The 57,671-nt window shown below is 71.4% G+C and carries 49 protein-coding genes (2 of these 49 only partly in view); 14 read left to right on the forward strand and 35 right to left on the reverse strand.

Annotated features, from left to right (window positions below; translation table 11 throughout):
- Positions 1-12 carry the 5' portion of a S41 family peptidase gene (locus ACSC1Q_RS16370; protein ID WP_436759552.1) on the reverse strand. 3,174 nt of this gene lie to the left of the window's left edge, so the window shows 12 of its 3,186 coding nt (coding positions 1-12); the start codon lies at positions 10-12; the stop codon falls past the left edge of the window.
- Positions 13-77: 65 nt separating this feature from the next.
- On the opposite strand from ACSC1Q_RS16370, the gene ACSC1Q_RS16375 reads away from it, so the two are divergent.
- On the forward strand, positions 78-668 hold the full coding sequence (locus tag ACSC1Q_RS16375; protein ID WP_436759553.1) for a cob(I)yrinic acid a,c-diamide adenosyltransferase: 591 nt from the start codon (positions 78-80) through the stop codon (positions 666-668).
- 13 nt (positions 669-681) lie between these two features.
- Here the strand turns inward: ACSC1Q_RS16375 and ACSC1Q_RS16380 are convergent, their stop codons facing one another.
- The 24 genes from ACSC1Q_RS16380 to thrC all read right to left on the reverse strand — a co-directional run bounded on the left by ACSC1Q_RS16380 (position 682) and on the right by thrC (position 25,431).
- Positions 682-1,092 (reverse strand): DUF2550 domain-containing protein, encoded by a 411-nt coding sequence (locus ACSC1Q_RS16380; RefSeq protein WP_436759554.1) that lies wholly within the window; start codon positions 1,090-1,092, stop codon positions 682-684.
- Positions 1,093-1,136: 44 nt separating this feature from the next.
- Positions 1,137-1,544 carry a F0F1 ATP synthase subunit epsilon gene (locus tag ACSC1Q_RS16385; RefSeq protein ID WP_436759555.1) on the reverse strand — a complete coding sequence of 136 codons (408 nt, stop codon included), beginning with the start codon at positions 1,542-1,544 and terminating at the stop codon, positions 1,137-1,139.
- 68 nt (positions 1,545-1,612) lie between these two features.
- Positions 1,613-3,040 (reverse strand): F0F1 ATP synthase subunit beta, encoded by a 1,428-nt coding sequence (atpD, locus tag ACSC1Q_RS16390; protein ID WP_386155494.1) that lies wholly within the window; start codon positions 3,038-3,040, stop codon positions 1,613-1,615.
- 1 nt (position 3,041) lies between these two features.
- A complete protein-coding gene (locus ACSC1Q_RS16395) occupies positions 3,042-3,944 on the reverse strand; it encodes a F0F1 ATP synthase subunit gamma (protein ID WP_436759556.1) in 903 nt (300 codons plus the stop codon).
- A gap of 3 nt (positions 3,945-3,947) precedes the next feature.
- A complete protein-coding gene (atpA, locus tag ACSC1Q_RS16400; protein WP_436759557.1) occupies positions 3,948-5,597 on the reverse strand; it encodes a F0F1 ATP synthase subunit alpha in 1,650 nt (549 codons plus the stop codon).
- A gap of 23 nt (positions 5,598-5,620) precedes the next feature.
- Complete coding sequence (locus tag ACSC1Q_RS16405) at positions 5,621-6,430, reverse strand: F0F1 ATP synthase subunit delta (protein WP_436759558.1); 810 nt, start codon at positions 6,428-6,430, stop codon at positions 5,621-5,623.
- A gap of 46 nt (positions 6,431-6,476) precedes the next feature.
- A complete protein-coding gene (locus ACSC1Q_RS16410) occupies positions 6,477-7,025 on the reverse strand; it encodes a F0F1 ATP synthase subunit B (protein ID WP_350973495.1) in 549 nt (182 codons plus the stop codon).
- A 33-nt stretch (positions 7,026-7,058) separates the two neighbouring features.
- Positions 7,059-7,292, reverse strand: coding sequence for an ATP synthase F0 subunit C (gene atpE, locus ACSC1Q_RS16415; RefSeq protein WP_436759559.1), 234 nt, complete (start codon positions 7,290-7,292; stop codon positions 7,059-7,061).
- 72 nt (positions 7,293-7,364) lie between these two features.
- Positions 7,365-8,156 (reverse strand): F0F1 ATP synthase subunit A, encoded by a 792-nt coding sequence (atpB, locus tag ACSC1Q_RS16420; protein WP_436759560.1) that lies wholly within the window; start codon positions 8,154-8,156, stop codon positions 7,365-7,367.
- 67 nt (positions 8,157-8,223) lie between these two features.
- On the reverse strand, positions 8,224-8,439 hold the full coding sequence (locus ACSC1Q_RS16425) for an AtpZ/AtpI family protein (RefSeq protein WP_344744671.1): 216 nt from the start codon (positions 8,437-8,439) through the stop codon (positions 8,224-8,226).
- A gap of 78 nt (positions 8,440-8,517) precedes the next feature.
- Positions 8,518-8,943 (reverse strand): Cg1360 family ATP-synthase-associated protein, encoded by a 426-nt coding sequence (locus ACSC1Q_RS16430; RefSeq protein WP_436759561.1) that lies wholly within the window; start codon positions 8,941-8,943, stop codon positions 8,518-8,520.
- A 152-nt stretch (positions 8,944-9,095) separates the two neighbouring features.
- On the reverse strand, positions 9,096-10,475 hold the full coding sequence (locus ACSC1Q_RS16435; RefSeq protein ID WP_436759562.1) for a glycosyltransferase family 4 protein: 1,380 nt from the start codon (positions 10,473-10,475) through the stop codon (positions 9,096-9,098).
- A 57-nt stretch (positions 10,476-10,532) separates the two neighbouring features.
- Entirely contained in the window at positions 10,533-11,798 is a 1,266-nt protein-coding gene (glyA, locus tag ACSC1Q_RS16440) for a serine hydroxymethyltransferase (RefSeq protein ID WP_436759563.1), read from the reverse strand.
- A 206-nt stretch (positions 11,799-12,004) separates the two neighbouring features.
- Complete coding sequence (locus ACSC1Q_RS16445) at positions 12,005-12,385, reverse strand: hypothetical protein (RefSeq protein ID WP_436759564.1); 381 nt, start codon at positions 12,383-12,385, stop codon at positions 12,005-12,007.
- Between the two features lie 84 nt (positions 12,386-12,469).
- Complete coding sequence (locus tag ACSC1Q_RS16450; RefSeq protein WP_436759565.1) at positions 12,470-15,277, reverse strand: hypothetical protein; 2,808 nt, start codon at positions 15,275-15,277, stop codon at positions 12,470-12,472.
- 109 nt (positions 15,278-15,386) lie between these two features.
- Positions 15,387-16,052 carry an L-threonylcarbamoyladenylate synthase gene (locus ACSC1Q_RS16455; RefSeq protein WP_436759566.1) on the reverse strand — a complete coding sequence of 222 codons (666 nt, stop codon included), beginning with the start codon at positions 16,050-16,052 and terminating at the stop codon, positions 15,387-15,389.
- 10 nt (positions 16,053-16,062) lie between these two features.
- Positions 16,063-16,917 carry a peptide chain release factor N(5)-glutamine methyltransferase gene (gene prmC, locus ACSC1Q_RS16460; protein WP_436759567.1) on the reverse strand — a complete coding sequence of 285 codons (855 nt, stop codon included), beginning with the start codon at positions 16,915-16,917 and terminating at the stop codon, positions 16,063-16,065.
- Between the two features lie 9 nt (positions 16,918-16,926).
- A complete protein-coding gene (gene prfA, locus ACSC1Q_RS16465; protein WP_344744662.1) occupies positions 16,927-17,979 on the reverse strand; it encodes a peptide chain release factor 1 in 1,053 nt (350 codons plus the stop codon).
- A 104-nt stretch (positions 17,980-18,083) separates the two neighbouring features.
- Entirely contained in the window at positions 18,084-18,302 is a 219-nt protein-coding gene (gene rpmE, locus ACSC1Q_RS16470; RefSeq protein ID WP_344744661.1) for a 50S ribosomal protein L31, read from the reverse strand.
- Positions 18,303-18,579: 277 nt separating this feature from the next.
- Positions 18,580-19,224, reverse strand: coding sequence for a response regulator transcription factor (locus ACSC1Q_RS16475; RefSeq protein WP_436759568.1), 645 nt, complete (start codon positions 19,222-19,224; stop codon positions 18,580-18,582).
- Between the two features lie 34 nt (positions 19,225-19,258).
- Entirely contained in the window at positions 19,259-20,578 is a 1,320-nt protein-coding gene (locus tag ACSC1Q_RS16480) for a sensor histidine kinase (protein WP_436759569.1), read from the reverse strand.
- A gap of 228 nt (positions 20,579-20,806) precedes the next feature.
- Positions 20,807-22,918, reverse strand: a complete 2,112-nt coding sequence (rho, locus tag ACSC1Q_RS16485; protein WP_436759570.1) for a transcription termination factor Rho — start codon at positions 22,916-22,918, stop codon at positions 20,807-20,809.
- 468 nt (positions 22,919-23,386) lie between these two features.
- Positions 23,387-24,373: a homoserine kinase gene (thrB, locus tag ACSC1Q_RS16490; protein WP_436759571.1), complete on the reverse strand. Its 987-nt coding sequence runs from the start codon at positions 24,371-24,373 to the stop codon at positions 23,387-23,389.
- Complete coding sequence (gene thrC, locus ACSC1Q_RS16495; RefSeq protein ID WP_436759572.1) at positions 24,373-25,431, reverse strand: threonine synthase; 1,059 nt, start codon at positions 25,429-25,431, stop codon at positions 24,373-24,375. Before thrC ends, thrB begins: the two co-directional genes overlap by 1 nt.
- A 214-nt stretch (positions 25,432-25,645) precedes the next feature.
- Between thrC and ACSC1Q_RS16500 the strand changes: the two genes are divergently transcribed.
- A complete protein-coding gene (locus ACSC1Q_RS16500) occupies positions 25,646-27,247 on the forward strand; it encodes a glycosyltransferase family 2 protein (RefSeq protein WP_436759573.1) in 1,602 nt (533 codons plus the stop codon).
- 225 nt (positions 27,248-27,472) lie between these two features.
- On the forward strand, positions 27,473-28,270 hold the full coding sequence (locus tag ACSC1Q_RS16505; RefSeq protein WP_436759574.1) for an SAM-dependent methyltransferase: 798 nt from the start codon (positions 27,473-27,475) through the stop codon (positions 28,268-28,270).
- On the opposite strand, the gene ACSC1Q_RS16510 is transcribed toward ACSC1Q_RS16505, so the two are convergent.
- The gene (locus ACSC1Q_RS16510; protein WP_436759575.1) at positions 28,254-29,984 is read right to left on the reverse strand and encodes a glycosyltransferase family 2 protein; all 1,731 of its coding nucleotides are present in this window, start codon (positions 29,982-29,984) and stop codon (positions 28,254-28,256) included. The two genes, ACSC1Q_RS16505 and ACSC1Q_RS16510, sit on opposite strands and share 17 nt — an antisense overlap.
- Before the next feature lie 387 nt (positions 29,985-30,371).
- On the opposite strand from ACSC1Q_RS16510, the gene ACSC1Q_RS16515 reads away from it, so the two are divergent.
- The 4 genes from ACSC1Q_RS16515 to ACSC1Q_RS16530 are packed head-to-tail and all read left to right on the forward strand — an operon-like array spanning position 30,372 to position 36,362.
- On the forward strand, positions 30,372-30,854 hold the full coding sequence (locus tag ACSC1Q_RS16515) for a hypothetical protein (protein WP_436759576.1): 483 nt from the start codon (positions 30,372-30,374) through the stop codon (positions 30,852-30,854).
- Entirely contained in the window at positions 30,851-32,692 is a 1,842-nt protein-coding gene (locus ACSC1Q_RS16520) for a glycosyltransferase family 2 protein (RefSeq protein ID WP_436759577.1), read from the forward strand. Before ACSC1Q_RS16515 ends, ACSC1Q_RS16520 begins: the two co-directional genes overlap by 4 nt.
- Positions 32,692-34,614, forward strand: coding sequence for a glycosyltransferase family 2 protein (locus ACSC1Q_RS16525; RefSeq protein WP_436759578.1), 1,923 nt, complete (start codon positions 32,692-32,694; stop codon positions 34,612-34,614). Before ACSC1Q_RS16520 ends, ACSC1Q_RS16525 begins: the two co-directional genes overlap by 1 nt.
- Positions 34,611-36,362, forward strand: a complete 1,752-nt coding sequence (locus ACSC1Q_RS16530; protein WP_436759579.1) for a glycosyltransferase family 2 protein — start codon at positions 34,611-34,613, stop codon at positions 36,360-36,362. The genes ACSC1Q_RS16525 and ACSC1Q_RS16530 overlap by 4 nt, the downstream gene beginning before the upstream one ends.
- A gap of 136 nt (positions 36,363-36,498) precedes the next feature.
- On the opposite strand, the gene ACSC1Q_RS16535 is transcribed toward ACSC1Q_RS16530, so the two are convergent.
- From ACSC1Q_RS16535 to ACSC1Q_RS16560, 6 genes are all read right to left on the reverse strand, one after another.
- Positions 36,499-37,311: a polysaccharide deacetylase family protein gene (locus ACSC1Q_RS16535; RefSeq protein WP_436759580.1), complete on the reverse strand. Its 813-nt coding sequence runs from the start codon at positions 37,309-37,311 to the stop codon at positions 36,499-36,501.
- Between the two features lie 482 nt (positions 37,312-37,793).
- Positions 37,794-39,086, reverse strand: a complete 1,293-nt coding sequence (locus ACSC1Q_RS16540; RefSeq protein ID WP_436759581.1) for a homoserine dehydrogenase — start codon at positions 39,084-39,086, stop codon at positions 37,794-37,796.
- A gap of 62 nt (positions 39,087-39,148) precedes the next feature.
- Positions 39,149-40,531 (reverse strand): diaminopimelate decarboxylase, encoded by a 1,383-nt coding sequence (gene lysA / locus ACSC1Q_RS16545; protein WP_436759582.1) that lies wholly within the window; start codon positions 40,529-40,531, stop codon positions 39,149-39,151.
- Between the two features lie 182 nt (positions 40,532-40,713).
- Positions 40,714-41,526 (reverse strand): neutral zinc metallopeptidase, encoded by an 813-nt coding sequence (locus tag ACSC1Q_RS16550; protein WP_436759583.1) that lies wholly within the window; start codon positions 41,524-41,526, stop codon positions 40,714-40,716.
- A gap of 42 nt (positions 41,527-41,568) precedes the next feature.
- Positions 41,569-42,249, reverse strand: coding sequence for a DALR anticodon-binding domain-containing protein (locus ACSC1Q_RS16555; RefSeq protein ID WP_436759584.1), 681 nt, complete (start codon positions 42,247-42,249; stop codon positions 41,569-41,571).
- A gap of 48 nt (positions 42,250-42,297) precedes the next feature.
- Positions 42,298-44,205, reverse strand: a complete 1,908-nt coding sequence (locus ACSC1Q_RS16560; protein ID WP_436759585.1) for a hypothetical protein — start codon at positions 44,203-44,205, stop codon at positions 42,298-42,300.
- Between the two features lie 71 nt (positions 44,206-44,276).
- On the opposite strand from ACSC1Q_RS16560, the gene ACSC1Q_RS16565 reads away from it, so the two are divergent.
- Entirely contained in the window at positions 44,277-45,935 is a 1,659-nt protein-coding gene (locus ACSC1Q_RS16565) for an asparagine synthetase B family protein (RefSeq protein WP_436759586.1), read from the forward strand.
- A gap of 566 nt (positions 45,936-46,501) precedes the next feature.
- Entirely contained in the window at positions 46,502-48,223 is a 1,722-nt protein-coding gene (gene treS / locus ACSC1Q_RS16570; RefSeq protein ID WP_436759587.1) for a maltose alpha-D-glucosyltransferase, read from the forward strand.
- Between the two features lie 40 nt (positions 48,224-48,263).
- Here the strand turns inward: treS and ACSC1Q_RS16575 are convergent, their stop codons facing one another.
- The 3 genes from ACSC1Q_RS16575 to ACSC1Q_RS16585 all read right to left on the reverse strand — a co-directional run bounded on the left by ACSC1Q_RS16575 (position 48,264) and on the right by ACSC1Q_RS16585 (position 51,959).
- Complete coding sequence (locus ACSC1Q_RS16575) at positions 48,264-50,543, reverse strand: FtsX-like permease family protein (protein WP_436759588.1); 2,280 nt, start codon at positions 50,541-50,543, stop codon at positions 48,264-48,266.
- A 142-nt stretch (positions 50,544-50,685) separates the two neighbouring features.
- A complete protein-coding gene (locus ACSC1Q_RS16580) occupies positions 50,686-51,435 on the reverse strand; it encodes an ABC transporter ATP-binding protein (RefSeq protein ID WP_436759589.1) in 750 nt (249 codons plus the stop codon).
- Between the two features lie 17 nt (positions 51,436-51,452).
- On the reverse strand, positions 51,453-51,959 hold the full coding sequence (locus ACSC1Q_RS16585; RefSeq protein WP_436759590.1) for a PadR family transcriptional regulator: 507 nt from the start codon (positions 51,957-51,959) through the stop codon (positions 51,453-51,455).
- A gap of 128 nt (positions 51,960-52,087) precedes the next feature.
- Between ACSC1Q_RS16585 and ACSC1Q_RS16590 the strand changes: the two genes are divergently transcribed.
- From ACSC1Q_RS16590 to ACSC1Q_RS16610, 5 genes are all read left to right on the forward strand, one after another.
- The gene (locus ACSC1Q_RS16590; RefSeq protein WP_436759591.1) at positions 52,088-53,368 is read left to right on the forward strand and encodes an ABC transporter substrate-binding protein; all 1,281 of its coding nucleotides are present in this window, start codon (positions 52,088-52,090) and stop codon (positions 53,366-53,368) included.
- Between the two features lie 104 nt (positions 53,369-53,472).
- Entirely contained in the window at positions 53,473-54,807 is a 1,335-nt protein-coding gene (locus tag ACSC1Q_RS16595; RefSeq protein ID WP_436759592.1) for an ABC transporter substrate-binding protein, read from the forward strand.
- Positions 54,808-54,819: 12 nt separating this feature from the next.
- On the forward strand, positions 54,820-56,502 hold the full coding sequence (locus ACSC1Q_RS16600) for an ABC transporter permease (protein WP_436759593.1): 1,683 nt from the start codon (positions 54,820-54,822) through the stop codon (positions 56,500-56,502).
- Positions 56,499-57,374: a carbohydrate ABC transporter permease gene (locus ACSC1Q_RS16605; RefSeq protein WP_436759594.1), complete on the forward strand. Its 876-nt coding sequence runs from the start codon at positions 56,499-56,501 to the stop codon at positions 57,372-57,374. Before ACSC1Q_RS16600 ends, ACSC1Q_RS16605 begins: the two co-directional genes overlap by 4 nt.
- A gap of 83 nt (positions 57,375-57,457) precedes the next feature.
- Positions 57,458-57,671: the beginning of a uracil-DNA glycosylase gene (locus ACSC1Q_RS16610; protein WP_436759595.1), read on the forward strand. Its footprint extends 464 nt past the window's final position; the window shows 214 of its 678 coding nt (coding positions 1-214); its start codon is at positions 57,458-57,460; its stop codon lies beyond the right edge, outside the window.

Raw genomic sequence — 57,671 nt, forward strand, 5'->3', positions numbered from 1 at the left:
ACCAGAAACCATCGACAAATCATATTGTCCACTATCGGGTTAATCAGGAGGGTTTTTCGGCCGATACGCTGAGCCACATGACGCGAGCTGACAGAGACAAGCCGGTGGTGCTCTCGAAGATCTACACCCGCACCGGGGACGACGGCACGACCGCGCTCGGCGACATGAGCCGCACCCGCAAGACCGACCCGCGCCTGGCCGCCTACGCGGACGTCGAGGAGGCCAACGCGGCGATCGGCGTGGCCCTCGCCGCAGGGACCCTGGAAGCGGACGTCACCGCGGTCCTCGGCCGGATCCAGAACGAGCTGTTCGACGTCGGGGCCGACCTGTGCGCCCCGCTCGTGGAGAACCCCGAGTTCCCGCCGCTGCGGGTCGAGCCCTCCTACGTCGACTGGCTGGAGGCCCGGTGCGACGAGTTCAACGAGTGCCTCACGCCGCTGCGCAGCTTCATCCTGCCCGGCGGCACCCCGGCCGTGGCCGCGCTCCACGTCGCCAGGACCGTGGTTCGGCGGGCCGAGCGGACCGTCTGGTCGGCGCTGGAGGCCCACGACGACGTCAACCCGCTCACCGCGACGTATCTCAACCGGCTGAGCGACCTGATGTTCATCCTCTGCCGGGTGGCCTCGGGCGGCGACGAGATCCTCTGGAAGCCCGGCGGCACCCGCTGACTTCACGAACAAATCAGGCGACGTCGAGATAGGCGCTGGGCGGGGCCGACTCCAGCCAGGCGACGAACCCGGTGAGGGCGCGGTACCCCATGGCGAGCTCGAAGGCGTCCCGCCCGTTGCGGCACTCGATCGCCGTCACGCCCTCGATGAACCCGAAGAACTCCCCGGACCCGACCCTGCGACGCCCGGAAACGACAAGGCCGCGCCTCACGATGACGTGGCGCGGCCTTGGCAGCAGACCTATGAGCGGGATCCAGTTGAGATGGCCGTCGGCGTAGCGGGCCACACCGACCCGCCAGCCTCGCTCCTTCGACAGGGAGCGCAGGCAACAGAGCACCGATCCCCGGGAGCGGGTCAGTATCAGGACCCGGAGTCCCAGGAGGGCGACGAGCAGCCCCAGCACGATGAGAACATCCACCACCATGTCTGCTCGCCCCCCAAAAGCGCGTACAGCCTAAGAAGCAGAATTTATCCGACTTCTTCCCCGGCCGCGCGCAACCGGGCCTTGGCGCGCTTGGCCTCGGCGACCGCGTCCGCGTCCTCCTGGTCGGACTCGACCGAGGCCTGAGCCCGCTCCAGCGCGGTCTTCGCACGGGCGACGTCGACCTCGGAGCCCAGCTCGGCCAGCTCCGCCAGGATCGACACCTCGTCGTCGGCCACCGAGAGGAATCCTCCGTGGACGGCGGCGACGAGGTCGGACTCACCGTCGCCTCGCTTGATGGTCAGCAGGCCGCCCTCGACGAGAACGCCGAGCACGGGCGCGTGCTTAGGCATGATACCGATCTCGCCGTCGACGGTCTTGGCAATCACCATGTCGGCCTCACCGGACCAGATCTCACGCTCCGGGGAGACGACGCCTACTCGCAGCTTCGCCACTTTCTCTCCAGTTCCTTGTCGAACCAGGCGCCGGTACGGCCGCGTGACCGTACCGGCGCCGAAGGCGACTAGCGGGCGAGTTCCTTGGCCTTGGCCACGGCCTGGTCGATGCCGCCGACCATGAAGAACGCCTGCTCGGGCAGGTGGTCGTAGTCGCCGGCGCACAGGCCCTTGAACGAGGCGATGGTCTCGTCCAGCGGGACGTTCTCACCGGGCTGGCCGGTGAACGCCTCGGCGGCGTACATCGGGTGCGACAGGAAGCGCTCGATGCGACGGGCCCGGTTGACGGTGACCTTGTCCTCTTCCGAGAGCTCGTCGATACCGAGGATCGCGATGATGTCCTGCAGCTCCTTGTACTTCTGCAGGATCCGCTTGGTCTCCTGGGCCACGCGGTAGTGCTCCTCGCCGACGATCAGCGGGTCGAGGATCCGCGAGGTGGAGTCGAGCGGGTCCACCGCGGGGTAGATGCCCTTCTCCGAGATCGGCCGCGACAGAACGGTCTGCGCGTCGAGGTGCGCGAACGCGTTGTGCGGGGCCGGGTCGGTGATGTCGTCCGCGGGGACGTAGATCGCCTGCATGGAGGTGATCGAGTGACCGCGGGTCGAGGTGATGCGCTCCTGGAGGACACCCATCTCGTCGGCCAGGGTCGGCTGGTAACCCACCGCGGACGGCATACGGCCGAGCAGGGTGGACACCTCGGAACCGGCCTGGGTGAACCGGAAGATGTTGTCGATGAACAGCAGCACGTCCTGCTTCTGGACGTCACGGAAGTATTCGGCCATGGTCAGGGCCGAGAGCGCGACGCGCAGACGGGTGCCCGGGGGCTCGTCCATCTGGCCGAAGACGAGGGCGGTGTCCTTGAGGACGTTCGCCTCCTCCATCTCCAGCCAGAGGTCGTTGCCCTCACGGGTGCGCTCGCCGACGCCGGCGAACACCGAGGTGCCACCGAAGTTACGGGCGACCCGGCGGATCATCTCCTGGATCAGGACGGTCTTGCCCACGCCCGCGCCGCCGAACAGGCCGATCTTGCCGCCCTGCACGTACGGGGTGAGCAGGTCGATGACCTTGATGCCGGTGGTCAGCATCTCGGTGCGCGACTCAAGGGTGTCGAAGGCGGGCGACGGGCGGTGGATGCCCCAGCGCTCGCTGATCTGGAGCGAGGAGGTCTCGACGTCCAGCGACTCGCCGAGGGTGCTCCACACGTGGCCCTTGACGACGTCGCCGACGGGGACCGAGATGGCCGCGCCGGTGTCGGTCACCGGGGCGCCACGGGTGAGGCCGTCGGTGGGCTGCATGGAGATCGCGCGGACGAGGTTGTCACCCAGGTGCTGGGCGACCTCCAGGGTGAGGACCTTGGCCTCGCCCTGCAGCTCGACGTCCACCTTGAGGGCGTTGTAGATCTCGGGCATCGCCTCGACGGGGAACTCCACGTCGACGACGGGACCGGTGACCCGCGCGACGCGGCCCACGCCGGTCTCAACAGTCTGTGCAGTCATTTCACTCTTTCCCCGCTGCGGAGTCAGCCAGCGCGTTCGCGCCGCCGACGATCTCGCTGATTTCCTGGGTGATCTCGGCCTGGCGGACCTGGTTCATCTGCTGGGTGAACACGCGGATGAGCTCGTTGGCGTTGTCGGTGGCCGACTTCATGGCCCGGCGGCGCGAGGCTTCCTCGGAGGCCGCCGACTGGAGCAGCGCGGTGAAGATGCGCGACTCCACGTAACGCGGCAGCAGCGTGTCGAGGACCTCGCCCGCGGTGGGCTCGAACTCGAAGTACGGCAGCGGCGTGTCGGACGGGTCCTCGGCGGTCTCCTCGACCTCCAGCGGAAGGATCCGCTTGACCACGACCTCCTGCGTGAGCATCGAGACGAACTCGGTGGAGACGATGTGGATCTCGTCCACCCCGTCCTCGGCCGAGAAGGCCTCGATGAGCGCGCCCGCGACCTCCTTGGCGTCGGAGTAGGCGGGCTTACGGGAGAACCCCGTCCACTGCCCGGCCATCTCACGGTTGCGGAAGGCGTGCCAGGCGACGCCCTTGCGGCCCGTCACGAAGGGCACGGGCTCGACGCCCCTGTCCCTGAGCAGGTTGCCGAGCGCCTCCGCCTCACGCAGGATGTTGGCGTTGAAGCCGCCGCAGAAACCGCTGTCGCTGGTGACGATCAGGACGGCGGCCCTGGCGGGCTGCTCCTTGGCCACCGTCAGCGGGTGGTCGGTGGTGGAGGTGTTGCTGACCACGCCCGTGACGGCGCGGGTGATCTCGCGCTCGTACGGCACGGCGGCCTGCATCCGCTGCTGCGCCTTGACGATGCGGGACGAGGCGATGAGCTCCTGGGCGCGGGTGATCTTCGCCGTGGACTTGACCGACTTGATCCGCCGCCGCAGCAGTCTTAGCTGGGCACCCATCGGCTACTTCTTCTCAGCCGTGCGGACTCGCTTCGTGATCTTCTCCTGGCCGACCTCGCCCTCGCCGAGCGCGGTGACCGGCTCGTCGTTGACCAGGTACTCGCCGGAGGAGGTCTCGAAGCTCTTCTTGAACTCGGTGATGGCGTCCTTGAGGGCGGTCACCGTGTCGTCCGACAGCTCCCTGGTCTCGCGGATGCTGTCGAAGATGCCCTTGTTCTCGCGGCCCAGGTAGTCGTGGAAGTCCGCCTCGAAGCGGCGGATGTCCTCGACCGGCACGTCGTCGAGCTCGCCGGTCGTACCGGCCCAGACCGAGACGACCTGCTTCTCGACCGGGAACGGGTTGTACTGGGCCTGCTTGAGCAGCTCGACCAGACGCTGACCGCGCTCCAGCTGGGCACGGGAGGCCGCGTCCAGGTCGGAGGCGAAGGATGCGAACGCCTCCAGGTCACGGAACTGCGACAGCGACAGGCGCAGCGTGCCGGCGACCTTCCGCATCGCCTTGACCTGCGCGGAGCCGCCGACTCGGGAGACGGAGACACCGACGTTGATGGCCGGACGCACACCCGCGTTGAACAGGTCGGTCTCAAGGAAGCACTGGCCGTCGGTGATGGAGATGACGTTGGTGGGGATGAACGCCGAGACGTCGTTGCCCTTCGTCTCGATGATCGGCAGACCGGTCATCGAGCCGGAACCCATGTCCTTGGACAGCTTCGCGCAGCGCTCAAGGAGACGGGAGTGCAAGTAGAAGACGTCGCCGGGGAACGCCTCACGGCCCGGCGGGCGGCGCAGCAGCAGGGAGACGGCGCGGTAGGCGTCGGCCTGCTTGGTCAGGTCGTCGAAGACGATGAGGACGTGCTTGCCCTGGTACATCCAGTGCTGGCCGATGGCCGAGCCGGTGTAGGGCGCGAGGTACTTGTAACCGGCCGGGTCGGACGCCGGAGCGGCGACGATGGTGGTGTACTCCATCGCGCCCGCCTCCTCAAGGCGGCCCTTGACCTGGGCGATCGTGGAGCCCTTCTGGCCGACCGCGACGTAGACGCAGAGAACCTGCTTGTCGGGGTCGCCGGAGAGCCAGTTCTCCCGCTGGTTGAGGATGGTGTCGACGGCGACGGCGGTCTTGCCCGTGCCGCGGTCACCGATGATCAGCTGGCGCTGGCCGCGGCCGATCGGCGTCATGGCGTCGACCGCCTTGAGACCGGTCTGCAGCGGCTCCTTCACCGGCTGGCGCTGGACCACCGAGGGGGCCTGGAGTTCGAGGGCGCGGAGGCTCTCGGACTCGATCGCGCCCTTGCCGTCCAGGGGGACGCCCAGCGGGTCGACCACCCGGCCGAGGAAGCCGTCGCCGACCGGCACGGACAGGACCTCGCCCGTCCGGCGGACCGACTGGCCCTCCTCGATCTTGCTGAAGTCGCCCAGAACAACGACACCGATCTCCCGGACGTCCAGGTTCAGTGCCAGGCCACGCGTGCCGTCCTCGAACTCAAGCAGCTCGTTCGCCATCGCCGAGGGAAGGCCGGAGACATGGGCGATACCGTCGCCGCAGTCGACGACGGTCCCGATCTCCTCGCGCGCGGCACCTTCCGGCTCGTACGCCTGGACGAAGCGCTCAAGTGCGTCCCGGATCTCGTCCGGCCGGATCGTAAGCTCCGCCATCTCTCTTCAGTCTCCCTATTCGCCTAGCCGGCCAACCGGCGGCGGACTTCTTCGATTCGTCCCGCGATGGTGGTGTCGATGAGATCGTCCCCGATGTGGACCGAGAACCCTCCCAGCACCCGCGGATCCACCTCGACGTTCAGATGAACGTCGCGGCCGTACGAGGTGCGCAGCCACGTGGCGAGACGCTGCTTCTGCCCCTCTGAGAGCACGACGGCGCTGCGCACCACCGCGACGAGGCGCTGCCGCTGGGCGGCGACCAGCCTGCCGAACTCCGCGAGCCCACCGTCCAGGCTACGTCCTCTCGGATGCAGCACGAGCTGGGTGACCAGGCGCAGGGTGGTGGGGGCGACCTTCTCGGCCAGGAGGGAGCTCAGCAGCTCCCGCTTGGCCGCCTCGGGGGCCGCCGGCGCCGTCAGGGTCCGGTGCAGCTCCAGGTTCGAGGCGGCGATGCGCCCGAACCGGAACAGCTCGTCCTCGACGTCGTCGAGCCTGCTCTGCGCCTCCGCCTCGGCCGAGGCCGCGACGACGCCGAGGCGCTCCAGGGAGTCGGCCAGGTCGCCCGATCGCGCCCACCTCGCGGACACGGCCGCGGCGACCGTCTCCAGCGCGGCGTCGCTGACCTTGCCCTCCAGCAGCACCCGGACGATCTGCGCCTTCTGGGCCGCGGGCCGTGCCGGGTCGGAGAGGTTGCGGCGGAGCCCGTGTTCGCGGTCGAACAGGGCGGCGACCGAGAAAAGCTCGTCGGCCAGCGTGCCGAGGTCCGCGCTTCCCGCGACGGCGTTGAAGCGCTCTTCGACCTCGGCCAGCGAGGCCCTGCTCAGGCCCCTCATCAGCCGCTCACCGACACTCGCGCGTCACGCCTGGTTCGCCGTGTCATCAGCGGACCGCCGCGTTGCTCGACTCGAGCTCCTCAAGGAACCTGTCGACGGTGCGACGCTGACGCGCCTCGTCCTCCAGGGACTCGCCGACGATGCGGCCGGCGAGCTCGATCGACAGGCGGCCGAGCTCCGTGCGGAGCTGGGCGAACGCCTGCTGGCGGTCGGCCTCGATCTGCAGGTGCGCGGCCTCGACCAGGCGGCGGGCCTCGGCCTGAGCCTCCTCGCGGAGCTCGGCCTTGATCTGCGCGCCCTGCTCACGGGCCTCCTCACGCAGCCGCGAGGCTTCGTGACGGGCTTCGGAGAGCTGGTCCTTGTACTGCTTGAGCAGCGCCTGGGCCTCGGCCTGCGCGTCCTCGGCTCGCTTGATGCCGCCTTCGATCGCATCGGTCCGCTCGACCAGGGTCTTCTGGATGCGCGGGGTGAGGATCTTACCGACGACGAAAAGGACGACGAAGAAGGCGAAGCCGCCGACGACAAGCTCGTAGGTGTGCGGGATGAGGGGGTTAGCCCCCTCCTCCGCCGCCAGGAGCGAAGCTGCCTGAATCATTTGTGCAGCCTTCCGTCAGAGGTTTTCTGCGTCTTACTGACCGAACATGAACGGCGCGACAAGGCCGATGAGGGCCAGCGCCTCGGTGAGGACGAAGCCGAGCAGCATGTTCTGGCGGATCAGGCCGTAGGCCTCGGGCTGGCGGGCGATGGCCTGCACACCCTGACCGAAGATGATGCCGACGCCGATGCCGGGGCCGATCGCGGCGAGGCCGTAACCGATGGAACCGAGGGAGCCGGTGACCTCGGCGAGGATTCCGATTGCCATGGTGTTGTGTTTCCTTTACAGGTCGGCCGGTGAAGGCTCACCGGTCTGGATATTCGAGGGAGGTCTGTGCGTCTAGTGATCGGCGTGGAGCGAGTTGCCGATGTACATCGCGGCGAGCATCGCGAAGAGGAACGCCTGCAGGAACTGGATGAACATCTCGAAGCCCGTCATCGCGATCGTCATGACCACGCCGACCACGCCGAGCGGGGCGCCCAGCGGGGTGAGCTTCTCGAAGAGGAACCAGAAGCCGACGAGGCTGAAGAAGGCCAGGATGATGTGGCCGGCGAACATGTTGGCGAACAGTCGCACCGCGTGCGTGAAGGGCGCGATGATCATGTTGGAGAGAAGCTCGATCGGGGCCAGCAGCACGTAGATCGGCTTGGGCAACCCCGGGGGGAACATCATGTTCTTGAAGTAGCCGATCGCGCCCTGGTGCTTGACACCCAGGTAGATCTTCAGGATGTAGACACTGAGGGCGAGCACGATCGGGAAGGCGATGTGCGAGGCGACCGGGAACTGCAGCACCGGGATGACGCCCATCAGGTTCCAGACCCAGACCAGGAAGAACATGCTGAGCAGCAGGCCCATCCACCGGTCGGCGTCCTTGCCGAGGAACGGCCGGGCGACCTGGTCGCGGACGAACATGTAACCGATCTCACCGACGTTCTGCACGCCCCGCGGCACCAGCTTCGGGTTGCCGAAGGCCGACCAGCAGAAGCCGATGACGATGATCGAGCTCAGCAGGGCCAGCAGCACCGGCTTCGTGAACCAGGCGACGCCCGAGATGATCGGGGCGGCGTCGAAGAGTTCGAGTCCCGGAGGCGTGAACTCGTCCCCGGGAGCGAGGAGCGTCAGCGTGCTCACGCGGCGTTCCCTTCAGCGTGGTAGTTGATCGAAATGGCTTCGTCAGCGAAGCGACCGCCGCCGAAGGCTAGCGACCGTACTTCCGGTAGACCAGGTAGACGGATAGAGCGACCCCGAGAATTAATCCGATCGGGGTGAAGGCGACCACGCCAGTCCACTTGGACAGCAACCAGCCCGCACCGCCGTACAGGATCATCCCGGAGAGGAGATAGCTGGGGATCGACCAGGCGGCGTTGGCGAAGTCGCGGCCGTCGTCTTCGGGCCGGATTTTCTTTTCGCTCATCGCGGGCATGACGATAGCAGTCGCGGTGAGGACTAGTCATATCGGGCAGGGTCGAAGCCGCCAGCGAGATGATACGCCTCATCGTGGATCGCCCTGACCTGGAATCCGGGCATCGGGGTCGACGTAGAGCATTTTGAGTTTCATGAAGCCGCGCATCTCGCCGACCGTCCAGGCGATCGTGCAGGCGATCGCCGCCCAGCCGAAGGCCTTGGGCTCGAACGCGGTGGCGTCCTCGAAGGTCTTGAGCAGCGCCATGATCACGAGAATCTTCACCGCGTAGCTCAGCACCGCGGCGGTCATCATCATCATGGGCGACACTCGGCTCGCGTACGAGACGGCCACGATGCCGAGGGCGAAGAAGGCGGTGACGATCACGGTCCCGATCGCGGCGCCGAGTGCCCCCTTGGCTCCGGCCAGCAACGCCGCGACGAGGATCACGACCAGTCCCACCAGCACCGTGGGTATCGCAGCCCCCTTCAGAAGGCGCACGTCGTTGGCGAGCATCGGCACTCCAAGTGACTGTTATCAAGCGAGCGATTGCTACCTTGCAGGTCTAGGCAGGTTCACCGTCTGCTAGTGAAAGCTATCACAAGCTCAAGGAAGAGCGCCTTTACCTGCCGTTTCAAGTAAACGATCAAGGAGCTGGCGAAAGCGCCTCAAAGCGGCGTCTCAGGGTTTGAGAAACCCTTCCGGGGAGCGCTGAGTGACAGGTCGGGCCGCACCGGCAGCGTGGCCGTGTCGTCACCGGTGGCGACCGGACGGTGACCGGGCGCCTCCGAGGGATACGGATGGGGCCTGACCCGGCCCGGCGGCTGCTCGCCCGGCCGCGTGTGCCGTCCCGGCCCCTCCGCGGGAGCCGCGGGACCCGTGGGCGCCGTGGGAGCGGCGGGGTCGAGCCCGCCGCGCCCCTCGCCACCGCGCCCCTCGGCCCCGCCGAGGTCGCGGCGGGCGCGCAGGCGGGGCAGCGCCATCATCACCAGCACGCCGATGGCGAGCAGCACGGTCAGCGGGAACAGGATGAGCGGTACGCCCTCGATGGACAGCGCCACGACCGCGAAGGCGAACAGGAAGGTCCACGCGTACATGATCATGACGCTGCGGCGGTGCGAGTGGCCGATGTCCAGCAGGCGGTGGTGCAGGTGCCCCCGGTCGGGCGAGAACGGCGACAGGCCGTTGGACGTGCGCCGGATCACCGCCATGATCAGGTCCAGCAGCGGGAGCACCAGGATCGCGACCGGCACCAGGAGCGGGAGGATGACGGGGAAGCGGTTGATGCTGCTGGAGTCGAGCGGGGTGACCAGGATCATCGTGGAGGCGAGGACCAGGCCGATCAGCATCGCCCCCGTGTCGCCCATGAAGATCTTCGCCGGGTGGAAGTTGTGCGGCAGGAAGCCCAGGCAGATGCCGATGAGCACCGAGGCGATGACCGCCGTCGCGTTGATGCTGGTGTCGCCGTAGTCCTTCGACAGGGCCACCGAGTACGTCCACGTGGCCATCGCGGCGATGCCGACGATCCCGGCGGCCAGCCCGTCGAGCCCGTCGACGAAGTTGACCGCGTTGATCATGACGACCACGATCAGGATCGTGATCAGCGGGCTCAGCGTCGAGTCGAGGATGGTCTGCCCGCCCAGCGCGGTCGGCAGCGGGAGCCACGGCAGGCTCACGCCGAAGGTGACGAGCACCCCCGCGGCGCCGATCTGCCCGGCGAGCTTGACGAGGGCGTCCATCCCCAGCCAGTCGTCCAGGAAGCCGGTCAGCGTGATCAGGCCGCCCGCGGCGATCAGCGCGATCACGATCTTTCCCTGGCCCTCGGCCAGCTTGCCCCCTGCGTAGGGCAGCTCGGCGGCGATCAGCAGGCCGGCGACGAGACCGCCGTACATCGCCAGGCCGCCGAGCCTGGGCGTCGGCGTGGTGTGCACGTCACGATCGCGGACCTCGGGCATGGCGCCGATGCGGACGGCGAAAACGCGGATCAGCGGCACCAGCAGATACGTCACCGCGGCCGCGACGAGCGCCATGAGTAGATATTCGCGCACGGAACCAGTTTCGCGGATAGTCCGGCCACCTGTGACCGGAAAACGACACAGAAGAGCTCATAGTTCGCTGGGATATATCCGGTGGGTCCTCGTCAGCACCTCGACGCGCTCCCGTATCTCGCCTGTCGCGTCGGGGTCGCGGATGACCTGCGCCACCATCGAGGCCACCTCCTTCATCTCCTCGGCCCCCATCCCCTGGGTCGTGACGCAGGGGGTGCCGACCCGGATCCCGGACGTCACCGTGGGCGGTTCCGGGTCGTACGGGATCGCGTTGCGGTTCAGCGTGATCCCGGCCGCGTGGCACCGCTGCTCGGCCATCGCGCCGGAGATCCCGACGTCGCGCAGGTCGATCAGCGCCAGATGGCTGTCGGTGCCCCCCGAGACGGGCCGCATGCCCTCCGCCGCCAGCGCGTCGGCCAGCACCCGGGCGTTGTCCACCACCCGCCGCGCGTACTCCGCGAACTCCGGCCGCAGCGCCTCGCCGAACGCCACCGCCTTGGCCGCCACCGCGTGCATGAGCGGGCCGCCCTGCACGAACGGGAAGACCGCGCGGTCGATCCTGGGCCCCAGCTCCTTCGTGCACATGATCCCGCCGCCCCTCGGACCGCGCAGCGCCTTGTGCGTGGTGAAGGTCACCACGTCCGCGTACGGCACCGCGGAGGGCAGCGCCCGGCCGGCCATCAGGCCGACGGTGTGCGCGACGTCGGCGAGCAGCCAGGCGCCCACCTCGTCCGCGATCCCCCGGAAGGCGGCGAAGTCGATCTCGCGGGGGTAGGCGGTGGCGCCACAGATGATCATCTTGGGCTGGTGCCGCAGCGCCAGCTCCCTGACCTCGTCGTAGTCGATCAGCTCGGTGTCCCTGCGCACGCCGTACGCCACGACGTCGAACCAGCGGCCCGAGAAGTTGACCTTGGAGCCGTGCGTGAGGTGGCCGCCGTGCGAGAGCTCCATCGCCAGCATGGTGTCGCCCGGCTGGAGCAGGGCCGCGTAGGCCGCCAGGTTCGCCGAGGCGCCGGAGTGGGGCTGCACGTTGACGTGCTCGGCGCCGAACAGCCGCCTGGCCCGGTCGATCGCGAGCCGCTCGGCCCGGTCGACGACCTCGCATCCGGCGTAGTAACGCCTGCCGGGGTAGCCCTCGGCGTACTTGTTGGTGAGCGTCGAGCCGAGCGCGGCGAGCACGGCGGGCGAGGTGAAGTTCTCGCTCGCGATCAGCTGGACGCCCCCGCGGAGCCGGTCGAGCTCGTCGAGCAGCACGCTCGCGATCTCCGGGTCCTCGCGCTGCAGGAGACCGAAATCCGGCCCGTAGTACGGTTCTGCGCCCATGGCTCACACCCCGAAGACGACGACTCATCCCCACTGTAAGCCCGCTCTCCCCGGTTATCCCACGTCAGGGACGTGCCGGCCCCGGAGAGCGTGTCGCGGGGGCCGGCCGGGGAGAGCCTGTCGCCGAGGCCGGTCCCGGAGAGCCGGTCACCGAGGCCCGCCCGGGTGAGCCCGCCGTCAAGGAGCGGCACCACCCGGAGGCCTCCTCACGAGAACGCGTGCGGGGCTCCGGCCTTGACCGGCACCCACCTCGGCGTGTCGGCCGCCTGGTCGCTGATCGACGTCAGGATCGCCTGCCGGTAGAGGCTCAGGCGGGTGCGCCACTCCGTCATGTCCTCGACGTAGCGGCCGGAGACGGGGGCGTCCCAGACATCCCTGCTCCTGGCGAGCTGGTAGGCCTTGTCGAGGCTGCCGGTCAGCGTGTCGAGCACGGGGAGCACCTGCCTCCACATCATGACCAGCCGCTGGTAGTCGGGGTTGAACTCCCACGACGTGACAGCGTCCGGAGACGGCAGCCCGTTGTTGGCCGAGGCCGGCGGGGTCTCCCCCAGCTGCAGCGGCTGCGGTGCGGGTGGATCCACGAACATCACAGGCTCCTCACCCTCGCTGACACGCTCCCTGCCCCCCGCTCACTCACCGCTGCTCACGGCTCCGCGTCCCCGTTCCGGTGATCACTGGCCACCGCCCGGAGGCGGGATCGGCCGCAGCGGGTCTCCCGGGTCAACGTCGCCCGCCGGGCCGTCGGGCCGGATGTCCATGGGCGCCCAGGCCCCCTCGCCCCAGGTCTCCCCGTCGGGCACGCTCACACCCGGCATCTCCAGCGGTTCGATCTCGCGGGCGTTGTCGGCGAGCGTCTTGAGCGCGTCGAGGTCGAGCGGGCTCGCCTCGGCGGTGACGACGTCGCTGCCGTCGTTCGCCCACCGGGCGGCCGAACCCTCGCCCGGCTGCGCGGCCACCCCTCCGGGCGCCGCCCCCGCCGCCTGCCCGGACGTGCCCTCGGCACCCGGAGCCTCACCGGAGACCGCGTCGCCGATGGACGGCACCGGCCCTCCGGCGGGCCGCGTGGCCGCCTCGCCCGAGGTCGTGCCCGCCGTCTGGATCGCGGGCTCGCCCGAGGCCGTCCCGGCGGGCCGGGGCGCGGCGTCACCGGTGGACGGCGAGTCTCCGGCGGGCCGGGGCGCGGCGGGCTCACCGGAGGTCGTACCGGTGGGCTGGGAGTTCTGGGGACTCTGGGGACTCTGGGGAGTGGTGTCGCCACCGGTGCCCGGCGGCTGGACGGTCTGGTCCGTGGTCGGGCCGGCGGTGTCGAGAAGCGGGTAGTCGGGCTTGGCGGAGTCGAGCGGGCCGTGCGGCTCGACGTAGCCGGGCTGCCCGGCGGTGCCGGACACGCCGTCGATCGTGGGCATCTCCAGCGGCGGGATGTCCTCGATGTTCTTCAGCAGCTCGTCGACCTCGGCCGCCGTGGGCGCGTCGAGCGGGATCTGGAGCACCCTCACCCCGTCGACCTCCACGACCTTCGCCCTGGAGTCGCCGCTCTGGTCGATGTCGTCAGGGTGGTCCTTCCTTGGGGTGTCGAGAATGGTGTCGCCGGAGGAGCCGCCCTCCTCCCTCGGCGAGCGCTCGTCGCCCTTGGAACCGGCGTCGCCCTTGGCGTCGGGATCGTTCGCCGGGGCGTTGCCGGTGGAATCTCCCCGTGGGGTCGTCTCGTCGCCCTTGGAACCCGTGTCGCCCTTGGCATCGGAGTCGTTCGCGGGGGCGTTGCCGGTGGAGTCCTCGCGCGGCGTCGTCTCGTCGCCCTTGGAACCCGTGTCGCCCTTGGCATCGGAGTCGTTCACCGGCGCGGTGCCCGTGGAATCCCCGCGCGGCGTCGTCTCGTCGCCCTTCGAACCGGTGTCACTCTTGGCGTCGGAGTCGTTCACGGGCACGTTGCCGGTGGAATCCCCGCGCGGCGTCGTGTCGTCGCCCTTCGAACCGGTGTCACTCTTGGCGTCGGAGTCGTTCACCGGCGCGGTGCCCGTGGAATCCCCGCGCGGCGTCGTGTCGTCGGCGTTGACGATCTCGGGCCCGGTGTCCTCGGCCCTGGGCGGCTCCGGCGCGGGCGCGGACTCTCCCCGCGGCGTCCCGGACCCGGGGTCCGGGGTGGTGGCCTCGGGCGTACGCGGGGCGTCGGGCGCCTCGCGCGGCGCGGTGTCGACCGGCTGCCCGCCCCCCTGCGGGTTCTCCCCCGGCCCGGGGACCGCGGGCTTCAGGTCCTCGGCCCTCGGCGTCTCCGGCCGCGCGTCGTCGGCCCTCGGGGCCTCCGGCGCGGGCGCGGAATCCTGCCTGGGCGCCTCCGGCACCTGCGCGCCCTCGGCGTTCGGTGTCCCCGGCACGGGTGCGCCCTGGGCGTTCGGCACCTCCGGGGCGCGGTCCGGCGCGGATGCCTCGGGCCGGGTGTCCTCGGCCCTCGGCGTGTCAGGCGGGGACGGGGAATCCGGGGTGTAGGTCTCCGGCGGGAGCTCGGAGTCGCCTGGGGGGGCCTCCGGCTGGGGATCCTGGGCAGGGGGCTCGGGGCGCGGGTCCTCGGCTCTCGGCGGCTCGGGCGTGGGATCGGGCCTGGGAGGCTCCGGGCGTGGCTCCTCGGCCCTGGGAGGCTCCGGCGTCGGGTCCGGCTTGGGATCGGGCCTGGGAGGCTCCGGGCGCGGCTCCTCGGCCCTCGGCGGCTCCGGCGTGGGATCGGGCCTGGGAGTCTCGCGCGGCGCGGTGTCCGTCTGCTTGCCGGTCTCCTTGGGCGTTTCCCGCTCCCCCTCTCGCGGGGAGGTCTCGTCGGCTTTCGACCCCGTCTCCGGCTTCCGGTCGTCGGCTCCGGATCCTTCGGGTTTGGACGTCTCGGGTTTGGACGCCTCCTTCCGATCGTCGCGGTCGTCGCGCGGGGAGGTCTCGTCACCCTTCGAACCCGCCTCGGGCTTGGCCTCGGGCTTGGTCTCGTCGACCTTCGGGGCGTCGGGCTTGCTGTCGGGCTTGGAGGAGTCCTTGGGATCGTCGCGCTGCGTGCTCTCGGCCGACTGGTCGCCGACGCGGGGTTTGTCGTCCGATCCGACGGCCGGCTTGAGATCCTCCGCCTTCGGGCTCTCGGGCTTCGTGCCGTTCTGGGAACCGGTCTCCGGCTTCGTGCCGTTCTGGGAGTCCGGCTTCGCCCCCTCGCCCTGGGAGCCCGTCTCGGGCTTCGGGTCACCGGCCCTCGGCTCGGTGGGGGGCGCCGTCGCGTTCTGGTTGACCTTCTTCTCCAGCAGCGTCACGCGGGAGGAGACGTCACGGACCATCACATCGCACGCGTCGGCGATCTGGACGGGTCTGTGAGCCGACTGCGCGGACAGGCCGGCCCCGCTCATCATCTGCGAGACCTTGCCCTCGACGCTCCGCATCTGCTCGGCGGCCCGCCGCACCTCGGACAACAGGTCGCGGACCAGCTTGGGGTCCATTCCTTCGAACTTGCCCATGGACGTCTCCCAGGAAGTGTCGGCCCACTTCAAGGTACCGGGGAGACAGCCCGCCGTCACGGTGATAATCAGATGGCATGGATCACGGCATATGTCGTGCGTGCGCTGCTCAGTTACCAGCCTCCGGGCCCGTGTCCGTCGCGACGTAGCCGATCACACCGCGCAGCTTCTCCACGCTGATCGCCCCGCGCCGCAGCAGCCTGGGCACCGCGGTGGTCAGGTCGAGGATCGTCGAGGGGATGTCGCTCTCACACGGTCCCGCGTCGAGATAGACCGACACCGAGTCGCCGAGCTGCTTCTCCGCGTCGGCCGCGGTGGTCGCGGGCGGGGCGCCGGAGCGGTTGGCGCTGGAGACGGCGAGCGGGCCGGTCTCCTTGAGCAGGTCGAGGGCGACCGCGTGCAGCGGCATCCGGATGGCGACGGTGCCCTTGGCGTCGCCGAGATCCCACGACAGCGACCGGTTCACCCGGCAGATCAGCGTGAGCGGGCCCGGCCAGAAGGCGTCGACGAGATCCTGGCCGTACGGGCCGAGGTTCTCCACCAGGGCGTTGGCGGCCCGTACGGTCCCGACCAGCACCGGCACCGGCATGTCGCGGCCGCGCCCCTTGGCCGCCAGCAGCGCGGTGACCGCGGCGGGCGTGAAGGCGTCGGCGCCGACACCGTAGACGGTGTCGGTCGGGAGCACCACGAGCTCTCCCCGCTGGAAGGCGGACGCGGCCTCGATCAGGCCGGTGGCTCGCTGCTCGGCATCCATACAGTCATAACGTCGGCTCACGGCGTGCATCCTATTCCTGGCCGAATCGAGCGGTGACGAAGCGGTCCCTGCGCGTCAGGTCCTGGCGGCTGCGCACGTCGCGCCAGCCGTTCTCCTCGGAGAAGATCAGATAGACCGGGGTGCCCTGCTGGTCGGCGTGTTCGACGGCGACGAACCCGCCGGGGCGCAGCAGTCTCCTGGCGGTCCGCTCGACCGCCCTGACCTCGTCGAGGCCGTCGTTGCCCGATCCGTACAGCGCGCGGTGCGGGTCGTAGTCGCGGACCTCGGGGTCGCGGGGGACCGCGCCCGGCGGGATGTAGGGCGGGTTGGAGATCACCAGGTCGACCTGGCCGTCCAGCTCGGAGAGGGCGTCGGCCAGGTCCTCCGGGTGCAGGTGGACGCGGCCCTGGCCGTGCTCGATGATGTTGCGCTTGGCCCAGGTGTAGGCGCCCGGGTCGACCTCGACCGCGTGCACGGTGGCCAGCGCGACCTCCTGGGCGATCGACAGCGCGATGGCGGCCGAGCCGGTGCCGAGATCCACGACCACCGGCGAGGCGACGTCCATCTCCCGCAGCCGGTCGATCGCCCAGCCCGCCACGACCTCGGTCTCCGGGCGCGGTACGAAGACGCCGGGCCCGACCTCCAGGGACAGGTAGCGGAAGTAGGCCCGCCCGGTGATGTGCTGGAGCGGCTCGCGGGACTCCCTGCGGGCGACGCCCTCCCAGAACAGGGCGTCGAAGTCGGAGTCCTTCACCATGTGCAGCTCGCCGCGGCGCACGCCGTGCACACACGCGGCGATCTCCTCGGCGTCGGTGCGCGGCGACGGCACACCTGCCTCGGCGAGCCGGGCGGTGGCGAGGGCGATCTCGTCCAGCAGAAAGGTCATGGGCGCGTTCTATGAATGGGCGGCGAGCTTCTCCGCCATCTCGGCGTCGAGCAGGGACTGGATGACGGCCGAGAGGTCTCCGTCGAGCACCTGGTCGAGGTTGTAGGCCTTGAACCCGACGCGGTGATCGGAGATGCGGTTCTCGGGGAAGTTGTAGGTGCGGATGCGCTCGGAGCGGTCGACCGTGCGGATCTGGGACTTGCGCTCGGCCATGGCGGCGGCGTTGGCCTCCTCCTCGGCGATCGCCTGCAGGCGGGCCCGCAGGATGCGCATCGCCGACTCCTTGTTCTGGAGCTGGCTCTTCTCGTTCTGGCAGGAGGCGACGACACCCGTCGGGACGTGCGTGATCCGCACGGCCGAGTCGGTGGTGTTGACGCTCTGGCCACCGGGGCCGCTGGAGCGGTAGACGTCGATGCGGAGGTCGTTCGGGTCGATCTGGACGTCGACATCCTCGGCCTCCGGGTAGACGAGCACCCCGGCGGCACTGGTGTGGATGCGCCCCTGGGACTCGGTGACCGGGACCCGCTGGACGCGGTGCACGCCGCCCTCGAACTTGAGCCTCGACCAGACGCCCTCGTCGCCCCTCGCCTTCAGGGCGATCGTGACGTCCTTGTAACCGCCGAGGTCGGAGTGGGTGGCGTCGATCAGCTCGGTCTTCCAGCCGATCCGCTCGGCGTACCGCAGGTACATCCGCAGGAGGTCCCCGGCGAACAGGGCGGACTCCTCGCCGCCCTCGCCCGCCTTGATCTCCATGATGATGTCCTTGTCATCGTTGGGATCGCGCGGGACGAGCAGATGCCTGAGCTTCTCCTCCAGCTCGGGGATCCGGGCCTCCAGCTCCTTGGCCTCCTCGGCGAACCCCTCGTCCTCCGAGGCCAGCTCCCGCGCCGTGCCGAGGTCGGACTGGACGCCCTCCAGCTCGCGGTAGGTGGCGACGATCGGGGTCAGCTCGGCGTAGCGCCTGCCGAAGGTGCGGGCCTGCTTCTGGTCGGCGTGCACGGAGGGGTCGGCGAGCTTGAGTTCCAGCTCGGCGTACTCACTGAGCAGCTCGTCGAGATTCACCGTGCGTCCTTCCTTGAAAGCCCTGGTCAGCCTGCCTCATCACCACGAACGCCGACCCGGGCACCCCACGAGTGGGGTTATCCGAGCCGGCGCCGGGATGAGAGCTACTGGCCCGCGGGCTTCTTGCCGAAGCGCTTCTCGAAGCGCGCCACCCGGCCGCCGGTGTCCAGGATCTTCTGCTTGCCCGTGTAGAAGGGGTGGCAGGCGGAGCACACGTCGGCGTGGATCACGCCGTTCTTGGCGGTGCTGCGGGTGGTGAAGGAGTTACCGCAGGTGCAGGTCACCTGGGTGGCGTTGTACTCCGGGTGAATGTCGGGCTTCATCTCGCTTTTCCTCTCCAAAACGCGGTCGCCGGGTCGCCACTGTCTCTCGCCTGTGAGGCTTGCGCGCTGAGCACACCGGGGTGCGCGCGGGCGGGAACCGGAACCGCTGCGGTTCGGCTACCAGTGTGCCAGATCCTCCAACCATCCCAGGCCACAAGACATTCCCCCGCCCCGGTGACCTGCGGTTCCAGAACGGACACGGCATGCTCACGGCCCCCTGCCGGGCGCGATATCAGTCAAGGGACCATCCTCGCGAGGAACCAGGGGCTCCAGGCCGTCACCTTCCCAGGTACGCGAGCACGGCTAGGACCCTGCGGTGATCGTCGGCGGCGGGCTCCAGCCCGAGTTTGCCGAAGATGCTGGAGATGTGCTTCTCCACGGCGCCCTCGGTGACGAGCATCCGCCCGGCGACCGCGGTGTTGGAGCGCCCCTCCGCCATCAGGGCGAGGACCTCGCTCTCCCTCGCGGTGAGGGACTCCAGGGGGTCGCCCCTGCGCTGGCGGCTCAGGAGCTGCCCGATCACCTCGGGGTCGATCACCGTCCCCCCGGCCGCCACCCGGCGTACGGCGTCGAGGAACTCGGCCACGTCCGCTATCCGCTCCTTGAGCAGGTAGCCGACCGCCGCGGCGCCGCCGCCGATGAGCTCGGTGGCGTACTGCTCCTCGACGTACTGCGACAGGACGAGGATCGGCAGCCCCGGCCGCCTGGATCTGGCCTCCAGCGCGGCGCGCAGCCCCTCGTCGGTGTGGGTCGGCGGCATCCGCACGTCGACGACGGCGAGGTCGGGATCGTGCTCGTCGACCATCGTGACCAGGCCGGGGCCGTCGCCCGCCACCCCGACGGTCTCGATGCCCCCGTCGGCCAGCAGCCTGGCCAGCCCCTCGCGCAACAGCACCGAGTCCTCGGCGATCACCACCCGCATGGGTCCCACGTTCTCACCGTTCGCGGGGCGACCCTCACCATTCGCAGGGCAACTCCGCCCTGATCATCGTGGGGCCGCCCAGCGGGCTGTCGACGCTCAGGGTGCCGTCGATGGTCGCGGCCCGGTCGGCGAGGCCGGCGAGGCCGCTGCCCGGCCGGGGCACGGCGGCGCCGACCCCGTTGTCGTAGACCTCGACGATCACCCGCTGCCCCTGGCGGCTCACCCGGATGAACGCCTCGGTGGCCTCGGAGTGCTTGGCCAGGTTGCTCAGGCACTCGGCCACGACGAAGTACGCGATGCTCTCCACCGCGGGCGGGGGCCGGTGGGAGACCTCCACCGACAGGTCCACCCGTACGGGCGCGCGGGCGGCGAGGGACGACAGGGCCGCGCTCAGCCCCCTGTCGGTGAGGATCGCCGGGTAGATCCCCCTGGCGAGGTCGCGCAGCTCGGCGATGGCGGCCTTGGTGCCCCGGTGCGCCTGGGCGAGGAGCTCCCTGGCCTGCTCGGGGTCGGAGTCGAGCTTGGCCTGGGCCCGGCCCAGGTCCATCGCCACGGACAGCAGCCGCTGCTGGGCGCCGTCGTGCAAATCCCGCTCGATCCTGCGCCGCTCGGCCTCGGCCGCGTCCACCCCCCGGGCCCGGCTGGCCCGCAAATGGGCGGCGCGGGCGGCGAGCCGGTTCTTCTCGCTCGTCCCCAGCAGGGCGACGCCGAGCATGCCGTGCAGCCAGGCCATGCCCCGGGTCGCGTAGAGGGCCGCGAGGAGGAAGCCGAACCCGATCAGCGCGCACAGCAGCGCCCTCGGCACGCTGTCGATCGGCAACCCGCCGACGGGCGTCATCGGCTGCCCGGCCAGCAGCAGGGGCAACGGCAGGACCGTGAGGCCCAGCCCGAGGACCCACAGGACCGCCGTGACGGTGAACTCCGCGATCCCGATCGGCAGCAGCAGCAGGAGATAGAGGAGGTCCTTCCAGGTGGCGGGGTCGACGAACATGTCCTTCCAGCGCAGGAACAGGTTGTCGCCCTCGGAGGGCCGGTAGGGGCTGGGGATGTCGACGCCGAAGGCCAGCCGCAGGAACCGGCGCTCCAGCATCGCGGCGCCCCGCCAGGCCAGCATGGTCAGGGCGAGCAGCGGCAGCCCGACCCACACGAGCACCATCACCAGGGAGGCCGGGATCACCGACGCGAGGAACGCGAAGCAGGCGAGGCCGTAGAACACGCTGACCAGCAGGTACGGGACGGCCCGCCAGGTCATCGGGTCGACGAGCATGCCCAGGGGGCCGTTCGGGCCGAGCGGCACGCGCCGCCTGAGCGGCGTCCTGACCACGGTCGTGCTTGCCAGCGTCTCGGCCGTCATGCGCCTCCCCTGTCCCCGATAGCCCGTCGCCGCCGTCCGTCCCGGCCGCCCCTCGCGCGTCGTGCGCCTCGCGTACCGCCACCTCGCGTGCCGTCCACGCGCCGCGGACCGCGCGGGAGGAGGGCGTCCTGAAGTAGGGATATCCCGAAGTGCGGGGCCGCACAAGGGACTTCGGAAACGCGAACGCCCCGGCCGGAGGGGCCGGGGCGTTCGGGGTGGGGCGAGTGGTCAGTCGCGCTCGGAGCTGACCGTCGTCTTCTGCACCTGGAGCAGGAACTCCGCGTTGGACTTGGTCTCCCTCATCTTCTCCAGGAGAAGCTCAAGGGCCTGCTGCATGTCCAGGGCGTGCAGCACGCGGCGGAGCTTCCAGGTGATCTGGAGCTCGTCCTTGCCCATGAGGATCTCCTCCTTACGGGTGCCGGACGCGTCGACGTCCACCGCGGGGAAGATCCGCTTGTCGGCGAGCTGCCGGTTGAGCTTGAGCTCCAGGTTGCCCGTGCCCTTGAACTCCTCGAAGATGACCTCGTCCATCTTGGAGCCGGTCTCGACCAGCGCGGTGGCGAGGATCGTCAGCGAGCCGCCGTTCTCGATGTTGCGGGCGGCGCCGAAGAAACGCTTCGGCGGGTAGAGCGCGGTGGAGTCGACACCACCGGACAGGATGCGGCCGGAGGCCGGGGCCGCCAGGTTGTAGGCGCGGCCCAGACGGGTGATCGAGTCGAGCAGCACGACCACGTCGTGACCGAGCTCCACCAGGCGCTTGGCGCGCTCGATGGCGAGCTCGGCGACCGTGGTGTGGTCCTCGGCCGGGCGGTCGAAGGTCGAGTGGATGACCTCGCCCTTCACCGACCGCTGCATGTCGGTGACCTCTTCCGGACGCTCGTCCACCAGGACGACCATCAGGTGGCACTCGGGGTTGTTGCGGGTGATCGCGTTGGCGATCGACTGGAGCACCATCGTCTTGCCCGCCTTGGGCGGGGAGACGATGAGACCGCGCTGGCCCTTGCCGATCGGCGCCACCATGTCGATGATCCTGGTGGTCAGGATGTTGGGCTCGGTCTCCAGGCGCAGGCGCTCCTGGGGGTACAGCGGGACGAGCTTGTTGAAGTCGGGCCGCTGCCGGGCCTGCTCCGGGTCCATGCCGTTGACCGTGTCGAGGCGGACGAGCGCGTTGAACTTCTCGCGGCGCTCACCGTCGCGGGGCTGGCGGACGGCGCCGGTGACGACGTCGCCCTTGCGCAGGCCGTTGCGGCGGATCTGGGCCAGCGAGACGTAGACGTCGTTGGAACCCGGCAGGTAACCGCTGGTCCTGACGAACGCGTAGTTGTCGAGGATGTCCAGGATCCCGGCGATCGGGATGAGGACGTCGTCGTCGCCCACCACGGGCTCGTTGCTGTCGAAGCGCTCGCGGCCACGGCGGTTGCGCTCGCGGAACCGGCCGCGACGGCCACGGCGGTCGTCGTCGTCGCCCACGCCGTGCTGGTCGTTGCGGTCCTGCGGGCCCCGGTTCTGCGGGCCCCTGTCACCGCGGTCGCCGCGCTCGCCCCTGTCGCCACGGTCGCCGGGACGGTCTCCGCGGTCGTTGAGGCGCTCGCCGCGGTCGTTGGACCGCTCGCCGCGCTCGCCGCGGTCGTTGAGCCGGTCACCGCGGTCGTTGCGGTCGTTGAGCCGCTCGCCCCGGTTCTGGCCGGCGTCGGCGGCGCGCTGGTCGGCGCGGCTGTCGCTCCGGCTGTCGTTCCGGGTGTCGGTCCGGTTCTCCGGGCGGTTGTCACCGCGCTCGCCGCGCTCACGGCGGTCGTTGCCGCGCTCGCCGCGCTCGCCGTTGCGGCCACGGCGCTCGCCGCGCTCGCGACGGCTCTCGCGCTCGCCACGGCCCTCGGCCGGGGCGGTGTCGATGGTCTGCTGCTCCGCGACGGGCTCGGGCGCGACGACGGCGGCGGCCACGGGCTCGGCGGCGGGGGGCGCCTGCTCCACGACGGGCTCGGCGGCCACGACGGGGCGGGAACGTTCCCTGCGCGTGCGCGCCGGACGCTCGGCGACCGGCTCGGCCACGACGGCAGGGGCGGCCACGACAGGAGTCTCCTTGACGGCGGCGGGAGCCTGGGCGCTCTCGGTGGAGACGCCCTGCTTCTCCTGGATGGCCGCGATCAGCTGGCTCTTGCGCATCCGCCCGGTCCCGCTGATGCCGAGGCCGGAGGCCATGGCCTGCAGCTCAGGCAGCACCATGGCGGAAAGGCCTGTGCCGGAGCGACGGCGCGGCTTGGCCGCGGGGCGGGTGGGGGTGTCGCCGGACGCCGGCGCCGTGCCGGTGACGTCGGAGAGGAGTTCGGTGGTGTCGCTCACTAATGGGTCCTTCCCAGGGGTCGGGCGTGGCCATGATCAGCCAATCGTCCCGGTGGTGCGATCGACCCGGTGGGACAGACCGGGTCGGGTTGCACGTCGCGATCCTCGGCGGCCCATGGAGAGCCGCCGCCACTGTCGGAGAAGGGCGGATCCAGGCCGTCACCATCGAGAATCGCCGACGGTGGGACTTGGAGGACACCCCCCCGGATTGCTACCGGCAACCAGATGTCGAGGTAGATCGAACGCGCATGTCCCCTAAAACGTCGCTTCTCGTTGCCCCAACCGAAATTCTGGAGCATTCGGAGGCGACGGATTCGGGGAGGCCACTGCGGCGCCCATGTCTCACCAGGTGAGACATGATGCAGCGATGTGTGGCTGACAAGCACGCACCCAACGCGGGGCACCTGGTGCGGCTATCAGCCTAACATCACCAGCGCACACAGCTATTCCCTGAAGGTCGAAGAGTCGTCAGCGTGTCTCAAGAGAAACAACGCGGGCGCCCCTGGTTTCGACTTCCAGTGGCTGGATGTGCCAGTCATTACCCACTTCCGGTGCGATCAAATCCTGCGTATTCATCGTCGAGAACGCAAGAACCGTGGGACCCGCTCCCGAGACGACCGCGGCCACGCCGGCCTTCCGCAGCCGCCGCACCAGGTCGGCGGTGCGCGGCATCGCGGGCGCGCGGTAGTCCTGGTGGAGCCGGTCCTCGGTGGCGGCGAGCAGCAGCCCTGGCTCCGGCCTGGCGGTCAGCGCCGCGATCAGCAGCGCGGCCCGGCCGGCGTTCGCGGCGGCGTCGGCGTGCGGGACCTCCTTGGGCAGCAGCCCCCGGGCGGTCTCGGTCGACAGCCGGTGCGCGGGGACGAGGACCACGGGCCTGACGGCCTCGTGCGGGAGCAGCCGCACCAGGTGCGGCGCGCCCCCGGCGTCCGTCCAGGCGACGGTGAGCCCGCCCGCCAGGCACGGCGCCACGTTGTCGGGGTGGCCCTCGATCTCGGTGGCCAGCGCGAGGGCGCCGTCGTCGCTCAGCTCGGCCGGATGATCCCGATTCCCGGCGTACGGGGTCGTGGCCAGCGCGCGGGCGGCGAGGATCCCGGCGCAGATCGCCGCCGAGGAGGACCCGAGGCCGCGGGCGTGCGGGATCCGGTTGAGGCAGCGCAGCCGGATGCCGCGCGGCTGCGGGAGGCCCATCCTGTCGAAGGTCGCGCGCATCGTGGTGACGATGAGGTGCCCCTCGCCCAGGTCGAGCTCACCGGCCCCCTCGCCCTCGACCGCGATGTCGATGCCGGGGGATTCGGAGATCTCGGCCTCGATCTCGTCGTGCAGGCCGAGGGCGAGGCCCAGCGTGTCGAATCCGGGACCGAGGTTGGCCGACGTCGCGGGGACCCGGACGGTCGCCCTCGCCGTGCCGCCGGCCGCCGGGGTACCGAAGAGGCCGTGGGGGCCGCCGAGGTCCACTAGGCGAGTTCGAGGGCGGTGGCCGCGGCGTGCGCGTCGATCGGGATCGTCACCGGGGTGGGCGCGCCCGAGATGGCCCAGTCGGGGTCCTTGAGGCCGTTTCCGGTCACCGTGCACACGACGCGCTGCCCGGGCTCGACCAGCCCCTGCGCGTGGGCCTGCAGGAGGCCCGCCACGCTGGCGGCGGAGGCGAGCTCGACGAACACGCCCTCCTCCTGGGCGAGCAGCTTGTACGCGGCGGCGATCTGGCGGTCGGTGACGGCCTGGATGACCCCGCCGGACTCGTCGCGGGCGGCCTCGGCGAGCTGCCACGAGGCGGGGTTGCCGATGCGGATCGCGGTGGCGATCGTGTGCGGGTGGGTCACCGGCGCGCCGTTGACGATGGGCGCGGAGCCGCTGGCCTGGAAGCCGAACATGCGCGGCGTCCTCGTCGAGACGCCGTCCCCGGCGTACTCGGTGTAGCCCATCCAGTACGCGGAGATGTTGCCCGCGTTGCCGACCGGGATGCAGTGGATGTCGGGGGCGTCGCCGAGCGCGTCGACGATCTCGAAGGCGGCGGTCTTCTGGCCCTGGAGCCGGAACGGGTTCACCGAGTTGACCAGCGCGATCGGGTAGCTCTCCGAGAGCTTCCTGGTCATCTCCAGGCAGTCGTCGAAGGACCCCTCGACCTGGAGCAGCCTGGCCCCGTGGACCAGCGCCTGGGCCAGCTTGCCCATCGCGATCTTGCCCCGGGGCACCAGCACGGCGCAGGTCAGGCCCGCGCGGACCGCGTAGGCGGCGGCGGAGGCGCTGGTGTTGCCGGTCGAGGCGCAGATGACGGCCTTCGCCCCGTCCTCGACGGCCTTGCTGATGGCCATGGTCATGCCACGGTCCTTGAAGCTTCCGGTCGGGTTGAGGCCCTCGACCTTCAGGTAGACCTCGCAGCCGGTCAGCGCCGACACCCGGTTCGCCGGGACGAGCGGGGTGCCGCCCTCCAGGAGCGTGACGACGGGCGTCGCCGTGGTCACCGGAAGTCGGTCACGGTACTCCTCGATGAGGCCACGCCACGCCCTGGTCATGATTGCTCCTCACCGCGCGCGGCCGGTCCGTGCGCGTGCTACCTGCGGTATTGGGAAACGAGTCTACGGGTAACCCGCTCGGCTCCGGGATGCGTTGTCCACCAAATGGACAAGCCGGGCGTCCTTCCCCAGGGAACTCTAAGGATCGGCCGGTATGGTCTGCCAGGCTTGACAGGGCTTGACAAACGGGGACCAAGACAAGGGGTGTCACATCATGACGGGCGGCACGGCGGCGGACCTGCCACCGATCCGGCACAACGACTACTCGCCCCTGGACCCGCCCCCGCTCGGCGGGTGGGATCCGGAGCTCCCGGTGAGCGTGATCATTCCGGCCCACGGCGGGCAGCACAGGCTCGACCTCACCCTCGCCGCGCTGGCCGCGCAGACCTACCCGGACCACCTCATGGAGGTGATCGTGGTCGACGACGGCAGCGAGCCGCCGCTGCGGCTGCCGGAGATCGCCCCGGGCGGCGCCAGGATCGTGACCACCGGTTCCTCCGGCTGGGGCATCGCCCACGCGGTGAACACCGGCGCCGCCCTCGCCGAGGGGCGGATCATCCAGCGTCTCGACGCCGACATGGTCGTCTGCCGCGAGCACATCGAGGCGCTGGCCCGCTGGCACCACCTGGCCGGGTTCCTGGTCACGATCGGCGCGAAGAGGTTCGTCGAGGAGCCGGCGCTGACGGCCGCCCGGGTGCACGAGGGCGTGCGCGCGGGCTCGCTGGGCTCCCTCTTCGACCTGTCTGCCGCCCTGCCCAGCTCTACCGAGCAGACGATCTCCCGTACCGACGGCCTGCGGGCGAGCCGCAACCCGTACCACGTGTGCACGGGGCCGACGGTGTCGATGCGGCGCGAGATCTTCCAGGCCGTGGGCGGGGTGGACCCCGGGGTGCTGCGGGGCGAGGACACCGAGTTCGCCTACCGGCTGGCCGCGCACGGCGTGGTCTTCGTGCCCGACATGGCCGCCCAGGCCGTCCACCTGGGGCTTCCCGCCCAGCGCCGCGACCCGCGGCGGGCGGTGCGCGTCGTCGCCCCCTACCTGGCCCACCGGGTGCCGCTCCGCCGTGACCTGCGCAGGGACCGGGGACGCCACTGGCTGGTGCCGTACGTGGAGGTGGTGCTCCACGCCGACGGGCCTGAGGAGCCGGTACGCGAGGCGGTGGGCGCGGCACTCGACGGGTCGCTCGGCGACGTGGTCGTCACCCTGGTCGCCCCGTGGTCGAAACTGTCAGGGGACCGCCGTCCGGTGCTGGACGACCCCCTGTTCGACCTGCGGCTGCTGCGCGAGCACTTCGCCCACGACGAGCGGGTGCGGTTCGCCGACGAGGTCTCCGCCACACCCGCCCCGATCCCGTTCCGCTACACGGGCCCGATCTCGGTCCCGCTGGGGCGCGACACGCTGGAGCGGATGATCCGCGTGATGCAGGACGACCGCTCGGGCATGATCGTCGTCGCGCTCGGCGACGACGGCGAGGCGACCCTGGAGCGGACCGAGGCGCTGGGCCGGGCGAGGCTGCTCGGCGCGGACGACGTCGCCGCGTCGATCGAGGCCACCCATGGCGTACGGCGCGCCGACCGGCCGGAGTTCTGGGCCGGGTCCACGTCCCCGGCCCCCGCCAAGGCTCCGGCCCCGCCCAAGGCCACGCCCGGGGCAACGGCCCACGGGCGGGAGGCCGCGAGGCCCGCGGCGGAGCGCGTCCCCGGGCCGGACCCCGTCAAGGAGCAGCGGCGCCAGGAGGAGAGGCTCAAGGAAGGGAAGCGCCAGGAGGGACGCGACTCCCTCCTCGGCAGGCTCCGCACCGCCCTCAGGAACTGAGCGACGGCCCGTTGGCGGCCGGGGAACGGGGCGTCGAGGCCGATCGAGCGGCCGGGCACGCGGCGTGAGGGGAAACCGGGCGTGCGGCGCGGGTCGAGGACCGGGCCCATGACGCGAGAGGGAGCCGGTCACGACGCGATCTCGTCGGTCTGATAAGGGCCTCTCCAATGTTATGTACAGCTATGATCTACGCAATTCTGGAAATGTCATTACCGGGAGCGGCACATGGCCGACCAGATACCCAAGGGTGTCCAGACGCATATTCCTAACGTCGCGCGCATGTACGACTACTACTTGGGAGGCAAGGACAACTTCCCGGTGGACCGGCAGGCCGCGGAGAAGGCCCTGGAGATCGTCCCCGAGATCCGGCACGGTGCCCGCGCCAATCGCGCGTTCCTGGGCCGGACGGTCGGTTTCCTCGCCGAGGCGGGGATCGACCAGTTCCTCGACATCGGCACAGGGCTGCCCACCCAGAACAACGTGCACCAGGTCGCCCCCGACGCCCGGGTCGTCTACGTCGACAACGACCCGACCGTCCTGGTCCACGGCAGGGCGATCCTCGGCAAGAACGAGAACGTGACCATCGTCGAGGGGGACGTCCGGCGGCCCGGGGAGATCCTGGAGCACCCGGACGTGCGCGCGGCGATCGACTTCGACCGGCCCGTCGGGATCCTCCTGCTGGCGATCATGCATTTCGTCCCCGACGCGGACGACCCCACGGGCATCGTCGCCACCCTGCGCCGGGCGATGGCGCCCGGCAGCCACCTCGTCCTGTCCCACGTCGCGGTCGACGCCCGTCCGGAGGCCGCGGACGACGTGGTCAAGGCCTACGACGGGGCCTCCTCCCCCTTCGTCTCCCGTACGGGAGAGGAGATCGTCCGCCTGTTCGACGGCTTCGACGTGGTCGAGCCCGGCATCGTCAACCTGCCCGAATGGCGGCCGGTGCCCGGCACCGCCGTGCCCTACCGGGGCATCGGCTCCTACTTCCTGGGGGGCGTCGGCGTCGTCAGCGACGGCGGATGATGGCCCGTTTCACGGAGGACAGCAGCCCGTACTGGACGACCTTCCTGGCCGCGGCCAGCTCCTTGCGCAGGGTGCCGACCTCGCGCCGCAGCTCGACCGTGCTCCTGCGCCAGCGGCCCGCCTCGTCGCGCCACTTGGCCACCTGTTCGCGGAGCCGTTCCGCCTCCTTGGCGAGACGGGCCGTCTCGGCCTCGGCCTCGGCCCTGGCCCGGTAGGCGCCGCGACGGCCGGTGAGGGCACCGGCCTCGGGCGCGAACCCGTAGGTCTCGCCGTCCACCCAGATCACGCCGAAGGTGTCGTCCACGGCGTCGTCGAGGTCCTCCCCCTCCTCCAGCACGATCGCGGCGCGCGCGAACGCGGCGGCACGTTCCAGCCGTGCCCTGACAACCGACCTCCCCTGGCCCGCGCCGCCCGTGACCACCTCGGCGGCGTCCCCCTCGGCGTCCCCCTCGGACAGCAGCACCGAGACCAGGCCGTACCCCTCGTCCCTGGCCAGGTCGAGCAGGCGGGCCAGGGTGTCCTCGCCGGGCACCCATCCGGCGGGCAGCCTCAGGCGGTACGGGACCGCCCAGGCGGGGCCGTCGGGCCGGGTGGAGGAGGGAACCGGGGCGACGGCGGGGACCTCGACGGCGAAGCGGACCCTGGGCTCGTGGGCGTAGTGGCCGCGGATCAGCACCACGTCCAGGTCGGGGTCCTTCAGGGGAGCACGACCCTCGGCCCCCACACGGTCCCACGGCCCCGTGAGGGTGACCGCGACGTCGGGCAGGGTGCCCGCGAGCACGGCGTCGACGGTGGCGCGCACCCCGTCGTAGGTGTAGCCCCCCGGCCGTGCCGCGGGCTCGACGACCACCTCCACGTACGGCACCTTCCACTGCCTGGACGGGTGGGAGCGGAGCCAGCGGTAGGACGGGATCCGGTCGGCCACGAAGGCGTGGCTGACCCGGTCGATCGGCGCCTTGTCGCGCATGCGCATGGTCGGGCCCAGGTGGAAGGCGCGCGACAGCGGCTCGGGCACGAAGACGGCGCCCGCCTGGGCGAGCCGGTAGCCCATCTCGGTGTCCTGGCCGAGGATCAGGTCGGTGTCCATCGGCCCCGCGACGGCGAGCAGCGCGGCGTTGACCGAGGTCGCGCCGCCGACGTGCAGGCTGAACGCGCGGTGCGGGTTGGCCGTGAGGCCGTCGGTGCGCTCGACGAGGTCGACCAGCCAGGCGTGCGGCTCGGCGGGCTCGAAGAGCTTGGCCAGGTCGTCGGCGGCGGCGACCACCCCGGGGGCCGGCAGCGCGGCCGGGGTGAAGCGCAGGTAGCCGGTGACCACGAGGTACGGGGCGGCGTGGTGCCAGCGCATGTGCGCCTCGACCGACCTGCGGTCCAGGACCACGTCGGAGTCGAGCCAGTGGATCACGTCGCCGGTGGCGGCCGCCAGCCCGGCGTTGCGGGCGTGGGCGCGGCCGGGGACGGGGCAGACGATCAGGCGGGTGTTCTCGGGACACAGCGCGGGCAGCCGCAGCGGGGGATCGCTGCCGTTGTCGACCACGACGACCTCGGTCAGCGCCGCCGGATAGGTCTGCGTGGCCAGCCCGGCGAGCGTCAGGTCGAGTTTCTCCTGGTCACCGTACGCGGGAACGACGACGCTGACCCGGAGTGAGGGGGTCCAGGAGCCCAGGGCGGGCGGCGTGAGGCTCCGGTAGTCGTTACCGGCGATCCGGGCCGTCATGACGCTTCCGGGATCGGGCTCGGGCGGCGGGTGCCGTGGACCCCGTGAAGCCTGGGGGGTCCGGGAGGCCCGGGGAGTCCGGGAGGCCCGGGGACGCGCGCCCCCGGCGTCGGCCGCGGGAGGCTCACCGGGATGGCGGGAGGGGGCGGGGGGAGGGCGGTCGGCTGCGCGGGCACGAGCGAAGGATAGCGAGGTGAGAAGATCTCTTCTCACCACACTTCCTACTTGACATCGAGGATCACCGCCAAAGGCTCACAGCTGTCACACAGGTCACAGGAACCTTCGAATTTCCTATTTATCGCCGTATTCGCACTTGAGGAGCAGATAGCCTCATTTACCACCCCACAACGACAGGTAAAGACAGAGCGGCACGGAAGGTAAGCGCGGATGCCCACGCCCCGAAAACTGACGCTTCTGGCGGCGATACTCGGCCCGGTGTTCCTGATCGCGCTGACGCTGCTCGCGAGCACCGGCGTCGTCTCGGTCACGGCGGCCATCGTGCTCGGCGCGATCGCGACGGTGCTGGCCGTCCAGGTCCTGGCGGTCGCGACCGTGCGCAGGGTCGACGGCAAGGCCCAGCGGATCGACGCCCGGGTCAAGCGCTACGAGGCCGAGCTGGCCACGGTCAAGACGGCCACCCAGCGGCTGGACCGGCGGCTGGACGAGATCGTCGAGCTGCTCAAGGAGCACGAGAACAAGCGGGACGAGGACCTGCAGGCGATCCTGGTCTCCCTGGGAGAGGACCGGCTGGCCTCCGTACCCCGGCGCCAGGAGATCGAGGAGATCGTCCACGACCTGCTGCCGCGCCTGGCCGCGGTGGAGGCCGGGACCGGACGGGCCACGGAGGAGAGGACGGAGGGGGAAGCGTGACCGGGACCGACCTCACCACCTCCGCCACCCCGCCCGGCCGCCCACGCGACGACCGGGCCGATCAGAGCGACCGAGGCGACCAGAGCGCCCGCACCGACCGAACCGACCGGAGCAACCGAGCCGAGCGGGCCGAGCGGGCCGATCAAAGCGACCGGAGCGATCGAGACAACCGGGCCGACCGGGCCGACCGGACTGACCGGATCGACCGGGCCGCTGTCCCGCGTGCCAGGGTCAGGCACAACGACTACGGGTCGCTGCTCCCGCCCGACCTGGGCGGATGGGAGCCCAGGCTCAGGGTGAGCGTGGTGATCCCGGCGCACGACTGCCAGGAGGCCCTGGACCGCACGCTCGCCGGGCTGGCCGCGCAGACCTACCCCGCGCACCTCATGGAGGTGGTCGTCGCCGACGACGGCAGCGACCCGCCGCTGCGCGTCCCCGAGATCACCCCGGCCAACACCCGGCTCGTCCGGGTGCCGGAAGGCCACTGGGGACGGGGCTGGGCCCGCCAGACCGGCGCCGTGGCGGCGGCGGGCGACGTCCTGCACTGGGTCGACTCCGACATGATCCTCGACAGGGAGCACGTCGAGGCGCACATGCGCTGGCACCATCTCGCCCCCTACGCCGTCGTGATGGGCGATGTCCGCTTCACCCCTGACGGGGCCGATCCTTCCGCCAGGGAGGTCTTCTCCGCGGTGGAGGCGGGGGACGCGGAGAAGCTGTTCGACGAGTCCGCGCCGCACGAGTGGCGGGCCGGGGTGCTGGAGGAGACCCGGTGGCTGCGGGACGCGGGCGCCGGGGCCTACCGGCTCCACTCGGGTGCCACCACCTCGGTCCCCGTGGCGCTGCTGCGCTCGGTCGGCGGGGTGAACACCACGCTGAACATGGGCGAGGACACCGATCTCGGCTTCCGCCTCGCGCAGGCGGGCGCGGTCTTCGTCCCCGACCCGCGGGCCCGCGCCTGGCACCTCGGGCCGTCCACGGTCATGATCCGGGAGAAGGAGGTGCACCGGCACAACTGGTCGGTGCTGCCCGACCTCATCCCCGACCTGCGCTGGCTGCGCACCCACCCGCGCAGGGCCTGGCTGGTGCCGTACGTGCACGTCGTCGTCGACGCCCGCGGCGCCTCCTACGAGGACGTACGGGCGAGCGTGGACTCCGCGCTCGCGGGCACCCTCGTCGACGTCGCCGTCACCGTGGTCGGGCCCTGGGCGGACCTTCCCGCCGGGCGCCGCCCCTCCCTCGACGAGCCGCTGCTCGACCTGCGCCTGGTACGCAACCTGTACGTCCACGAACCGCGCGTGTCCTTCACCGAGGAGGCGCCCGCGGGCTCCGCGCCCGCGCCGTTCAGGCTCACCGTCCCCGCCGGATGGGCACTCGGCGCCGACAGCCTGGCCGAGCTGGTCAAACTCGCCGAACGTGAGGAGTACGGGCTGCTGAGCGCGGCCCTAGACGAGGGGGCCTCCGGGGTCAGGGCGGCCAGGTTCGAGCGCACCGCCGCCTTCGCCAGGGCGGCGCTGGTGAGCGAGGGAGCCGACGACGGCGGCGACGGGCTCGACGACGCCGTCCACGAGATGTTCGGCTCGCTCTGGGTGGGCGCCGCCGAGGTCGGCGTGACGACCGCCGACGAGGCGGAGCCCGTCGCCGGGGACACCGCGAAGTGGCGGGCCGACTCCGCGCGCTGGAAGCGCGAGGCGGAGAGCCTGAGGGGCGAGGTCGAGAGCCTCCGCGCCGAGACGGAACGGCTGCGGGCCGAGGCCGGGCGCCTGGCGGGCGAGCGGCGGCGCGGCCCGCTGGGAAGGATCACCTCTGTGGCCAGGCGTCGGGGGAAGACCGGCTGATGTCCTTTCTGACCGGACTGGTCCGCGCCGCCCTGGAGCGGAGCGGCAAGAAACGCGTCCTCGTCTACCGCGTGGGCTTCGAGACGCCCGGCGAGCTGGAGCCGTACGGGGCGATGGACCTCGACGGCGACCTCGACGGCGTCCCGCGCGCCGAGGAGGGCGCCGCGGAGATCCTGGTGCTCGCCCGCACGGCGACCGACCTCCGCAGGGCCGCGAGCCTGCAGTCGCTGCTGCCCATGGCCCCCCGGGTCGTGGTCGCCGTACGGGAGACGCCGCACTGGTACACCGCGCCGGTGCTCTCCCCCACCCCCGCCCACCGCTGGCGCGCCCTCGTGGAGCTCCGCGTCCACCAGCCGGAACAGCACGCCTGGGTGGTCGAGGCGAGCTTCTCCAAGCCGGTACCGGCGGGGCGGACGCTCGCCGCGACCGCGAGGGCGTTCGGCGGGCACCGGATGGACGCCGTCGCCGGGCCCGTCGGCGGTCTGGCGGGGCCGGGAGCGGCCCACTGGCGCCCCGGCGACCCGAACGCCGCCCCGGCGCCCCTGACGGGCCCCGTCCCCGACAGGTTCGGCGCCCGGGGTGCCGACCTGGTCGTGCGCGCGGTCGGCGAGGGGCCGCCGCCCTGGACCGGCGTGGAGACCTCGCTGGACCGCCCGGTCGCCGGGCTGATGACCTGGGAGAGGCTCGGCCGTCCCGGTGGCGGCAGGATCCTGGAGGACGGCCTGGGCGACCTCTCGGAGCCCTGGACCATCCCCCCGGTCGACGACCGTTCGGTCAACCCCGTGAACTTCGTCACCGTGCCGTCCCTCGGCACGGCCGACCTGACCTCCGAGTCCGGCCGGTGGGCGATCACCTGCGAGGGCAGGACGCTCACCTCCTTCGACGCCTCCGGCCGCGTCACGGACGTGGACGTCAACCGGATCAGGCAGGTCAGAGGGGTACGGGTGGACTGGCAGCGCAGCCACACCGGACCGGCGGCCGCGCTGCGGGTCGTCACGGGGCTGGCGGCGGCCGGGGTGCCCCTGGTCTGCGAGGCCGTGCCGCGCTGGGCGGGCGCCCTCGGCCCCGAACTGGCCAGGCTGATCACCTCGGTCGGCGTGCCCGCGCTCAAGGACGACCTGGAGCGCGAGGAGCACAGCATCCGGCTGCGCCGCGAGGCGCTGCGCGTCCACGGGGTCCGCGCCCGCTGGGAGCAGTTGGGCGCCCCCGTGGCGCCCGTGCCGACGGTCTCGGTGCTGCTCGTCACCCGCCGTCCGGAGATGGTGGGCTTCGCGCTGGAGCAGCTGTCCAGGCAGCGCGGCGCCGAGTTCGAGGTGGTCCTCACGCTGCACGGCGTCCCCGCGACGCATCCCGGTGTGACCGGGCCCCTGGCCTCCTTCGAGCGGCCGGTCACCGTGGTCGAGGCCGACGGCGGGACCGTTTTCGGTACCGTGCTGAACCAGGCCGCGGCCAGGGCGTCGGGGTCGTTCCTGCTGAAGATGGACGACGACGACTGGTACGGGCCCGACTTCGTCTCCGACCTGGTGCTGGCCCACTCCTACTCGGGCGCCCAGGTCGTGGGCATGGTCCCCGAGTTCGTCTACCTCGCCTCGATCGGGGTGACCGTCCACCGCGAGCAGATCACCGAGCAGATCACCAACTTCATCGCCGGGGGGACCATCTTCTCCGAACGTTCCGCCTTCGAGGCCGTGGGCGGCTTCCGGCCGATGCCCGGCACGATCGACGCCCAGTTCCAGCACGCCGTACAGGCCGCGGGCGGGCAGATCTACCGCACCCAGGGACTCGGCTACATCCTGCGGCGCGGCAACGTCGCCAACCACACCTGGCGCGAGCCGATCGGCACGTTCCTGCGGCGCAACAAGCGCCAGTGGCGCGGTTTCCGGCCCAGCGCGCTCATGGAACTCCCCCAGGAGGCACCGTGAGCACGCCGCGGATCCCCCCGGACGCGACACCGGCCGGAGGGGAGGCCGTGAGCACGCCGCGGATCCCGGGCAACGACTACGGGGTGCTGGCCGCGCCCGTCCTCGGCACGTGGGAGCCGCGCCTGACGGTGAGCGTGGTGATCCCCGCCAGGGGAGGCCAGGACAGGCTCGACCTCACGCTGGCCGCGCTCGCCGCCCAGACCTACCCCTCCCACCTCCTTGAGGTGATCGTCGTGGACGACGGCAGCTCGCCGCCGCTCCGGCTCCCCGAGATCGCCCCGGAACACACCCGGATCGTCGGCAACGCCTCCGGCCGACGGGGCATCGCCTGGGCCCTGGAGACCGGCACGGCCGTCGCGGACGGCGAGGTGATCCACCGGATGGACGCCGACATCGTCTCCTACCGGGAGCACGTCGAGGCGCACATGCGCTGGCACCACCTGGCCGTCTACCTGGTGGTGATGGGAACGCTGCGCTTCACCGCGATGGCCGGTATCCCGCCCACCCCCGCCGAGGTCCAGATCGCCGTCGCCAAGGACAGGGCGGGCCTGCTCTTCGAGGAGGACCCCGAGCACGGGCACGACTGGATCGGCGAGCTCGTCGCCGCCCACCGGGGCTTCCGCGACGCGCCCAGCTCCCTGCTGCACCGCGTCCACGTGGGCGCGACGGTCTCGCTGCCCGCCGCCCTGCTGAGGGAGACGGGAGGGATGGACACCTCCCTGGCCCTCGGCGAGGACACCGAGCTGGGCTACCGGCTCACCCAGGCGGGCGCGGTGTTCGTCCCCGACGCCGAGGCGCTGAGCTGGCACCTGGGCACGACGACGGCCATGCGCAGGCCCGCCGACGTCAGGCGGCACAACGACCCGTTCATCGCCGACCGGATCCCGTACCGGCGCCACCTGCGCACCGACGCGGGCCGGCAGTGGCTGGTCCCCTACGTCGACGTCGTGGTGGACGCCGGGGACGCCTCCTTCGAGGACGTCAGGGCGAGCGTCGACGGGGCGCTGGCCAGCACCCTGCCCGACGTGCGCGTCACCCTGACCGGGCCGTGGGCGTCGCTGAGCGGCGAGCGCCCGGCACCGCTGGACGACCCGCTGCTCGACCTGCGGCTGCTGCGCGGCCAGTACGCCCACGACGGCCGCGTCTCCTTCGCCGAGCGGGTCCCGGCCACCTCGGCGCCCGCGCCGTTCCGCCTGGTCTGCCCGGCCGGGTGGGTACCGGGGGCGGAGTCGCTGGCCAAGCTGATCGAGCAGGCGGAGAAGGACGACGAGGGCCTGCTGCTCGTGGCGCTGGACGAGGACGAGTCGGGAGTCCTGGCCGCCCGCCTGGAGCGGACCTCGGCCGTGGCGAGGGCGACGCGCGTGATCCGCGAGGGCGAGCGTCTCGACGACGTGATCGCCGACCTGCACGGGGCGACCTGGCTGGACGCGGAGTCGTGGAAGCTGCGGCCCGCGGCCCGCGCCTACCCCTACTGGGCCGTGAACCGCAACCGGGAGGCCGCGCGCTGGAAGGCCGCGGCCGAGTCGCGCGCGAAGGAGGCCGAACGGGCCCAGCGGCAGGTCGCGGCCCTCAAGGCCGAGCTGAAGGAGCTGCGGGCCAAGGCCGCCAAGGGCAGCCGCGACACCGTCAGGTGGAAGGAGAAGGCCGAACAGCGCCGCCTTGAGGCCGTCGCCCTGCGCCAGGCACAGCAGCGCTCCCTGCTCGGCCGGGCCGCCCGCCGCCTCCGCAGACTCACCGAGGGCCCCTGACGCCCTGCCGCCACGCCCTGCCGCCACGCCCTGCCGCCACGCCCTGCCGCCACGCCCTGCCGCCGAGGACGCCCCGGACACCGGGCGTCCTCGGCGGCCAGGTTACCTCGGCGGCCAGATCACCCCGGCGGCCAGGTCACTCCTGCCTGGGCAGGGCGCGGTAGCGGGCGCCGACGGCGCTCTGCAGGGTCCGTACGACCGTGCCGTGGGCCTTGCGGCTCACCAGCCAGTCGAGGAACTGGCCAAGGAGCTTGGGAGTCGTCGAGTAGAGGCCGCAGTCGTCGCAGACGCGGTGGAACACGATCGGGACCAGCCCGCCACCGCCCTTCTCGGCGTCGAGGACCTGCTGTTTCATGTGCCGCAGCAGGGTGTCGTCGCGGACGGAGCCCGCGGTGCGGATGTCGTAGCGGTTCCTCGGGCGGAGGGACTCGCCGGGCGGGCAGCCGGGGCAGCCCCACTCCTTGAGCCCGCCGACCCCGCGGGCCGCGTCGTAGCCGCACCGCCGCGCCACCGCCATGGCGTCGGGGTCGACCGCGCCGAACGGGTAGGCGAGGGTGGTGGGCCGGTATCCCCACGCCACCAGCGTCCTGCGGTCGTCGCAGATCTGGCCCTCCTGCTCGCTCTGGGTCAGGTCGGTGAGGCGGACGTGGGTCAGCGTGTGACCGCCGATCTCGTGGCCCTTCCTCGCGATCCCGGCGAGCCCGCGCCGGGTCAGCTTCTGCTCGTCGCCGACGGTCTCGGTGTTGACGTAGAACGTTCCACGCATGCCGCGTTTCTCCAGCATGCGGGCGGTGGCGGGGTGGGAGGAGTCGCCGTCGTCGAAGGTGAGCGCGACGACCGTCCTGACCTTCTTCGCGGGTCGCCCGGTCGTCGCGTGGGCGGCCGGGCCCAGCGCCGCCACGACGGCCAGCGCCGTGGCGAACGCCGCCGCCCGGCGAAAGACCTTCACGGCGAGTTCTCTTTCGCGGAACGGCAAACAAGGCATGAAAGAACCTTATAAGCCGCCAGAGGTCACTAAATGATCCGTTATCAAATGCCCAGGAACCCGATGCCGAGTCGGCATGACACGACGGCCGCGATCGTCACGACGGCCGGGATCGGCCCCTGATGGCGTCGGCGATGGCCTTGACAGCGTCCGTGACAGCGCCGGTGGCAGTACAGGTGACAGTACCGGTGAAGTGGGGCATCCGCGCCGAACCGAGGCCTCCGACCCAACGCGGCCGAACCGACGCCGCCGAACTAACACGGCCTAGCAGGCCGGCACCGAATCGGTACCGGCCCCGTGCGGGCGAGAACCGAACCGGCGCCGACCGGGCGGAGCGGCACAGAGCCGACGCGTGCCGACGCGGACCGACGCGGACCGACGCCTGCCGTGCAGGCCGGTCGCGGCGGACCGGCCTGGCAGGGCAGGGGCAGGGGCAGGGCACCCGGCTAGGGGGCGTCCTCGCCCTCGACGCGCATGACGCTCACCACGTCGCGGACGATGTCCAGCTCGCGCAGGCCCTCGATCGTGGCGGAGAGCGCGGCGTCGCTGGCCCGGTGGGTGACCAGCACCAGCTGGGCGTCCGCGCCGTGCCCCTCCTGCCTCACGGTCTGGATGGAGACGTCCTGCTTGGCGAACATGTCGGCGACCCTGGCGAGCACGCCGGGCTTGTCGGCGACGTCCAGGGAGACGTGGTAGCGCGTGACGGTCTCGCCCATCGGGTGCACGACCAGGTCGGCGTACGTGGACTCCTCCGAGCCACGGGTCCCGGCCAGCACGTTGCGCGCCACGGCCACGATGTCGCCCAGCACGGCGCTCGCGGTCGGGGCGCCGCCCGCGCCCGCGCCGTAGAACATGAGCTGCCCGGCGGAGCGCGCCTCGACGAACACCGCGTTGTATGCCTCGCGGACCCCGGCCAGCGGGTGCGTCCTGGGGATCATGGCCGGATGCACCCGTACGCCGAAGGACCTGCCGTCGTCGGAACGGGCGCAGATCGCGAGCAGCTTGATGACGTATCCCATGGCCTTGGCGCTGGCCACGTCCGTCGCGGTGATCTCGGTGATGCCCTCGCGGTGCACGTCGGCGGCCGTCACCCGGCTGTGGAAGGCGATCCCGGCGAGGATCGCGGCCTTGGCAGCCGCGTCGAAGCCCTCCACGTCGGCGGTGGGGTCGGCCTCGGCGTAGCCCAGCGCCTGCGCCTCCCCGAGCGCGTCGGAGAACGAGGCCCCGCTGGAGTCCATCTGGTCGAGGATGTAGTTGGTGGTGCCGTTGACGATGCCGAGCACGCGGTGCACGTGGTCCCCGGCGAGCGACTCGCGCAGCGGCCGGATCAGCGGGATGGCGCCCGCGACGGCCGCCTCGAAGTAGAGGTCGGCGTCACCGGCCCTCGCCGCGGCGTGGACGGTCGCGCCGTCCTCGGCGAGCAGCGCCTTGTTGGCCGTGACGACCGACTTGCCGCTGTTCAGCGCGGCCAGGATGAGCGACCTGGCGGGCTCGATGCCGCCGATCACCTCGACGACGATGTCGATGTCGTCGCGGGTGACCAGGGCCTCGGCGTCCGTGGTGAGCAGGGCGGGGTCGATGTCGGCGTCCCGCCTGCGGCCCAGGCGCCGTACGGCGACCCCGGCGAGCTCCAGCGGCGCCCCGACGCGGGCGGCGAGGTCGTCGGCCTGCTCGTGCATGAGCCTGACCACCTGGGAGCCGACGACGCCGCATCCCAGCAGTGCGACTTTCAGTGCCATGCGGTCACGCCCCCCTTTTCGCTCACACCGTGGACGGGCTTCCCCCGCCGCTCCGGGTCGTTTCACAGCTGTCCTCTCAGGAGGTCGTCCTCGGTCTCCCTGCGGACGATCACGCGGGACACCCCGTCCTTGACCGCGACCACGGCGGGCTTGGGGAGGTAGTTGTAGTTGTTGGCGAGCGAGCGGCAGTAGGCGCCGGTGCCCGCGACGGCGATCAGGTCGCCGACGGCGAGGTCGGCGGGGAACCACAGGTCGCGCACGACCATGTCGCCGCTCTCGCAGTGCTTGCCGACCAGGCGGGAGAGCATCGGCCGCGCGGTGCTCTCGCGGGAGGCCAGGCGCGCGGTGTAGTCGGCGCCGTAGAGGGCGGTGCGGATGTTGTCGCTCATGCCGCCGTCGACGCTGACGTAGGTGCGCAGGCCCTCGACGTCCTTGATCGTGCCGACCTCGTAGAGCGTCACCCCGGCGAGCCCGGCGATGGCCCTGCCCGGCTCGACGGTGAGCTTGGGCACCGGCAGGCCGGCGCCCCTGGCGACCTTGCTGACGATCTCGCGCAGGTTGTCGGCGATCTCCTTGACGTCGGGCGCGGTGTCGCCCTCGACGTACGGGATGCCGTAGCCGCCGCCGAGGTCCAGCTCGGGCAGCACGACGCCGTGCTCGTCCTTGATCTTGACCATCAGGGTGGCCAGGCGGGAAGCGGCCACCTCGAACCCGGCGGTGTCGGTGATCTGGGAGCCGATGTGGGAGTGCAGGCCGACGAGCTCCAGCTGGGGCAGGGCGAGGATCCGCCGCGCCGCCTCGGCCGCCGCGCCGCCGCTCAGCGAGAAGCCGAACTTCTGGTCGTCGTGGGCGGTCGCGATGAACTCGTGGGTGTGGGCCTCGACGCCCACGGTGACGCGGATCATCACCTTGGGACGCCTGCCGTGCTTGTCCGCGAGGAAGCCCAGGCGGGCGATCTCCTCGAAGGAGTCGGCCACGATGTGCCCGACCCCGGCCTCGACGGCCTTCTCCAGCTCGGCGAGCGACTTGTTGTTGCCGTGCATGGTGATCCGCTCGGGCGGGAACCCGACGCTGAGCGCGACGGCGAGCTCACCGGCGCTGCAGACGTCGAGGCCGAGGCCCTCCCGCATGATCCAGCGGGCGACCTCGCGGCACAGGAACGCCTTGCCCGCGTAGTGGACCTCTCCCCCGGAGAACGCGCTCGCGTAGTCGCGGCAGCGGGAGCGGAAGTCTTCCTCGTCCACCACGTAGAGCGGGGTGCCGTGTTCCTCGACCAGGTCCCTTACGTCCGCGCCGCCGATCGTGATCGAGCCGTCGGCGCGGCTCGACGTTCGCGGCCAGATGGTGGGGTCGAGCGTGTTCAGATCGGCGGGTGCGTGCGGAGGGCGCTCCTCGGGCAGCACTTCTGCATGCCGGTCACCGGCGGGGTGGGCGAATCGACTCACCCGATCGAGGCTATCGGACCCGGTGATCCCCCTGAGACGATTGCCCACCCATCGAGACGCGATCAACCTCGAACACGCGAAGTTTTTACGTTATGCGCCACTTTGGCGACATATTTTAACGTCGCACCACGACACGATCCTCAGGAGGGATCGGGGAGACCGAGGCGAGAACCCGGAAGCACCTAGGAGACCCGCTCGGCGGGAGCGGCCCAGGTGTTGCAGGACCCCACGGTTCCGCCCTCCTGCCCGCGCCGCATCCACTCGGCGCTGCTCGCCCCCGAGCCGTGCGACTGCCGGTAGCCCGCCTCCACGCCCTCGTCGGCGCCGGAACCGCGTCCGGCGAGGCGGCGCAGGCTCTCCAGCCGGCGCGGCGCCACACCGCGCAGCGTCACCGCTGCCAGGCAGTCGGCCTGCAGTTCGAGCCGCCGCGACCACGCCTCGTCGAAGCTCTCCGAGCCCCTCTGGTCGGCGATCCCGCTGACCTCCTGGACGTGGTGGGCGTATTCGTGCGCGAGCGTGAACATCATCGAGAAGGCCCGCTCACCCTCGATCAGCACGTTGACGACGCGAGGCCCGGGACAGTAGATCCCGGCCCAGTCGTAGTCGTCGATCCCGCACTCGGCCTCCTCGGGGGCGGCGACCAGCCGCACCTCCTCCGGCGGCTCGTAGTCGATGCCCGCCTGCTCCAGGGTGGCCGCCCACATCCGGTCCAGGCATCCGGCGAGGGCCTTCAGCGACGTCCTGGCGTCGGCGTCGAGGTCCTTCGGAAGGGTGCCGCAACGGCCGCCGACCGGCCCGGTCTCCTGGTAGAGGCGATGCGTCGCCGCGGCCGAGCGGGGCGAGCCGGGGGCGGTCCCGAGGAGTTCCCTGAGGTCCCCGCCGAGATAGGCGAGCCCGCCGATGACGACGGCGAAGGCGAGCAGGGTCGGCAGCATCCGCCGGACCATCCCGGGCCGGCGCGGCTCGTACACCTCCCAGTCGCGGGGCCCGGCCATCCACCTCTCCCTGATCCTTTTTAAATCCTTTGGGAGGGTCTATCACAATCTGTCGGGTGCCGTCTCGCCAAGTGCCGCCAGCGCCTCGGCCAGCACGTCCCGCACGGCCCGCGCCAGGCGCACCCGGGCGGCGTGGAGCCCCGACGGCTCCTCGTCCCCCGAGGGAAGCGCGGCGGCCCCCTCGAACGCGTCGTGGTAGGCCAGGGCCAGCCGCTCGGCGTAGGCGGCCCACCCGGGGTCCCGGCTCACCCGCCTGCCGTGCGCCTCGGCCAGCAGCCTGAGCACCGCCCGGTCCCGGCGGTCCTCCAGCAGCTCGGGCCTGAAGTCCCCGCCGACGCCGAGTTCCGCGGCCCAGCGCTGTACGGCGACCGCCCGCGCGTGCGCGTATTTCACCACGAACCCGGGGTTGGCCCACGTCCTGGGCAGGTCCTCCCACGGGGACCCGGCCGTGCCCCCGGCCGCACTCGCGCCCGTGAGCATGGGAACGGCCGTGCCGATCTCCGTGACCAGCTCGCCGGGCACGGCCACCACGATCTCCAGGAAGCCGCCGGGCCGCACCCGGACGGCCGCGATCCCCGGCAGCGCGCGGAGCCGGTCGGCCAGCTCGCCGGGGTCCTCACCCCGGCCCAGCGCGGCCGGGGAGACGTAGAGCGCCTCCCCGGCCCACGTCCCCCTGGGGATCGGTGGCAGGCCGAGGACCTCGCCGAGCGCGCCGGGCGTCATCCCGGCAGCCTAACGACCCCCGGACGGCCGACGCTCAGACCAGGGCGCTCAGACCAGGGCGTGCGGGTCGGCCGGGCCGTAGTCGACGAGCTGGGCCGAGCCGAGCAGCCAGCGGTCGCGGTCGCGGAGGCAGACGTACCCGAAGCGGTCGGCGGAGAAGACCTTGATCCCGTCCGCGCGGCACTGGCGCATCAGCACGTCGGCCCAGTTGTCCGAGACGTCGGCGAAGCCGATGCCCCGCAGGACCGCGCGGCGGGCCAGCAGGGTCGCCCCCGCCACGTCGGGCAGGTAGGAGTACTCCGCCGAGGGCTGGCGCAGCACGGTCGCCGCGACGTCGCGCAGGTGGGCGTAGTAGGCCGCCTTGCCCACGATGTCGGCGTTGGCGAACAGGAAGGCCCGGCTGAGGTCGGTCAGATAGTGCTCGCCGTACTGGTCGCGGGCGTCCATGACCGCGACCAGGTCGCCCTGGCACAGGTCGAGGGCGCGGTTGAGCAGGCCGCCCGTGGTCAGCTCGGTGTCGGAGCGGCGCACCGCGACGTCCACCCCGTCGGGCATCGCCTCGCGGGCCCGCCCGACGGCGTCGGGGGCGTCCGACAGCAGCACCAGCTGGACGACGCCCTTCTGCGGCGCGACCTGGGCCAGCGCGTGGTCGAGGTCGCCCCGGTCGATCATGATCACCGAGATGTTCAGGGTGGCCCTGCCGCTGGGCAGGCCGATCGCGTCCAGCAGGTCGTCGACCTTGTTGGTCATCGTGCCCGAGGCGTACGCCTGGCGGAGCGCCAGGTGGGCGCGGCGCGCGTCGGGCTCGGTGCCGATGGGGGTGCCGCAGGCGGCCAGCTCGGCCATCCGCCAGAGCTCCGTGCCCGGCGGGCAGTCGACCGCGACGGGCCAGCGGTAGGAGGTGAGGACGTCGGGGTACGACAGGTGCCCGGGAAGCAGCTCCTCCAGCGAGAGCACCCGCCCGAACCGGTCCCCGGCCAGCGGCAGCGGGTTGTGCACGCGCGGCTGGACGGCGAAGGGCAGGATCCCCAGCGAGGGCGCCCGGCGTCCCTGCTCGGGCTCCTGGGCCGCGAGCGCGGTGCCCCACGGTCCCACGGACCTGGGCAGCGCGGTCACGACGTGCTCGAACAGCCTGGCCGCGGCGACGAACTCGCCGGGGGTGCCCCCGGTGTGCCAGAAGACGGTGCGGATGCCCCGCTCCGCGCACCAGGCCAGCAGGGCGCGCAGTCCCTGGCCTGGACCGCGCAGCTCCTCCGCCCACGGCCCCTCGGTCACCGACTCGACCAGCAGCAGGTGCGGGACCTCCGCGGCCAGCACGCGGGCGAAGTCCCTCGGCGTGAAGCCGGTGGTCTGGCGCCACTCGTAGCGCAGCAGCGCCTCGCCGTGCGGCGCGGCGATCACGGCCGCGGTCAGGTGCGGGCGGGTGTTCGGGCCGGTCGGCACGCGGTACGGCTTGAGCTTCACCGACCTGCCGCCGACGGTCCTGACGGAGCTGGTGGCCTGGAAGGACGCCCCGGGGGCGGGTGCCTTCTCGCCCGCCTTGCGCGGCACCGGCTGACGCTTGGGCGCGGTCGGGCGCTTGGCCGGCTTGGCCGCGCCGCGCAGGCCGCGTGCGAGCCGCACCGGGTTGCTCTTGCCCGTCTTGATCGCGTCACCTAGCCGCGACCAGCGGGCCACCTGCACCGAGGAGAGCTTCCACCTGGCCACCTCGGCCTGGTAGCGCTGCTCCGCGAGGTCCTTGCGGAGCTTCTCCTCGGCCGCGTTCGCGGCCTCCAGCCGCTCCTCGGTCTCGCTGAGGAGCTCCTTCACCCCGCGCAGTTCCTCGGCCGCACGCTCCGCGTCGGCGATCTTGGCCTGTGCCGCCTCAAGCAGGCGGGCCAGCTCGGAAGCCCTCTCCGCGTGCGCCACCGCCTCCCGCAACGCCTGTCGTGTGCTTTCGAGTTGCTCGCCCGCCACGCCGTCCTCCGTTTCGTGAGCCGGGCGAAAGGATACCCTTTGGTCAATCGCGACACAGAGGAGTCAGCACGGTGCAGTGGCCGACGTTCAATGTGAGGCCGTACGTCTGCGGCGGCATCGGGCACCTCGACGAGGCCGTCCTGGAGACGCTGCGCGGGGCCGGGCCGCGGGTCAGACCCGCCGTCCAGGCCGGGGACGCGGCCCTGTTCAGCTCCTCCCCGCTGCCGCCCTACCAGCGGGACGAGCGCACCTGGGCCTTCGCCTGGGGAGAGCGCACGCCCGGCGGGGCGGCCCCGTGGATCACCGTGGCGGAGACCTACGAGACGCCCGGCCTGATCGACGACGGCGCGCGGATCACGCTGCACGCCGGGGGTCTCGGCCTCGTCGACGTCTACCACCTCTCCCTCGGCGGGGCGGTCTACTTCTCCTCGCTGCTTGAGCCGCTGCTCTCCCTGGCGCGCACGCCGTACGAGATCAACTGGGACGCCTGGGCCTCGATCATCCAGCTGACCTTCCCGCTGCGTGACGACACCCCGTACACGCAGGTGAAACGGCTGTCGGGGGCGAGCGCGCTGGTCTTCGACCGGGCTGCGGGGCGGGTCGGCGTCGAGCGGACGCTGCCCCGGTGGCTGCGGGAGGAGCCCTACGAGGCGGGCAGGACCGCCGGGGAGCTCCTGGAGATCCTGCACGAGGTCTACAAGGAGTTCGACGGGCGCCCGCTGCTGGTGCCGGTCAGCGGCGGCTACGACTCGCGGCTGCTGTGCTCGGTGGCGGTGGCGCGCGGGGCCGACGTGGAGTCGTGGACGACCAGCCCCGACGACGGCACCGACACCGACATCGTCTTCGCCAGGGCGATCACCCGCGAGCTGGGCGTGCGGCACCGGGTGATCCCCCAGGACGCCGCCGCCTACCCCGACGACGCGCTGGCCGCGGCGCGGCGGCTGGAGTTCCTCACCCCGCACCACGCCTGGTACACCCCGTTCGCCCGCGAGGTGCACAGGGCGGGACGGACCCTGGTCGACGGGCTCGCCGGCGGGCCGCTGCTGAAGAACTTCATGGTCAGCGGGGCCGCGCTGGACGCCTCCACGCAGGCCGAGCGCAAGGCCGCGCTGCTCGGCTCGCTCACGCTGGGCTCCCCGTCCGTGCCGTTCCTGTCGGAGGAGGCCGAGGCCTGGATCACCGACAGCGTCGGGCACGCCTTCACCCAGTCGACGACCATGCTCAACGGCCACCGGGCGGAGCTGCCGCTGTCGGTCCTGCACACCAGGACCGCGCGGGGCATCGCCCGCTCCCCGGTCAACCTGGTCGGCCCCGAGGTCTCGTTCGCGGCGCCGTTCATCCACCCCGCCTTCTTCGACGCGGCGCTCTCGGTCGGCGTGCACCGCAAGGACCAGGGGCGCTTCTACCGCGAGATCCTGTACGCGGCCGACCCGCGCGTGGCCGCGCTGCCCTCCACCAACGTGGTCAAGCAGCCGCTCCAGCGGATCCCGCTGCGCTCGGCCGCCGCGCCCGCGAGGGAGTACGGGCACCGGATGCTCACCCGGGTCGCCGACACCGTGCCCTCGCTGCTGTCGGAGCAGCTGCACGTCGTGGTCGCCGAGGGGCCCGACGCGCTGGCGCGGTTCAACGGCTGGAACGACCGCTTCTGGGTGCGCGGCCTGGTGCTGTTCGGCGCCTGGCTCGGCGACTACCGGGACAGCCTCCCCGAGCTCACCCCTCCCTGGGCCTGACCCACCCCTCCCGGGGCCCGGACCGCCCCGCCCCGGGCCTGGAACCCACCCCGCCGCGGGCCTCGGCCCACCCCCTTCCGGGCCCGGCCCACCCCCTGTGACCCACCCGCCGGACCCCTATGACGTGGTCCGGAGGGGCCTCGCGACGCCTCCGCGGACCGAGCCTGGAATCCCTCGGTCGCGGACGGATCCGCGCCCTCTCCCGGCGGCGCGCGTACGGGCCTGATCTGCGGACACACCGCGAGACCGCTCCCCCGGGGCGTGTCGTGTTTCACGCAGGAAAACCGTGAGTGACGGGGCGATTACGCGGTCACGGCGCGATGCGCGTGGCGATTCCGTGTGACGGCGGCGGCGTAGCACATCAAGGGGGCTTCCACCGCGGCGGGTGGCTGGTAGTGTTCGGCCCAGAAAGCGCCACAACGGACGGTCCCGAATCACAAATTCGGCCCGGCCGAGAGCACGGAGCTCGTGGGGATGACGGCTCCCGTCGGCGCGGTCACCAAACATCATCAGCCGGAGCATCCGGTGACTTCGTCCTGCCCTTCATCACCGTGAGCGAGAACACGATGAATCCATCCCCCCTGCCCTCCCCCTCCCAGGACTCCGTGGCCGAGGACTTCGTCTCCGCGGACCCCCAGTGGTACAAGCGCGCCGTCTTCTACGAGGTCCTGGTCCGCGGGTTCAAGGACTCCAACGGCGACGGCACCGGCGACCTGCGCGGCCTCATCGAGAAGCTGGACTACGTCGAGTGGCTCGGCGTCGACTGCCTGTGGCTGCTCCCGCTGTACGAGTCTCCCCTGCGTGACGGCGGATACGACATCTCCGACTACATGAAGATCCTGCCGGACTTCGGCGACCTCGGAGACTTCGTGGAGCTGATCGAGTCGGCGCACAGGCGAGGCCTGCGCATCATCACCGACCTGGTGATGAACCACACCAGCGACAAGCACCCCTGGTTCCAGGCGTCCCGGCACGACCCCGAGGGGCCGTACGGCGACTTCTACGTCTGGTCCGACGACCCGGCCGGGTATCCCGACGCGCCGATCATCTTCGTCGGCGCCGAGGAGTCCAACTGGACCTACGACCCGGTCCGCAAGCAGTACTACTGGCACCGCTTCTTCCACCACCAGCCCGACCTGAACTACGAGAACCCGGCGGTCCAGGAGGCCATGCTGGAGGTCCTGCGGTTCTGGCTGGACCTGGGCATCGACGGCTTCAGGCTCGACGCGGTGCCGTACCTCTTCGAGCGCGAGGGCACCGACTGCTCCGGCCTGCCGGAGACCCACGCGTACCTGAGGAAGGTCCGCGCCGAGGTCGACCGCCTCTACCCGGACCGGGTGCTGCTCGCCGAGGCCAACGGCTGGCCCGAGGACGTGGTCGAGTACTTCGGCGACCCCTCGGTCGGCGGCGACGAGTGCCACATGGCCTTCCACTTCCCGCTCATGCCGCGCATCTTCATGGGGGTCCGGCAGGGCAGCCGCGAGCCGATCTCCGAGATCATGTCGCGGACGCCGAAGCTCCCCGAGAGCGGCCAGTGGGGCATCTTCCTGCGGAACCACGACGAGCTCACGCTTGAGACGGTGACCGAGGAGGAGCGCGACTACATGCACGCCGAGTACGCCAAGGACCCGCGCATGCGGGCCTACCTCGGCATCCGGCGCCGGCTCGCCCCGCTGCTGGAGAACGACCGCGACCAGATCGAGCTGTTCACCGCGCTGCTGCTGTCGCTGCCCGGCTCCCCGGTCATGTACTACGGCGACGAGATCGGCATGGGCGACAACATCTGGCTGGAGGACCGCGACGCGGTCCGCACCCCGATGCAGTGGAGCCCCGACCGCAACGCGGGCTTCTCCAAGGCCGACCCCGGGCGCCTGTACCTGCCCGTCGTCATGGACCCGATCCACGGCTACCAGGCGGTCAACGTGGAGGCGCAGCAGAAGAACCCCGCGTCGCTGCTCCACTTCACCAGGAACATGCTGGCGATCCGCCGCGACCACCAGGTCTTCGGCACCGGCGTCTACAACGAGCTGTGGTCCAGCAACCAGGCGGTGCTCAGCTTCGTCCGCGAGGACGGCGACGACCTGATGCTGTGCGTCAACAACCTGTCGAAGTATCCGCAGCCGGTCGAGCTCGACCTGCGCCGCTTCGCGGGCATGACCCCGGTCGAGGCCAGGGGCGGGGTGCGGTTCCCCCCGGTGGGCACCCTGCCGTACCTGCTCACCCTGCCCGGTCACGGCTTCTACTGGTTCTCGCTCAAGAACTCCGACACCCCCGGCATCGGCGTCTGAACCCCTTCGCGCGACAGCCCGGGACGGTGACCGTCCCGGGCTATCGCGCGGTGACCGGGACCTGGGCGCGGGCCGCGCGACCGGCCGGGATCAGCGTCACCAGCAGGGCGGTCCCGACCGCGACGAGCATCGCGACGGCGAGCGTGAGGGCCGAGGGCGCGCGGCCGATGCCCGCCCCGACGCCGCTGGTGTGCCCCTGCAGGTCGACCAGACCGCCGACCAGCGAGGCCCCGGCCACGGCGCCCGCGACCACGCCCAGCACGATCAGCAGGCCGGTCCCGGTGACCAGCGTGGCGGCCACCTGCCGGGGCGTGAGGCCCATGGCCTTGAGCACCGCGAGGTCGAAGGCGTGGTCGCGCAGGCCCAGGGCGCTCGCCGTCAGGAGGTTGGCCAGGCCGAGCAGGGCGAGCACGACGATCAGCGCCACGATCACCACGCGGATGATCGCGAGCCGTTCGGCCGGGTTGACCACCCGCTGCACCTCCAGGGCCTCGCCCGAGGTGATCAGCAGCCGCGCCCGCACCTCCGCCGGATCGGCGTCCGGCCTGAGCACCAGGCTGTAGAACTGCGGCGGCACCGCGTCCTTGGCCGCGAGGCTGTCGATCCCGAAGGAGAGCACCTCGCCGTCCTGGTCGGGCTCCACCACCCGGCCCACGAGGTGCACGATCAGCGGGGTGCCGCCGACGGTGAGCCGGACCCGGTCGCCGATCTTCACGTCCAGCAGGTCGAGCAGCCCCTGCCCGGCGACGGCCTCACCCCTGGCGGCGTACATCCGCCCCTCGACGACCGAGAAGGGGTACGGCTCGGCGGAGGTCCCGGCGGCGCGGGCCAGCACGCTCCTGGTCTGCTCGGGCTCCAGCGCGGGCACCTCGGTGCCGGGGTAGACGGCGAGCACCCCCGGGTCGGCCCTCGCGATCCGCAGGGCGTCGTCGGCCGGGAGCTTGTCCGGGCGCACGGTGAGCGCCGCCGCCTGGCCGACCCGTTCGGGGTGGCGCAGGAAGTCGTCCAGGGTGGCCCAGCAGCCGAGCCCGATGGTGATCATCATCATCGGGACCGCGACGCCGAAGATGCTCAGGAACGCCGGGACCCGCCGGGTGAAGGCGTCACGGGTGCCGAGGACCAGGGCCGGGGGCAGCCGTACGAGCAGCGCCAGGCGCGCCAGACGCGACAGGTGCCCCCTGGGCGGCGCGGCGGGGGCGGCGGGGATGGGCGGGGTGCGCCCGCCCCGCCAGGCGGGCAGGGCCACCGCCACCAGGACCACGGCGGCGGTGCCGGCGGCGATGGCGAGCAGCGGGACCGGGGAGAGCGGCAGGATCGGCACCCCGTCCAGGACGAACGAGGCGGCGGCCTGCCCGCAGACCAGCCCGATGAGGATGCCGAGCAGCCCGAGCGCGCCGTGCTCGGCCATGAGCACGCCGAAGACCTGGCCCCGGGTGTAGCCGAGGGACTTGAGGGTGGCGATGTCGCGCGTCTGGCTCAGCACCCGGCCGCCCACCGCGTTGGCGATGGCGAGCGCGGCGGCGACCAGCCCGGTGATCCCGAACAGCGCGAGCAGCAGGCCGAGCAGCCGGTTGTCCAGCTCCATCGAGGCGCGGACCTCGCGCCAGGTGGACATCCGCTGGATCTGCCCCTCCAGGAGGGTGACGGCGCCGTGGACGGCGGGCAGCGTGGCCTCGCCGTCGGCGAGGCGCAGCCCGGTGACCGACTCGCTGCGGCCCAGCGCGGGCTCGACCCTGGCCAGTACGGGGGCGAGCGTCCAGGCCAGGCCGGGCGTCCACTCGGGGTAGAAGCCCTGGTCGGCGCTGTCGGCCAGGCCGACCACGACGAGCGGGTGGGTGGCGCCGTTGAGCGCGGTCACCGGGAAGAGGCCGCCCACCTTGAGGGAGAGCGCCCTGGCGAAGGAGCGCTCGACGACCACGCCGTCGGTGTCCCCGGCGCGGAGCGCGCGCCCCTCGCGGATCAGGGGGACGGCGACCTTCGGCGGCGTCGCGGACATCTCCCGCAGCGCCACCGGCGACTTCTTCCCGTCGAGCGTTAGGGTGACCGGGGCCGACCGGTAGGGGCCGGCGACCTGGACCACGCCCGGGAGTCTCGACAGCGCGGCCGGGTCGGGGGCGTCCTTGGTGTGTATCCACACGTGCGCGCCCCTGGACTCGGCGAACAGCCCGCGCCAGGGGTTGGTGCCGTCCTCAAGCAGGGTCGCGGAGGTGATCAGCGCGGTGACGATCCCGGCCACGGCCAGCACCGTCAGCAGCGCCTGCGCCCTGCGGGCCCTGAGGTCGGCCCGGATCCACCTGACGGAGGCGCGTACGGTGCTCACGACGACGCCTCCCGCACGGCACACGGGACCGGGGAACACGGGACCGGGGACCGTACGGCCCGCGAAGCCCGCGCCGCCCGCGGAGCCCGTGCGGTCGCGGGCCCGGAAGGCAGGGAAAGCGGGGAAGGCCGGAGGCGCACCGTCAGCCTCTCAGCTCGACGACGTCGCCCGCGCTGCCCTTGGGGCGGCGGCGGACCAGCCCGGCGCCGCCGTCGTCGACGATCTGGCCGTCGAGGAGGGAGACCACCCGGTCGGCCAGGCTCGCCACCCTGGCGTCGTGGGTGACCAGGATGACGGCCTGCCCCTCGCGGTGGACCTCGCCGAGCAGGCGCAGCACGTCGCGGGTGTTGCGGCTGTCGAGGTTGCCGGTGGGCTCGTCCGCGAGCAGCAGGCTCGGCTCGTTGGCCAGCGCGCGGGCCAGCGCGACCCGCTGCTGCTCGCCCCCGGCGAGCTGGGAGGGGGCGGCGTCGGCGCGGGCGGTGAGGCCGAGCTCGCCGAGGAGGTGTTCGCGGCGGCGCCTGGCCTCGCGCGCGGAGGCCCCGGCCAGCAGCGCGGGCAGCTCGACGTTGTCGGCCACCGTCATGTTGGCGACGAGGTTGAAGAACTGGAAGACGAAGCCGATCCTCCGGCGGCGCAGCAGCGCCCAGGCGCTCTCGCCGAGCGTGTCGGCCCGCTGCCCGTCGAGCCAGATCTCGCCGCTGGTCCTGGCCTCAAGGCCGCCGATCATGTGGACCAGGGTGGACTTCCCGGAGCCGGACGGGCCCATGATCGCCACGAACTCCCCCGGGCTCACCCGCAGGTCGACCCCCCGGACCGCGGGCACCGGCACCCCGCCGTCCTGGTAGATCTTGACGAGGTTGACGGTCTCGACCACGGGGACCTTTTCGCCCACGGGAATCACGGGAGAGGTCAACTCAGGTCCTCCTGGCAGCGTTCGAGCCAGTCGAGGTCGGCCTGGAGGTGCAGCATGGCCCCCTCGACCAGCAGGAGCGCGACGCGGTTCTCCGGGTCGGTCCGCTCGGCGAGCTCGTTGAGGTCACGCATGAGTCCGAGGTAGTGACGGCGCTGGCGGTTGATCATCGCCATCCTGTCGGCGATGCCGGTCATCGGGGCCAGCACGAGCTTCATGAAGAACTCGTCCCGGACCCTGGGCCCCTCGCTGGGCTCGTCCACCCACGTGTCGAGGATCTCGCGGCCGGCGGCCGTCAGGTAGTAGACCTTCTTGTTCGGCCGGTTGGACTGCTCGACGTCCACGGCGCGCACCAGGCCGTCCTTCTCCAGACGGCCGAGCGTGACGTAGATCTGCCCGATGTTCGGAGAAGGGTAGGCGCTGCCGAAGATCTGTTCAAGTGCCTGTTTGAGCTCATAGCCGTGGGCAGGTTCCTTCGCGAGGAGCGCCAGCAGCGTCAGCCGCACGCCCCACCTCCTCGGAGAGCTCGTTACGTGAGCGTTACGGGGTTATCCGTTGACGGTGATGTTATCGCTATGCATAACATGCATGCATCTACCTAACACGTATGTAACCAACTGGAAACCGGGAGGTCATGGTGCGCCGACTCATCCCCGTCGCGCTCACTGTGCTCTCCGCGCTTCCCCTGCTCCTCGTGACGGCGTGTTCGGCGGCCGACGCGCGGGAGACCGAACGGTTCGGCGGGACGGGTCCCATCACCCTCGTGATCGGCCGTCCCGCGACCGCCTACCTGCAGTCGCTGCTCGACCGCTGGAACCAGACCCACCCCGGGGAGCGGGCCACCCTGCTCGAACTCCCCGAGGCGGCCGACGAGCAGCGCGCCCAGATGGTCGCCAACCTCCAGGCCAGGAGCGACCGCTACGACGTGCTCGGGCTGGACGTGATCTGGACGGCGGAGTTCGCCGACGCGGGCTGGATCCTGCCGCTGGAGCGGGCGATGTTCCCGCTCGACCGGTTCCTGCCGCCGGTCGTCGACACGGCCGTCTACCGGGGCAAGCTCTGGGCGGTCCCGTACACCAGCAACGCCGGCCTGCTCTTCTACCGCAAGGACCTGCTGGCCAAGCAGGGCTTCAGGCCGCCGAGGACGTGGGGGGAGCTGCGCGAACAGGCGCGCGCCCTGCACGAGAAGTACGGCATCGGCGGCTACGCGGGGCAGTTCCTGGCCTACGAGGGCCTCACCGTCAACTTCGCCGAGGCCGTGCAGTCGGCGGGCGGGCAGATCCTCAGCCCGGACGGCACCAAGGTGACCATGGACGTGGCCAAGGCGAAGGCGGGCCTGGACTTCCTGGTGGGCGGCTTCCGTGAGGGGTGGATCCCGCCCGAGTCGCTCTCCTTCAAGGAGGACGAGGCGCAGCTCGCCTTCGAGGAGGGCAGGCTCGCCTTCGCCCGCAACTGGCCGCACACCTACGGACCGGCCACCACCTCGGCGGTCGCGGACAAGTTCGGGGTCACCCGGCTTCCCGGGGCGAACGGGCCGGGAACGGGCTCGCTCGGCGGCTACAACCTCGCGGTGAGCGCCTTCTCCAAGCGGCAGAAGTCGGCCACCGAGTTCATCCGCTACTTCACCAGCCTGGAGAACCAGCGCCGGGTGCTCGCCGACGGCTCGTTCCCGCCCGTGTGGGCCGAGCTGTACGACGACCCCGGCCTGATCAAGCGTTTCCCCTACCTGCCGGTCCTGAAGCAGAGCATCCTCTCCGCCCGGCCCAGGCCCGCCAGCGCCAACTACGACCAGGTGAGCCTGGTGATCGCCAGCGCGGTCTCCAACGCCCTCACACCGCCCTTCACGGAACACGACAGCGAGGACGTCGTCTCCTCCATGAAGGGCCAACTCGAAGAGATCATCCGGGCTCAATGACGCCGGGGTGCTTCCCCGGCAGAAGCCGTCATCCCCATTTCGGCTGCTTGTTCGTCCCATATCCCCCTATTTCAAGCCTCAACGTCTCAGGAGGTCTGTTCAGCATGCGCAGAACCATTGCCGCGGTGACGACGGCGGGACTCGCTCTGGCACTCGCCGCGTGCGGCGGCGGCGACACGACCACCCCGGCACCTGCCGGGAGCGGCGACGCGTCCTCGTCCGCCCCGGCCGCCGCCGCCAAGACCCTCGAAGGGGTGACCGTCGAGGTCGCCGCCAAGTGGACCGGCGCCGAGCAGGCCAACTTCGAGGCGGTGCTCAAGGCGTTCCAGGCGAAGACCGGCGCCAAGGTCACCTACGCCTCCACCGGCGAGGACACCGGCGCCTACCTCGGCCCGCGCATCGAGGGCGGCAACCCGCCGGACGTCGCGATCCTGCCCCAGCCCGGCCTGGTCCAGCAGTACGCGGACCAGAAGGCGCTCAAGCCGCTCACCGCCGAGGTCCAGAAGCAGATCGACGAGAACTACACCCCGTACTGGAAGGAACTCGGCTCCGCCGACGGCCAGTCCTACGGCGTGCTGGTGAAGGCGGCCCACAAGTCGCTCATCTGGTACCGCGACCAGGCCTTCCAGGACGCGGGCGCGACGCCCCCGGCCACCTGGGACGACCTGATCAAGACCGCCCAGACGGTCGCCGACTCCGGCACCCCGCCGTTCTCCCTGTGCGGCGCCTCCGGCTGGACCCTGACCGACCTGTTCGAGAACGTCTACCTGTCCACCGCGGGCCCGGAGAACTACACCAAGCTCTCCAAGCACGAGATCCCGTGGACCGACCCCAGCGTGACCACCGCGCTGGAGAAGATCGCGCAGCTCGTCGGCAAGAAGGAGTTCCTGCTCGGCGGCTCCGCGGGAGCCCTGCAGACCGACTTCCCGACCTGCGTGACCCAGGTCTACGGCCAGGACAAGTCGGCGATGGTCATCGAGGCGGACTTCGTGGGCGTCACGGCCGAGCAGTCGGGCGCGAAGCTCGGCGAGGAGGCCAAGTACTTCCCGTTCCCGAAGGCCGGTGAGACCGAGCCGGTCGTGCTGGGCGGCGACATCGCGGTGGCGCTGAAGGACTCCAAGGGCGCGATGGCGCTGCTGGAGTTCCTCGCCTCCAAGGAGGGCGGCGAGGTCTGGGCGAAGCTCCCCGGCTACCTCTCTCCCAACCGCAACGTCTCGCCCGACAACTACCCGGACGAGCTGACCAAGAAGCTCGCCGAGACGATCATCGCCGCCGGTGACGCCGTCCGCTACGACATGTCCGACCTCGCGCCCAGCGCCTTCGGCGGCACCGACGGCAAGGCCGAGTGGAAGTTCCTGCAGGACTTCGTCCGCGACCCCTCGGACGTCAAGGGCACCCAGGCCAAGCTCGAAGACGCCGCCAAGAAGGCCTGGAAGTAAGGGAGAGCGGCCGTGACCGATCGGTTAGACGGCCCGCGGGGTTCGCGTGGCGGCGACGCCGCCCGCGACCCCTCCTCCGGACCGGACGACACCCAGCGGCCGGCGGAGGACGCCGGCCCCGCCCACACCCCGGAAACCGCCCCCGAGCCCCGTACGACCGGCACCGGGGCCTCCTCGACCCCCGCCTCGACCGGCGAGGAGCCTCCGGCGTCCTCGGAGCCCTCCGGAGCGGCATCCGGCGAGGGCGAGGGGGAGGGCCACCCGGCCCTGGCCGACGTCAGGTCGGACGACCCGGCCGCGCCGGTCGCCGAGCCGGTCGCCGAGCCGGAGCTCGCGACGGCCGGGGCGGCGGCACCGGCATCGGCACCGGCGGCTCCGGCTCCGGCGGCGATACCCGCCGGGGCCTCCCGGCTGGGGCCGCCTCCGACGCTGGCGCTGTGGTTCCTGCTGCCGGGCGCGCTCGTGCTCGGCGTGATGGTGATCTACCCGATCATCTACTCCATCTTCCGGAGCCTCTACGACGCCGGCGGCGGCACCTTCGTCGGGGCGGACAACTACGCGACGATCTTCAGCGACTCCTCCACCCTGACCACGATCAGGAACAACCTGATCTGGGTCGCGGTGGCCCCCGCCCTGGTCACCGTGATCGGCCTCGTCTTCGCGGTGCTGACCGAGCGGATCCGCTGGGCGACCGCGTTCAAGCTGGTCGTGTTCATGCCGATGGCCGTCTCGCTGATGGCCTCCGGCGTCATCTTCCGCCTGGTCTACGAGCAGGCCCCCGACCGGGGCGTGGCCAACGCCGTGATCACCTCGGTGACCGGCCTCTTCGGCTCGGACCAGGGCTATCCGGACGCCCGTCCCAGGGAGAACGACCAGTCGCCGGTCGCCCCCGGGCAGGGCGGCGGGGTGGTGGCCAAGCGGCCCGCGCAGCCGGGGCAGGCGGTGCTCCTGCCGCTCGTGGGCGTGAAGCCCGCCACCCTCGCCTCGGCCTCGCCCGCGAAGGCTGCCCAGCCGGGCCCCGGCGAGCTGGCCGGGACGGTCTGGTTCGACTTCACCCAGGGCGGCGGCGGCGCGGCCAACCAGGTGGACGGCACCGAGAAGGCCCTGGCCGGGATGACGGTCGAGGCGGTGCAGAACGGCGCCGTGAAGGCCACCGCCACCAGCGGGGCCGACGGCACCTTCCGCTTCACCGGGCTCGCCCCGGGCGACTACCAGGTACGGCTGCCGCAGTCGAACTTCGACGCGGCCTTCGCCGGGATCCCCTGGCTGGGCCCGGCACTGATCACCCCGGCGATCATCGGCGCGTTCATCTGGGTGTGGGCCGGGTTCGCCATGGTGCTGATCGCGGCCGGGCTCGCGGCCATCCCGCGCGACGCGCTGGAGGCGGCCCGCATCGACGGGGCCACCGAGTGGCAGGTGTTCCGCAAGATCACCGTTCCGCTGCTCTCCCCGGTGCTGCTCGTCGTGTTCGTCACGATGATCATCAACACCCTGAAGGTCTTCGACCTGGTCTTCGTCATCGCGCCCGGATCGGTGCAGCCGCAGGCCAACGTGATCGCGCTGGAGATGTGGCGGGTCTCGTTCGGCGGAGGGAGCAACCAGGGGCTGGGCAGCGCGCTCGCCATCTTCCTGCTGGTCCTCGTCCTGCCCTTCATGATCATCAACATCCGCCGGTTCAGGAGGGACAACCAGTGACGACCTCCACCCTTGGCGCCCCGCCCCGCAGCACCCTCGGCAGGATCGTGGACCGGCTGGGCGGCGGCCTGGTCCAGGCGGTACTGGTGGTGATCGGCCTGTTCTGGCTGGTTCCCACCCTGGGCCTGTTCGTCGTCTCGATCCGCGACGAGACGGCCAACAACTCCACCGGCTGGTGGACGATCCTCACCAAGCCGGCCGAGCTGACCTTCAAGAACTACTCCGACCTGCTGGCCACCGGGTTCACCGCGTCGTTCTGGAACACCGTGTTCATCACGGTGCCCTCGACCGTCCTGGTGATCGGCATCGCCGCGATGGCGGCGTACGCGTTCGCCTGGATGGAGTTTCCCGGCAGGGACGCGCTGTTCCTGGTGGTGGTCGGCCTGCTGGTGGTGCCGACCCAGATCGCGCTCATCCCGATCGCGAAGCTGTACGGCTCCGCCGGGATCTTCGGCTCCATCGCGAGCGTGGTGCTCTTCCACGTCGCCTTCGGCCTTCCCTTCGCCATCTTCCTGCTCCGTAACTTCTTCGCGGGCATCTCACGCTCGCTGCTGGAGGCGGCGCGGATGGACGGCGCGGGGGAATGGAAGATCTTCTCCACCGTGGTGTTCCCGCTGGCCAAACCGGCGGTCGCCTCACTCGGGATCTTCCAGTTCCTCTGGGTCTGGAACGACCTGCTCGTCTCGCTGGTCTTCGCCAACACCGAGAACCAGCCGATGACCAAGGCCCTGCAGTCCCAGATGCGGCAGTTCGGGACCAACGTGGACATTCTTGCGCCAGGTGCTTTCCTGTCGCTGATTATCCCGTTGATCCTCTTTTTCGCCTTCCAGCGGTATTTCGTCCAGGGGATGATGGCTGGCTCGGTGAAGTGAGTAACAGGGGCAGGCCCGGTGCGACGCGCGCTGTTTTCCGGCACGCGCCGTACCGGGCCTAAAACCTCGATAGGGTCCTGCACATGGCCGCACGCCCCTTGAACGAAGTCGTGGAAGCCGGGTGGGCCAAGGCCCTCGAACCCGTCGCCGAGAAGGTCGCCGAGATGGGCGAGTTCCTCCGGAAGGAGGTGGCGGAAGGCCGGCAGTACCTCCCCTCGGGCGCCAACGTGCTCCGTGCCTTCCAGCAGCCCTTCGACCAGGTAAAAGTGCTGATCGTGGGCCAGGACCCGTACCCCA

It is taken from the genome of Streptosporangium heterodermiicola, assembly GCF_051390675.1.
Classification (GTDB): domain Bacteria; phylum Actinomycetota; class Actinomycetes; order Streptosporangiales; family Streptosporangiaceae; genus Streptosporangium.

Coding starts and splice junctions, on each gene's coding strand:
- ACSC1Q_RS16380 (WP_436759554.1), bottom strand. CDS start 1,092: ATGGTGGTGGATGTTCTCATCGTGCTGGGGCTGCTCGTCGCCCTCCTG.
- ACSC1Q_RS16405 (WP_436759558.1), bottom strand. CDS start 6,430: ATGAGGGGCCTGAGCAGGGCCTCGCTGGCCGAGGTCGAAGAGCGCTTC.
- ACSC1Q_RS16480 (WP_436759569.1), bottom strand. CDS start 20,578: ATGACGGCCGAGACGCTGGCAAGCACGACCGTGGTCAGGACGCCGCTC.
- treS (WP_436759587.1), top strand. CDS start 46,502: ATGAATCCATCCCCCCTGCCCTCCCCCTCCCAGGACTCCGTGGCCGAG.
- prmC (WP_436759567.1), bottom strand. CDS start 16,917: ATGACCTTTCTGCTGGACGAGATCGCCCTCGCCACCGCCCGGCTCGCC.
- ACSC1Q_RS16525 (WP_436759578.1), top strand. CDS start 32,692: ATGTCCTTTCTGACCGGACTGGTCCGCGCCGCCCTGGAGCGGAGCGGC.
- atpD (WP_386155494.1), bottom strand. CDS start 3,040: ATGACTGCACAGACTGTTGAGACCGGCGTGGGCCGCGTCGCGCGGGTC.
- ACSC1Q_RS16555 (WP_436759584.1), bottom strand. CDS start 42,249: ATGACGCCCGGCGCGCTCGGCGAGGTCCTCGGCCTGCCACCGATCCCC.
- ACSC1Q_RS16395 (WP_436759556.1), bottom strand. CDS start 3,944: ATGGGTGCCCAGCTAAGACTGCTGCGGCGGCGGATCAAGTCGGTCAAG.
- ACSC1Q_RS16500 (WP_436759573.1), top strand. CDS start 25,646: ATGACGGGCGGCACGGCGGCGGACCTGCCACCGATCCGGCACAACGAC.
- atpA (WP_436759557.1), bottom strand. CDS start 5,597: ATGGCGGAGCTTACGATCCGGCCGGACGAGATCCGGGACGCACTTGAG.
- ACSC1Q_RS16515 (WP_436759576.1), top strand. CDS start 30,372: ATGCCCACGCCCCGAAAACTGACGCTTCTGGCGGCGATACTCGGCCCG.
- ACSC1Q_RS16510 (WP_436759575.1), bottom strand. CDS start 29,984: ATGACGGCCCGGATCGCCGGTAACGACTACCGGAGCCTCACGCCGCCC.
- ACSC1Q_RS16540 (WP_436759581.1), bottom strand. CDS start 39,086: ATGGCACTGAAAGTCGCACTGCTGGGATGCGGCGTCGTCGGCTCCCAG.
- atpE (WP_436759559.1), bottom strand. CDS start 7,292: ATGGCAATCGGAATCCTCGCCGAGGTCACCGGCTCCCTCGGTTCCATC.
- ACSC1Q_RS16590 (WP_436759591.1), top strand. CDS start 52,088: ATGGTGCGCCGACTCATCCCCGTCGCGCTCACTGTGCTCTCCGCGCTT.
- ACSC1Q_RS16375 (WP_436759553.1), top strand. CDS start 78: ATGACGCGAGCTGACAGAGACAAGCCGGTGGTGCTCTCGAAGATCTAC.
- ACSC1Q_RS16505 (WP_436759574.1), top strand. CDS start 27,473: ATGGCCGACCAGATACCCAAGGGTGTCCAGACGCATATTCCTAACGTC.
- ACSC1Q_RS16550 (WP_436759583.1), bottom strand. CDS start 41,526: ATGGCCGGGCCCCGCGACTGGGAGGTGTACGAGCCGCGCCGGCCCGGG.
- rpmE (WP_344744661.1), bottom strand. CDS start 18,302: ATGAAGCCCGACATTCACCCGGAGTACAACGCCACCCAGGTGACCTGC.
- ACSC1Q_RS16430 (WP_436759561.1), bottom strand. CDS start 8,943: ATGCTCGCCAACGACGTGCGCCTTCTGAAGGGGGCTGCGATACCCACG.
- ACSC1Q_RS16425 (WP_344744671.1), bottom strand. CDS start 8,439: ATGAGCGAAAAGAAAATCCGGCCCGAAGACGACGGCCGCGACTTCGCC.
- ACSC1Q_RS16475 (WP_436759568.1), bottom strand. CDS start 19,224: ATGCGGGTGGTGATCGCCGAGGACTCGGTGCTGTTGCGCGAGGGGCTG.
- ACSC1Q_RS16595 (WP_436759592.1), top strand. CDS start 53,473: ATGCGCAGAACCATTGCCGCGGTGACGACGGCGGGACTCGCTCTGGCA.
- ACSC1Q_RS16450 (WP_436759565.1), bottom strand. CDS start 15,277: ATGGGCAAGTTCGAAGGAATGGACCCCAAGCTGGTCCGCGACCTGTTG.
- ACSC1Q_RS16410 (WP_350973495.1), bottom strand. CDS start 7,025: ATGATTCAGGCAGCTTCGCTCCTGGCGGCGGAGGAGGGGGCTAACCCC.
- ACSC1Q_RS16445 (WP_436759564.1), bottom strand. CDS start 12,385: ATGTTCGTGGATCCACCCGCACCGCAGCCGCTGCAGCTGGGGGAGACC.
- glyA (WP_436759563.1), bottom strand. CDS start 11,798: ATGGGCGCAGAACCGTACTACGGGCCGGATTTCGGTCTCCTGCAGCGC.
- thrC (WP_436759572.1), bottom strand. CDS start 25,431: ATGACCAGGGCGTGGCGTGGCCTCATCGAGGAGTACCGTGACCGACTT.